51 protein-coding genes and 7 tRNA genes (2 of these 58 running past the window's edge) are annotated in these 54,951 nt (G+C 71.5%); 18 read left to right on the forward strand and 40 right to left on the reverse strand.

The window, feature by feature from the left end; translation table 11 throughout:
• Nucleotides 1–516, reverse strand: partial view of a phosphatidylinositol phosphate synthase gene (pgsA, locus tag ABZY45_RS14845; protein ID WP_356739872.1) — the 5' portion only. Its footprint begins 156 nt before the window's first position; the window shows 516 of its 672 coding nt (coding positions 1–516); it begins with the start codon at nt 514–516; its stop codon lies beyond the left edge, outside the window.
• 273 nt (nt 517–789) lie between these two features.
• On the opposite strand from pgsA, the gene ABZY45_RS14850 reads away from it, so the two are divergent.
• Complete coding sequence (locus ABZY45_RS14850) at nt 790–3,015, forward strand: elongation factor G-like protein EF-G2 (RefSeq protein ID WP_356739874.1); 2,226 nt, start codon at nt 790–792, stop codon at nt 3,013–3,015.
• A gap of 156 nt (nt 3,016–3,171) precedes the next feature.
• Nucleotides 3,172–4,842, forward strand: a complete 1,671-nt coding sequence (locus ABZY45_RS14855; protein WP_356739876.1) for a hypothetical protein — start codon at nt 3,172–3,174, stop codon at nt 4,840–4,842.
• A gap of 27 nt (nt 4,843–4,869) precedes the next feature.
• On the opposite strand, the gene ABZY45_RS14860 is transcribed toward ABZY45_RS14855, so the two are convergent.
• Complete coding sequence (locus ABZY45_RS14860) at nt 4,870–5,442, reverse strand: HIT domain-containing protein (protein WP_356739878.1); 573 nt, start codon at nt 5,440–5,442, stop codon at nt 4,870–4,872.
• A gap of 66 nt (nt 5,443–5,508) precedes the next feature.
• Between ABZY45_RS14860 and ABZY45_RS14865 the strand changes: the two genes are divergently transcribed.
• A complete protein-coding gene (locus ABZY45_RS14865) occupies nt 5,509–6,186 on the forward strand; it encodes a potassium channel family protein (RefSeq protein WP_356739880.1) in 678 nt (225 codons plus the stop codon).
• 30 nt (nt 6,187–6,216) lie between these two features.
• On the opposite strand, the gene thrS is transcribed toward ABZY45_RS14865, so the two are convergent.
• The 3 genes from thrS to ABZY45_RS14880 all read right to left on the reverse strand — a co-directional run bounded on the left by thrS (nt 6,217) and on the right by ABZY45_RS14880 (nt 10,136).
• Nucleotides 6,217–8,193 carry a threonine--tRNA ligase gene (gene thrS / locus ABZY45_RS14870; protein WP_356739882.1) on the reverse strand — a complete coding sequence of 659 codons (1,977 nt, stop codon included), beginning with the start codon at nt 8,191–8,193 and terminating at the stop codon, nt 6,217–6,219.
• Between the two features lie 102 nt (nt 8,194–8,295).
• Nucleotides 8,296–9,537 (reverse strand): hypothetical protein, encoded by a 1,242-nt coding sequence (locus ABZY45_RS14875; protein WP_356739884.1) that lies wholly within the window; start codon nt 9,535–9,537, stop codon nt 8,296–8,298.
• Nucleotides 9,537–10,136: a DUF4365 domain-containing protein gene (locus ABZY45_RS14880; protein WP_356739886.1), complete on the reverse strand. Its 600-nt coding sequence runs from the start codon at nt 10,134–10,136 to the stop codon at nt 9,537–9,539. The genes ABZY45_RS14875 and ABZY45_RS14880 overlap by 1 nt, the downstream gene beginning before the upstream one ends.
• A gap of 194 nt (nt 10,137–10,330) precedes the next feature.
• Between ABZY45_RS14880 and ABZY45_RS14885 the strand changes: the two genes are divergently transcribed.
• Entirely contained in the window at nt 10,331–11,056 is a 726-nt protein-coding gene (locus ABZY45_RS14885) for a 3'-5' exonuclease (protein WP_356739888.1), read from the forward strand.
• A 61-nt stretch (nt 11,057–11,117) separates the two neighbouring features.
• Here the strand turns inward: ABZY45_RS14885 and ABZY45_RS14890 are convergent.
• Nucleotides 11,118–11,189, reverse strand: a tRNA-Val gene (locus ABZY45_RS14890).
• Between the two features lie 39 nt (nt 11,190–11,228).
• Nucleotides 11,229–11,675, reverse strand: a complete 447-nt coding sequence (locus ABZY45_RS14895; RefSeq protein ID WP_356739890.1) for an SRPBCC family protein — start codon at nt 11,673–11,675, stop codon at nt 11,229–11,231.
• 55 nt (nt 11,676–11,730) lie between these two features.
• On the opposite strand from ABZY45_RS14895, the gene ABZY45_RS14900 reads away from it, so the two are divergent.
• Nucleotides 11,731–14,187 carry a hypothetical protein gene (locus tag ABZY45_RS14900; RefSeq protein WP_356739892.1) on the forward strand — a complete coding sequence of 819 codons (2,457 nt, stop codon included), beginning with the start codon at nt 11,731–11,733 and terminating at the stop codon, nt 14,185–14,187.
• Here ABZY45_RS14900 and ABZY45_RS14905 read toward each other — a convergent pair.
• The 7 genes from ABZY45_RS14905 to ABZY45_RS14935 form a co-directional block, all read right to left on the reverse strand.
• Entirely contained in the window at nt 14,184–16,928 is a 2,745-nt protein-coding gene (locus ABZY45_RS14905) for a Tat pathway signal sequence domain protein (protein ID WP_356739894.1), read from the reverse strand. The two genes, ABZY45_RS14900 and ABZY45_RS14905, sit on opposite strands and share 4 nt — an antisense overlap.
• 58 nt (nt 16,929–16,986) lie before the next feature.
• The gene (locus ABZY45_RS14910; RefSeq protein WP_356739896.1) at nt 16,987–17,577 is read right to left on the reverse strand and encodes a hypothetical protein; all 591 of its coding nucleotides are present in this window, start codon (nt 17,575–17,577) and stop codon (nt 16,987–16,989) included.
• Between the two features lie 7 nt (nt 17,578–17,584).
• Nucleotides 17,585–18,445: a carbohydrate ABC transporter permease gene (locus ABZY45_RS14915; protein WP_356739898.1), complete on the reverse strand. Its 861-nt coding sequence runs from the start codon at nt 18,443–18,445 to the stop codon at nt 17,585–17,587.
• Complete coding sequence (locus ABZY45_RS14920; protein WP_356740433.1) at nt 18,442–19,404, reverse strand: sugar ABC transporter permease; 963 nt, start codon at nt 19,402–19,404, stop codon at nt 18,442–18,444. Before ABZY45_RS14920 ends, ABZY45_RS14915 begins: the two co-directional genes overlap by 4 nt.
• Nucleotides 19,405–19,444: 40 nt before the next feature.
• Entirely contained in the window at nt 19,445–20,734 is a 1,290-nt protein-coding gene (locus ABZY45_RS14925) for an extracellular solute-binding protein (protein ID WP_356739900.1), read from the reverse strand.
• Between the two features lie 211 nt (nt 20,735–20,945).
• Nucleotides 20,946–21,017, reverse strand: a tRNA-Val gene (locus tag ABZY45_RS14930).
• Between the two features lie 54 nt (nt 21,018–21,071).
• Nucleotides 21,072–21,527, reverse strand: a complete 456-nt coding sequence (locus ABZY45_RS14935) for a TIGR02611 family protein (RefSeq protein WP_356739902.1) — start codon at nt 21,525–21,527, stop codon at nt 21,072–21,074.
• Between the two features lie 189 nt (nt 21,528–21,716).
• On the opposite strand from ABZY45_RS14935, the gene ABZY45_RS14940 reads away from it, so the two are divergent.
• Complete coding sequence (locus ABZY45_RS14940) at nt 21,717–22,130, forward strand: SsgA family sporulation/cell division regulator (protein ID WP_003959770.1); 414 nt, start codon at nt 21,717–21,719, stop codon at nt 22,128–22,130.
• A 429-nt stretch (nt 22,131–22,559) separates the two neighbouring features.
• Nucleotides 22,560–23,117, forward strand: a complete 558-nt coding sequence (locus ABZY45_RS14945) for a CGNR zinc finger domain-containing protein (RefSeq protein WP_356739904.1) — start codon at nt 22,560–22,562, stop codon at nt 23,115–23,117.
• A gap of 51 nt (nt 23,118–23,168) precedes the next feature.
• Here the strand turns inward: ABZY45_RS14945 and ABZY45_RS14950 are convergent, their stop codons facing one another.
• The 3 genes from ABZY45_RS14950 to ABZY45_RS14960 form a co-directional block, all read right to left on the reverse strand.
• Nucleotides 23,169–23,324 carry a hypothetical protein gene (locus tag ABZY45_RS14950; RefSeq protein WP_356739906.1) on the reverse strand — a complete coding sequence of 52 codons (156 nt, stop codon included), beginning with the start codon at nt 23,322–23,324 and terminating at the stop codon, nt 23,169–23,171.
• A gap of 166 nt (nt 23,325–23,490) precedes the next feature.
• The gene (locus ABZY45_RS14955) at nt 23,491–24,510 is read right to left on the reverse strand and encodes a LacI family DNA-binding transcriptional regulator (protein ID WP_356739908.1); all 1,020 of its coding nucleotides are present in this window, start codon (nt 24,508–24,510) and stop codon (nt 23,491–23,493) included.
• 277 nt (nt 24,511–24,787) lie between these two features.
• Nucleotides 24,788–25,249 (reverse strand): hypothetical protein, encoded by a 462-nt coding sequence (locus ABZY45_RS14960; protein WP_356739910.1) that lies wholly within the window; start codon nt 25,247–25,249, stop codon nt 24,788–24,790.
• A gap of 154 nt (nt 25,250–25,403) precedes the next feature.
• Between ABZY45_RS14960 and ABZY45_RS14965 the strand changes: the two genes are divergently transcribed.
• On the forward strand, nt 25,404–25,919 hold the full coding sequence (locus tag ABZY45_RS14965; protein ID WP_356739912.1) for a DsbA family protein: 516 nt from the start codon (nt 25,404–25,406) through the stop codon (nt 25,917–25,919).
• A 128-nt stretch (nt 25,920–26,047) separates the two neighbouring features.
• On the opposite strand, the gene ABZY45_RS14970 is transcribed toward ABZY45_RS14965, so the two are convergent.
• The 3 genes from ABZY45_RS14970 to ABZY45_RS14980 all read right to left on the reverse strand — a co-directional run bounded on the left by ABZY45_RS14970 (nt 26,048) and on the right by ABZY45_RS14980 (nt 28,821).
• Nucleotides 26,048–26,884, reverse strand: a complete 837-nt coding sequence (locus tag ABZY45_RS14970) for a GNAT family N-acetyltransferase (protein ID WP_356739914.1) — start codon at nt 26,882–26,884, stop codon at nt 26,048–26,050.
• Nucleotides 26,885–26,950: 66 nt separating this feature from the next.
• On the reverse strand, nt 26,951–27,772 hold the full coding sequence (locus tag ABZY45_RS14975) for an aminodeoxychorismate lyase (RefSeq protein ID WP_356739916.1): 822 nt from the start codon (nt 27,770–27,772) through the stop codon (nt 26,951–26,953).
• Nucleotides 27,769–28,821 (reverse strand): chorismate-binding protein, encoded by a 1,053-nt coding sequence (locus ABZY45_RS14980; RefSeq protein WP_356739918.1) that lies wholly within the window; start codon nt 28,819–28,821, stop codon nt 27,769–27,771. Before ABZY45_RS14980 ends, ABZY45_RS14975 begins: the two co-directional genes overlap by 4 nt.
• Before the next feature lie 145 nt (nt 28,822–28,966).
• On the opposite strand from ABZY45_RS14980, the gene ABZY45_RS14985 reads away from it, so the two are divergent.
• The 5 genes from ABZY45_RS14985 to ABZY45_RS15005 all read left to right on the forward strand — a co-directional run bounded on the left by ABZY45_RS14985 (nt 28,967) and on the right by ABZY45_RS15005 (nt 29,412).
• Nucleotides 28,967–29,039, forward strand: a tRNA-Gly gene (locus tag ABZY45_RS14985).
• Nucleotides 29,040–29,076: 37 nt separating this feature from the next.
• Nucleotides 29,077–29,150: transfer RNA gene (locus tag ABZY45_RS14990), tRNA-Cys, on the forward strand.
• A gap of 1 nt (nt 29,151) precedes the next feature.
• A tRNA-Val gene (locus ABZY45_RS14995) sits at nt 29,152–29,223 on the forward strand.
• A gap of 19 nt (nt 29,224–29,242) precedes the next feature.
• Nucleotides 29,243–29,314 (forward strand) — tRNA-Val (locus ABZY45_RS15000).
• 23 nt (nt 29,315–29,337) lie between these two features.
• Nucleotides 29,338–29,412 (forward strand) — tRNA-Val (locus ABZY45_RS15005).
• A gap of 154 nt (nt 29,413–29,566) precedes the next feature.
• Here the strand turns inward: ABZY45_RS15005 and ABZY45_RS15010 are convergent.
• From ABZY45_RS15010 to ABZY45_RS15030, 5 genes are all read right to left on the reverse strand, one after another.
• Complete coding sequence (locus tag ABZY45_RS15010; protein WP_356739920.1) at nt 29,567–30,916, reverse strand: OFA family MFS transporter; 1,350 nt, start codon at nt 30,914–30,916, stop codon at nt 29,567–29,569.
• A 129-nt stretch (nt 30,917–31,045) separates the two neighbouring features.
• The gene (locus ABZY45_RS15015) at nt 31,046–31,330 is read right to left on the reverse strand and encodes a zf-TFIIB domain-containing protein (RefSeq protein ID WP_014157293.1); all 285 of its coding nucleotides are present in this window, start codon (nt 31,328–31,330) and stop codon (nt 31,046–31,048) included.
• 61 nt (nt 31,331–31,391) lie between these two features.
• Nucleotides 31,392–32,354 carry an aminoglycoside phosphotransferase family protein gene (locus ABZY45_RS15020; protein WP_356739922.1) on the reverse strand — a complete coding sequence of 321 codons (963 nt, stop codon included), beginning with the start codon at nt 32,352–32,354 and terminating at the stop codon, nt 31,392–31,394.
• Nucleotides 32,355–32,614: 260 nt separating this feature from the next.
• Nucleotides 32,615–32,821 (reverse strand): hypothetical protein, encoded by a 207-nt coding sequence (locus ABZY45_RS15025; RefSeq protein WP_356739924.1) that lies wholly within the window; start codon nt 32,819–32,821, stop codon nt 32,615–32,617.
• Nucleotides 32,822–33,227: 406 nt separating this feature from the next.
• A complete protein-coding gene (locus tag ABZY45_RS15030) occupies nt 33,228–33,488 on the reverse strand; it encodes a hypothetical protein (protein WP_356739926.1) in 261 nt (86 codons plus the stop codon).
• A 206-nt stretch (nt 33,489–33,694) separates the two neighbouring features.
• Between ABZY45_RS15030 and ABZY45_RS15035 the strand changes: the two genes are divergently transcribed.
• Nucleotides 33,695–35,065 carry a serine/threonine-protein kinase gene (locus tag ABZY45_RS15035; protein ID WP_356739928.1) on the forward strand — a complete coding sequence of 457 codons (1,371 nt, stop codon included), beginning with the start codon at nt 33,695–33,697 and terminating at the stop codon, nt 35,063–35,065.
• On the opposite strand, the gene ABZY45_RS15040 is transcribed toward ABZY45_RS15035, so the two are convergent.
• The 8 genes from ABZY45_RS15040 to ABZY45_RS15075 form a co-directional block, all read right to left on the reverse strand.
• The gene (locus ABZY45_RS15040; protein WP_356739930.1) at nt 35,038–35,862 is read right to left on the reverse strand and encodes an RNA methyltransferase; all 825 of its coding nucleotides are present in this window, start codon (nt 35,860–35,862) and stop codon (nt 35,038–35,040) included. The genes ABZY45_RS15035 and ABZY45_RS15040 overlap by 28 nt on opposite strands.
• A 69-nt stretch (nt 35,863–35,931) precedes the next feature.
• On the reverse strand, nt 35,932–37,185 hold the full coding sequence (cobA, locus tag ABZY45_RS15045; RefSeq protein ID WP_356739932.1) for a uroporphyrinogen-III C-methyltransferase: 1,254 nt from the start codon (nt 37,183–37,185) through the stop codon (nt 35,932–35,934).
• Between the two features lie 320 nt (nt 37,186–37,505).
• A complete protein-coding gene (gene cobT, locus ABZY45_RS15050) occupies nt 37,506–40,946 on the reverse strand; it encodes a nicotinate-nucleotide--dimethylbenzimidazole phosphoribosyltransferase (RefSeq protein WP_356739934.1) in 3,441 nt (1,146 codons plus the stop codon).
• Between the two features lie 332 nt (nt 40,947–41,278).
• On the reverse strand, nt 41,279–42,514 hold the full coding sequence (cbiE, locus tag ABZY45_RS15055) for a precorrin-6y C5,15-methyltransferase (decarboxylating) subunit CbiE (RefSeq protein ID WP_356739936.1): 1,236 nt from the start codon (nt 42,512–42,514) through the stop codon (nt 41,279–41,281).
• Between the two features lie 121 nt (nt 42,515–42,635).
• Nucleotides 42,636–43,283: a GNAT family N-acetyltransferase gene (locus ABZY45_RS15060; protein WP_356739938.1), complete on the reverse strand. Its 648-nt coding sequence runs from the start codon at nt 43,281–43,283 to the stop codon at nt 42,636–42,638.
• 141 nt (nt 43,284–43,424) lie between these two features.
• The gene (locus ABZY45_RS15065; RefSeq protein WP_356739940.1) at nt 43,425–44,291 is read right to left on the reverse strand and encodes a MetQ/NlpA family ABC transporter substrate-binding protein; all 867 of its coding nucleotides are present in this window, start codon (nt 44,289–44,291) and stop codon (nt 43,425–43,427) included.
• A gap of 73 nt (nt 44,292–44,364) precedes the next feature.
• Nucleotides 44,365–45,036: a methionine ABC transporter permease gene (locus ABZY45_RS15070; RefSeq protein ID WP_356739942.1), complete on the reverse strand. Its 672-nt coding sequence runs from the start codon at nt 45,034–45,036 to the stop codon at nt 44,365–44,367.
• Nucleotides 45,033–46,100, reverse strand: coding sequence for an ATP-binding cassette domain-containing protein (locus ABZY45_RS15075; RefSeq protein ID WP_356739944.1), 1,068 nt, complete (start codon nt 46,098–46,100; stop codon nt 45,033–45,035). Before ABZY45_RS15075 ends, ABZY45_RS15070 begins: the two co-directional genes overlap by 4 nt.
• A gap of 596 nt (nt 46,101–46,696) precedes the next feature.
• On the opposite strand from ABZY45_RS15075, the gene ABZY45_RS15080 reads away from it, so the two are divergent.
• Nucleotides 46,697–47,056 (forward strand): hypothetical protein, encoded by a 360-nt coding sequence (locus ABZY45_RS15080; RefSeq protein WP_356739946.1) that lies wholly within the window; start codon nt 46,697–46,699, stop codon nt 47,054–47,056.
• A gap of 2 nt (nt 47,057–47,058) precedes the next feature.
• Nucleotides 47,059–47,508 (forward strand): hypothetical protein, encoded by a 450-nt coding sequence (locus tag ABZY45_RS15085; protein WP_356739948.1) that lies wholly within the window; start codon nt 47,059–47,061, stop codon nt 47,506–47,508.
• Nucleotides 47,509–47,530: 22 nt separating this feature from the next.
• Here ABZY45_RS15085 and ABZY45_RS15090 read toward each other — a convergent pair whose 3' ends face one another.
• The 3 genes from ABZY45_RS15090 to ABZY45_RS15100 form a co-directional block, all read right to left on the reverse strand.
• Nucleotides 47,531–48,034 (reverse strand): GNAT family N-acetyltransferase, encoded by a 504-nt coding sequence (locus tag ABZY45_RS15090; protein ID WP_356739950.1) that lies wholly within the window; start codon nt 48,032–48,034, stop codon nt 47,531–47,533.
• Nucleotides 48,035–48,071: 37 nt separating this feature from the next.
• Nucleotides 48,072–48,641, reverse strand: coding sequence for a sigma-70 family RNA polymerase sigma factor (locus ABZY45_RS15095; RefSeq protein WP_356739952.1), 570 nt, complete (start codon nt 48,639–48,641; stop codon nt 48,072–48,074).
• 186 nt (nt 48,642–48,827) lie between these two features.
• Nucleotides 48,828–49,991: a glycerophosphodiester phosphodiesterase gene (locus ABZY45_RS15100; protein WP_356739954.1), complete on the reverse strand. Its 1,164-nt coding sequence runs from the start codon at nt 49,989–49,991 to the stop codon at nt 48,828–48,830.
• Nucleotides 49,992–50,223: 232 nt separating this feature from the next.
• Here ABZY45_RS15100 and ABZY45_RS15105 point away from each other — a divergent pair, with 232 nt between their 5' ends.
• A complete protein-coding gene (locus tag ABZY45_RS15105; protein ID WP_356739956.1) occupies nt 50,224–50,895 on the forward strand; it encodes a lysophospholipid acyltransferase family protein in 672 nt (223 codons plus the stop codon).
• 121 nt (nt 50,896–51,016) lie between these two features.
• Here ABZY45_RS15105 and ABZY45_RS15110 read toward each other — a convergent pair whose 3' ends face one another.
• Both ABZY45_RS15110 and ABZY45_RS15115 read right to left on the reverse strand, forming a co-directional pair.
• Nucleotides 51,017–52,564 carry an MFS transporter gene (locus ABZY45_RS15110; protein ID WP_356739958.1) on the reverse strand — a complete coding sequence of 516 codons (1,548 nt, stop codon included), beginning with the start codon at nt 52,562–52,564 and terminating at the stop codon, nt 51,017–51,019.
• On the reverse strand, nt 52,561–53,112 hold the full coding sequence (locus ABZY45_RS15115; RefSeq protein WP_356739960.1) for a TetR/AcrR family transcriptional regulator: 552 nt from the start codon (nt 53,110–53,112) through the stop codon (nt 52,561–52,563). The genes ABZY45_RS15110 and ABZY45_RS15115 overlap by 4 nt, the downstream gene beginning before the upstream one ends.
• Before the next feature lie 95 nt (nt 53,113–53,207).
• Between ABZY45_RS15115 and ABZY45_RS15120 the strand changes: the two genes are divergently transcribed.
• Nucleotides 53,208–53,708: a hypothetical protein gene (locus ABZY45_RS15120; RefSeq protein ID WP_356739962.1), complete on the forward strand. Its 501-nt coding sequence runs from the start codon at nt 53,208–53,210 to the stop codon at nt 53,706–53,708.
• A gap of 86 nt (nt 53,709–53,794) precedes the next feature.
• Here the strand turns inward: ABZY45_RS15120 and ABZY45_RS15125 are convergent, their stop codons facing one another.
• Together ABZY45_RS15125 and argH are read right to left on the reverse strand one after the other, a co-directional pair.
• Nucleotides 53,795–54,766 (reverse strand): aldo/keto reductase, encoded by a 972-nt coding sequence (locus tag ABZY45_RS15125; RefSeq protein WP_356739964.1) that lies wholly within the window; start codon nt 54,764–54,766, stop codon nt 53,795–53,797.
• Nucleotides 54,767–54,829: 63 nt separating this feature from the next.
• A protein-coding gene (gene argH / locus ABZY45_RS15130) for an argininosuccinate lyase (RefSeq protein ID WP_356739966.1) crosses the window boundary here: on the reverse strand, nt 54,830–54,951 show its final stretch. 1,312 nt of this gene lie beyond the right edge of the window; 122 of the gene's 1,434 nt are visible here — the last part of the coding sequence; its start codon lies off the right edge, out of view; its stop codon occupies nt 54,830–54,832.

Raw genomic sequence — 54,951 nt, forward strand, 5'->3', positions numbered from 1 at the left:
CACCCCGAAACCGTGCAGACCCGCGAGACCGGCGGCCACCAGGGAGATCACCAGGCGCTCGGCGCGCTCCACCAGGCCGTTCACGGCGACGGGCAGGCCGATCGACTCACCGCGCGCCTTCGTGTACGAGACGACCTGGCCGCTGGCCAGACAGAAGATCGCGACCGCGCAGAGCACGTTGTCGTCGCCGCTGCCCGCGTACCAGAGGGCGAACCCGGCGAAGATCGCCCCGTCCGCGACCCGGTCGAGCGTGGAGTCGAGGAACGCCCCCCACCGGCTGGAGATCCCGGCCTGCCGGGCCATGTTGCCGTCGACCAGGTCCGAGAAGACGAAGACCGTGATCACGATGGTGCCCCAGAAGAACTCCCCCATGGGGAAGAAGACCAGCGCACCTGCCATCACTCCGGCCGTACCGACGAGGGTGACCGCGTCGGGGCTGACCCCGAGGCGGAGCAGCAGAGCGGCGAACGGTGTGAGGACACGCGTAAAAAATGCACGCGCGTACTTGTTCAGCATGGCCTTCCCGAGGTTCGGTGGGCCGCGCGGCCCCTTCGGCCACCGGCTGGCCCATCGTAGTCACGAGCCGCGCCGCGCATCGGCGGGGCACCCCGTCCCGCCGGATGTCCCGGAAGTCACGCGCCGCCGTGCACGACGGATGGACGGCGCACGGCACGGGTGAAAAGCTCGGAAGACCGCGGGCGTCGCCGAAGCCGCCGCCACGGCTCCCCTCCGCCCGTGCATCCATCCCCCAGTACTCGCGGCACTGCCACCGATCGGGAGGCACGCATCATGGGCGACAGGACTCATACACACACCGGGGCCGCCGGCAGGGCGACGACGGCCGACAGGCCCGCTTCCGTACGGAACGTGGTGCTGGTCGGCCACAGCGGCTCGGGCAAGACCACTCTGGTCGAGGCACTCGCGCTGACGGCCGGGGCGCTCAACCGGGCAGGCCGGGTCGAGGACGGCGCCACCGTCTCCGACTACGACGAGATCGAACAGCGCCGCCGGCGCTCCGTGCAGCTCTCGCTGGTCCCCGTCGAATGGGAGGGTCACAAGATCAACCTTCTGGACACCCCCGGCTACGCGGACTTCGTCGGGGAGCTCAGGGCCGGTCTGCGCGCGGCGGACGCGGCCCTCTTCGTCGTCTCGGCCGCCCAGGAGGCCGACGCCGTGGCCGGCACCACCCGCGCGGTCTGGGAGGAGTGCGCGGCCGTCGGGATGCCGCGCGCGATCGTCGTCACGCACCTGGACACCGCGCGCACGTCCTTCGAGGAGATGACCCGGGTCTGCGGCCGGATCTTCGGGCATGACGACCCGGACGCCGTGCTGCCCCTCCACCTGCCGGTACAAGGCCCTGAGGGCCCCGACGGGCATGCCCAGCTCACTGGGCTCACCGGACTCCTCACCCGGCGGATCTTCGACTGCTCCACCGGGGAACGGCGCCGGCTGCCACCCTCGGGCGACCAGCAAGGGCCGCTCCAGGAGGCCCGCGACCGGCTCATCGAGGGGATCATCGCCGAGAGCGAGGACGAGACACTGATGGACCGCTACCTCGGCGGCGAGGAGATCGAGGTCGCGACCCTCATGCGCGATCTCGAACGTGCGGTGGCCCGCGGCTCCTTCCATCCCGTGCTCACCGCGGCCCCGGCGGCCGACGGCGCGGGCCAGGGCGTCGGCACCGTGGAACTCCTCGACCTGATGTGCGCCGGCTTCCCCTCCCCTGTGGAGCGCACGCTCCCGGCCGTCTCCACGCCGGAAGGTGCCCCGCGGTCCGCCCCGGTGTGCGACCCCGAGGGGCCGCTGGTCGCGGAGGTCGTGAAGACCGCCTCGGACCCCTACGTCGGCAGGGTCTCCCTGGTCCGCGTCTTCTCGGGGACGCTGCGTCCGGACGAGACCGTGCACGTGTGCGGCCACGGCCTCACCGGACCGGAGGGCGGGTCGGGCCCCCGCCACGAGTCCGACGTACGCGTCGGGGCGCTCTCGGCGCCGTTCGGCCGACAGCAGCGCCCCTTGGACAGCTGCATCGCAGGGGACCTGGCCTGTGTGTCCAAGCTCGGCGGGGCCGAGACCGGCGACACCCTCTCGGGGACCGGGGAACCGCTGCTGATCGAACCCTGGAGCCTGCCCGACCCGCTGCTGCCGCTGGCGGTGCGCGCCCACAGCAAGGCCGACGAGGACAAGCTCTCCCAGGGGCTGGCGCGCCTGGTCGCCGAGGACCCCACGATGCGACTCGAACAGAACCAGGACACCCATCAGGTCGTCCTGTGGTGCATGGGCGAGGCCCACACGGACGTGGCGCTCGAAAGGCTGCGCAGCCGGTACGGAGTACAGGTCGACGCCGAGCCCCACCGCGTCCCGCTGCGCGAGACCTTCGCCTCGCGGACCGTGGGGCGCGGCCGGCACGTCAAGCAGTCCGGCGGGCACGGCCAGTACGCCGTCTGCGAGATCGAGGTGGAACCGCTGCCGCCCGGCGCGGGCATCGAGTTCGTCGACAAGGTGGTCGGCGGCTCGGTGCCACGCCAGTTCATCGCCTCCGTGGAGAAGGGCGTACGCGCCCAGGCGGCCCGTGGGGTCGCGGCCGGGCACCCTCTCGTGGACGTGCGCGTGACACTGCTCGACGGGAAGTCGCACTCGGTGGACTCCTCCGACGCCGCCTTCCAGACCGCGGGCGCACTGGCGCTGCGCGAGGCCGCCGCCGACACCCAGGTCCAGCTCCTCGAACCCGTCGACGAAGTGGCCGTGCTGGTTCCCGACGACTACGTGGGAACCGTCATGAGCGACCTCGCGGGCCGGCGCGGCCGGCTCGTCGGCACGGAACAGGAGACCGGGGACCGCACACTCGTCCGCGCCGAGGTCCCCGAGATCGAGATCGGCAGGTACACCGTGGACCTCCGCTCCCTGACGCACGGCACAGGACGGTTCGACCGGGCGTACGCCCGGCACGAACCCATGCCGCCGCAACTGGCCGAGCGCCTCCGCAAAACACAGGAAAACACCGCAAATGTCAGCTAGCTGACCGGATATGGCGCCTCCCGTCCCTCCCGGCCGCGTCGTCCGGGCGGGCGGCGGGCCCGGACGATACGCTGTGGTCCCAGCTCAGAAGGTGTGCGACGTACGGTAGTTGGGAACAGCCGCAGGAGCAGGCCGTGCGGGCGAGTGGGGGCGACAGTGGCCAACGACGGATTCGATTTCTCTCCCGGAGCGCAGATCCCGCTCCAGGGTTCAGGCGGACAGGCGGTGGCGACCAATGCCCTCGCCTCCGCCGCGTACCGTGACAGCGACGTGTCGGAGATCCTCAAGGCCAACAGCGAGTGGCACAAGTCCGAGGTGAAACCGGGCTCGTCCACGCTGTTCAAGTCCGACTACTTCAAGCCGAATCTGGGCGAGGCCTTCTCCCGGGCCGTGCAGGAGCGGATGCTCGGCGGCGGCCGCGCCGCGCTCATCCAGTCCTTCGGCACCGACCCGCAGACCGTCGTCGAGCACTGCCTGTCCGCCACCCGGCTGCGCAAGGCACGCGACACCAAGCTGACCCTGATCACGGCCGTCTGCGGCTTCGTCTTCCTGCCGGGCATGCTCCTGTGGGTCCTCGCCTTCCGGCTGCGGGACTCCCTCGCCAAGTCCAAGGACAAGTTCTTCCAGGCACTGGGCGGTGTGCTGCTCGTCGTCCTCGGCGGCGCCGCCGCGTTCTTCCTGATCGCCATGCCGCTCACCGGCTTCCTGGCGCTCTACCTGCGCGCCGCCGCCGTGGCGCCGCTGATCGGCTGGCTGCTCGCCAAGCGGATCGCGGAGGCCTCGACCAGGGACCTGCGGGCCCGCTGGGAAGGGCTCCTCACCGGCGCCGGGGTCAGCGCGAAGATCCCCGAGGCCGTGCCGAAGAACCCCAACGAGACCGCACGCGAGGCCCTGCGCCAGGGCCTGGAGAAGCTGTCGGCGGAGCAGCAGTCCAACGCCGTGTTCTACGCCGGCCCCAAGGGCATCCTCGGCATGGGCACGCGCTGGGGCAGCTGGCAGCTCGCCGAGGAGCTCACCCCGGAGGACCCCACCAGGGAGATCCACCAGTTCCGCAGCTGGGACGTCGTACGCGCCGTCCACGACCAGCTGAAGCTGCTGGAGCGCGGCCCGCTGAACACCGGCGGTTTCCCCACGCCGTCCGTCAAGCACTGGATCGTCTCCCCCGTCGGTGAGAACGCCGACTCCGTCTCCCGTCCCGAGGGCGAGGACGTCGCCACCTTCCAGGTGAAGCCCCACGAGATACAGCGCATCTGCAACCACCAGCAGTTCGGCAGCGGCGACCGGCACTACCTGGGCGTCCAGTTCACCCTCTGGGACGGCCAGCTGGTGATCACGATGCTGATCAGCGTCACCGTGCTCCACGAGACCCTCCGTATCGAGGTCACCGGGCATGCGCTGGGCCCCGTCCACGGCCTGTTCCTCACCAAGCCCGAGGCGCCGACCAAGACGGTCAAGAAGGCGGTCAGGTTCTGGGAGACCCGCAAGGTCTCCCTCCCCCTCGTCACGGCGAGCGAGGTCGTGAGGCTCGCCCTGCGCGCCCCCTTCACCTGGTACCCGCCGCTGCTCGACTACCTGGGCGGCAAGATCGTCCTGCCCGAGCCCTTCGGCCTGCGCCACGCCTGGGCCGCCAAGCCGTGGGGCCACCGCTTCATGGCCGACGACGCCATGCGGACGGCCACCCCGGTCCTGCGCGTCGTCCACGCGGCGACGATGCGGGTCCTGAAGGAGCACGGCGTCGACACCGAGCGCTTCGACAACCGCTCCATGATCCTCAGCGGCCTGGTCCAGGACCCCGCCCCGCGCAAGGCCGACGTCTACGACGCGTGACCTCGGCCCGGGGCGGGTGCGGCCGGCTCAGACGGACGGCAGCTCGGCCGGCCAGACACCGGCCAGCATCGTCCGGGTGTCGCCCAGCAGCTGCGGGAGCACCTTCGTGTGACCGACGACCGGCATGAAGTTGGTGTCCCCGCCCCAACGGGGCACCACGTGCTGGTGGAGGTGCGCGGCGATACCGGCGCCGGCCTCGGCCCCCTGGTTCATCCCGATGTTGAAGCCGTGCGCCCCCGAGGCGGCCCGCAGCGCGACCATGGCCCGCTTGGTGAAGTCGGCCAGCTCGGCCGTCTCCGCGCCGTCCAGCTCCGTGTAGTCGGCCACGTGGCGGTAGGGCACCACCATGAGGTGCCCGCCGTTGTACGGGTACAGGTTCAGCACCGCGTAGACCTTCTCACCGCGCGCGATGACCAGCCCGTCCTCGTCCGACTTCGACGGAATCTCGCAGAACGGACAGCCGTCCCCGGCTCCCGGGCCGCTCGGCTTGCTCTCACCCTGGATGTAGGCCATCCGGTGGGGCGTCCACAGGCGCTGGAACGCGTCGGGCGTCCCTACTCCGAACTGCTGCTCCGGCTCACTCGTCATGCCGGCCAGCATATTGCGTCACTCCCGCCGCGCGTGTCGCCGGGGCGGTCCCCGTGGGCGCACCGCGATGCTGGCGCCATGAGCGACCGCACCCCAGCCCCCGCCCCCGACCGGCTCGCGGAGTGGGAGCAGCGCACCGAGGTGCCCCTCTTCGCCGCGGCCCTGGTCTTCCTCGCCGGCTACGCGGTACGCGTCCTCGCCCCGGTCGGCGCCCAGCCCTGGCGCGACATCGCCCTCGCCCTGGTGGCCGCGACCTGGCTGCTCTTCGCCGTCGACTACGGCGTACGGCTCCGGCTCAGCGGGCTCGGAGGGCGCTTCGTCCACACCCACTGGCTGGACACGGTGGTCCTCCTCCTGCCGCTGCTGCGCCCCTTGCGCCTGGTCAAGGTCTACACGGCCGTCCGGCACCGCACCGGCGGGCCCCGGCTGAGTCTGTACGCCCGGGTGATGACGTACGCCGGCCTGACGGCGGTGCTCCTCGGCTTCTCGGCGGCGCTCGCCGTGTACCACCAGGAACAGGGAGCGGAGGGCACGACGATCCGCACGTTCGGCGACGCGATGTGGTGGGCGTGCGCGACGCTCACGACGGTGGGCTACGGCGACGCCGTGCCCGTGACCTTCGGGGGCCGGGTGATCGCCGCGCTCCTGATGGCCTGTGGGCTGGCGCTGCTGGGGGCGGTGACGGGGTCGTTCTCGTCGTGGCTGGTGGAGGTGTTCAGGCGGGAGGACGACAAGAAGCCCCCGGCGAGCGTGTAGCTCCTCCGGGGGCTTCGGGTCAGGCGGGGATCACACCTGGACGCGGCGCTCCACCACGTCGGCGAGCTTGGCGATCGCCTCGTCGCGGGCGATGCCGTTCTCCTGCGAGCCGTCGCGGTAGCGGAAGGACACCGTGCCCGCGTTCATGTCCTCGTCGCCGACGATGATCATGAACGGGACCTTGGCGCGCTGGTGGTTGCGGATCTTCTTCTGCATCCGGTCCGACGAGGCGTCCACCTCGACCCGCAGCCCCTTCTTGCGCGCCTCGGCGGCGAACTCCTGGAGGTACGGGATGTGGGTGTCACCGATCGGGATGCCGACCGCCTGGACCGGGGCCAGCCAGACCGGGAAGGCGCCCGCGTAGTGCTCCAGCAGCACCGCGAAGAAGCGCTCGATGGATCCGAACAGCGCACGGTGGATCATGACCGGGCGCTGCTTGGTGCCGTCCGGGCCCGTGTACTCCAGGTCGAAGCGCTCGGGCAGGTTGAAGTCGAGCTGCACGGTCGACATCTGCCAGGTCCGGCCGATGGCGTCCTTGCACTGCACCGAGATCTTCGGCCCGTAGAAGGCGGCGCCGCCCGGGTCCGGGACGAGCGGGAGGCCCTGCTTCTCCGCGACCTGACGCAGCGTCTCGGTGGCCTCCTCCCAGACCTCGTCCGAGCCGACGAACTTCTCCGGGTCCTTGGTGGAGAGCTCAAGGTAGAAGTCGGTCAGACCGTAGTCACGGAGCAGGTTCAGGACGAAGGTGAGCGTACGGTCGAGCTCCTCCGCCATCTGCTCCTTGGTGCAGTAGATGTGCGCGTCGTCCTGGGTGAAGCCGCGCGAGCGGGTCAGCCCGTGCACCACACCCGACTTCTCGTACCGGTACACCGTGCCGAACTCGAAGAGGCGCAGCGGCAGTTCGCGGTAGGAGCGGCCGCGCGCGTCGAAGATCAGGTTGTGCATGGGGCAGTTCATCGGCTTGAGGTAGTAGTCCACCCCGTCGTCGAGCTGCATGGGCGGGTACATGCCGTCGGCGTACCAGTCCAGGTGGCCGGACTTCTCGAAGAGCTTGCCCTTGGTGGCGTGCGGGCTGTAGACGAACTCGTAGCCCTCCTCCTCGTGGCGGCGCCGCGAGTAGTCCTCCATGGCCCGGCGGATGATGCCGCCCTTGGGGTGGAAGACGGCGAGACCGGGGCCGATCTCGTCGGGGAAGGAGAACAGGTCCAGCTCGTTGCCCAGGCGGCGGTGGTCGCGCTTGGCGGCCTCCTCCAGGAACTCCAGGTGCGCCTTGAGCTCGTCCTTGGTGGGCCAGGCGGTGCCGTAGATGCGCTGGAGCATCGGGTTCTTCTCGCTGCCCCGCCAGTACGCCGCGGCGTTGCGCATCAGCTTGAACGCCGGGATGAAGCGGGTGGTGGGCAGGTGCGGACCCCGGCAGAGGTCCTTCCAGCACAGGTCCCCGGTCTTGGCGTCGAGGTTGTCGTAGATGGTCAGCTCGCCGCCGCCCACCTCGACGTCCGCGCCGTCGTCCGTGGAGGCGGAGCCCTTGATACCGATGAGCTCCAGCTTGTACGGCTCGTCGGCGAGCTCCTCGCGGGCGGCCTCGTCGGTGACGACGCGGCGGGAGAACTTCTGGCCCCGCTTCTGGATCTCCTGCATCTTCTTCTCGATGGCCTTGAGATCCTCGGGCGTGAACGGCTTCTCGACGTCGAAGTCGTAGTAGAAACCGTCCTTGACCGGCGGGCCGATGCCCAGCTTGGCCTCGGGGAAGAGCTCCTGCACCGCCTGCGCCATGACGTGCGCGGTGGAGTGCCGCAGGATGTTCAGGCCGTCCTCGGACGAGATCTCGACGGGCTCGACGACCTCGCCGTCCTTGAGCTCGTACGCGAGGTCCCGCAGCTCGCCCTCGACCCGCGCGGCGACGACGGTGCGCTGCCCGGGGAAGAGCTCGGCGGCCGTCGTGCCCGTCGTCACCACGTGCTCTTCCCGCTCGGAATCGCGTTGGATGATCACACGGACGTCTGACACCGGTCTCTCCTGACTGAGGGGGTGCGTCGCTTTCCTCTTGCGCGCGCAAGAGGAATCGTACCGAGCCGGGGGGCCTCGACGCGAAAGGGATACCGGGGCCGCCTATTCCTCGTCCCCGGTGCACGCCTCCTCGAAGAAGTCCACGTTCTCCTGGAGCGACTTCATCAGCCGGTCACGCTCCGCCTCGTCCACCTGGACGGGGGCGACCTGGGAGGCGCCGGTGAGCCGCCGGAAGCCGCCTCGGTTCTCCAGCCTTCCCTCCACTCGCAGCGGCAGCCCGACGAGGTGGGCGTGGCCCGCTATCCGGTAGGCCTCCTCGTCGAGCTCGATCCGTACGTGCGCGACCTCCGCCCCGGCCAGCACCCGCAGGCGTACGACGCCGGGGCCGCGCGGCGCGGAGCGGCGCAGCCGGACGACGGCCCCGGTGATCCGTACGGGTACGGAGGGCTCGTCCTGGAGATAGCGCACCCCGGCGAGACGGAGGGCGGGCAGGTCGCCCGGTGAGAACTCCACGGGTTCGGGGCGCGCCGGGCAGCCTTCGGGGGTTCCCGCGGCCGGCGCCCAGGCCAGCGTGATCCTGGCGCCCTCCGCTCCCCGTACCAGGGAGACGAGCGCCTCGGTGAGCTCCCGGCTGACTCCCGCGGCCACGGCGGCGTCGAAGGCGTCCATGCCGCCGGTGGCGCGCTGGTAGTCGACGGCCTCGCGGGTGGCGTTGAGCGCCGCGTAGAGCTGCACGGCGACGGCCCGCCCCTCCGCGACGGGGACGAACGCGGTGAGGCCGCGGCCCGACGACACCGGCCCCACGAGGGTTCCGTCGAGTGCCGCGCGGGCCTTCCTGCTGTGCCGTGCGCCGTGGTGTCCCGCGCGGCCCCGCAGGGCGAGGGCGCCGGCCAGGAGGATCTGCCGGGCCGCCGTGCGCAGCTGGTCGGTGCCGGTCCAGTCGGCCGCGCCTGCGGGTTCCTCGGGCACGTGCCGCCACCAGCGGATCTCGTCACTGGGCACGGTGAGCGCCACGATGATCTCGCGGGCCGAGGGGGCGGCGCTGCGGGCGAGGGCGGTGAGGGCCTCGGCGAGCAGGTCTTCGCTGTCGGGGAAGGCGGTGGTGTCCGGCACCAGCAGGCTGGTGCCGGGGGCTGCGGAGCCGGGCGGGACCCAGCGGCTGTACCGGCCCTGGGTGCCTCCGCGCCGGTTCCAGCCGTGCCTGCGCAGCAGCGCGCAGAGGACGGCGGGATCGACGCGCGCCGGGTCCGGGACCTGGCCGGGCCCGGGCTCCCCGCCGTACGGGTGTGCGCGTGTTCCCGCCGGGACCGTTCCTCCGGTGGGCTCGTCCGTCGAGCGGTGCATCAGGGTCTCCCTCCCGCCCCGACCCGGGCCATGATGTCGCAGAGCGCGCGGTCGTCGAAGATCCGCGAGGTCGGGATCCGCACGGTGGTCCGGTAGCGGCCCGTCACGGGGTGGCCGGCCAGATTCGTCCAGTAACAGCAGTGCCGCAGGTCGAGCCGGTCGTGTCCGGCCCGCAGCCAGTCGTCCTGGCTGCGGGGCACGAGCATCACGACCAGGATCTTGTGCACCGAGACCGGTGTGCGGGCCAGCTTCACCAGATGGGCGTTGTCGAGGGTGAAGGAGAACGCGGCGCCGGGCGGGTGCGCGGGGATCTGGTAGGTGCACTTGAGCTGCACCTTGACGGTCACTTCGTCGTCGACGGTGTGGTCGGGGGCACCGTGGCTGACGTGCCAGTCGATGCCGTTGTCGGGGAAGGGCTGCGAGAGCGAGCAGCCCGCCGCCGCTGCCACGGCGTGGAGGTAGCCCACCTGGAGGGTCTCCATGCAGGCGGTGGTGGCGAGTGTGCCGCGCAGCGGTGGTGCGTTCCGCTGCTGCGGCGGCTTTCCCCCGTGGCCCTCGGTGCGGGCGGGACTCCCTGGGTTCGGCTGCGCGAGCGCCATGGCTCCGTGCCTTCCGGGCTGTGCCGACCGGTTGCCCGGTCTCCGCTGCCGGGCTGGTCAACTTCCGTGCCCGTCACTTGTGTTGTCACCGCAGGAGAGGGCCCGTAAACGGCGTATCAGGCATAGGGCGCGGGTATCACCGAACCGGGCAGAGGAATCCCGTCATCTGCCGCGCAGGCGCGAGGAGTTCGGGGATGATGCATTGGTTCGAGGGGCCGCTGGCGGCTTTTGACACCGAGACGACAGGCGTGGACGTCGAGGAGGACCGGATCGTTTCGGCCGCTCTCGTCCTCCAGGACGCGGCGGGCGGACGGCTCCGCGTCACCCGCTGGCTGGTCAATCCGGGGATTCCGGTGCCGCCCGGCGCCACCGAGATCCACGGTCTGACCGACGACCATCTGCAGCGCAACGGCCGGTGGCCGGCTCCGGTGGTCGAGGAGATAGGCCGCGCGCTGGCGGAGCAGTGCGCGACGGGGCGGCCGCTGGTCGTGATGAACGCACCGTTCGATCTGACACTGCTGGACCGGGAGCTGAGGCGGCACCGGGCGTCGTCGCTGGCGGGGTATCTGCGGAACAAGCCGCTGTGCGTGCTGGATCCGCGGGTCCTGGACAAGCATCTGGACCGCTACCGCAAGGGCCGCCGGACGCTGACGGACCTGTGTGAGCTGTACGGGGTGACGCTGGACGGCGCCCACGACGCGGCGGCGGACGCGGCGGCGTCTCTGGAGCTGGTACGCGCGGTGGGGCGGCGGTTCTCCGCCCGGCTGGAGCGGCTGTCACCGGCGGAGGTCCACTCGCTCCAGGCGGTGTGGCACGCGGCGCAGGCGCGTGGACTGCAGGCGTGGTTCGAGAGGAGCGGCACACCGGAGGTGGTCGACCCGGCATGGCCGCTGCGCCCGGAGCTGCCCGCGGCGGCGTGATCAGGTCCGGGTACGCGAAAGCCGGTCCGTCGGCGATGGCGACGGACCGGCTTTTCCCGGGTGGGCGATACTGGTTTCGAACCAGTGACCTCTTCGGTGTGAACGAAGCGCTCTCCCACTGAGCTAATCGCCCGGGAACGGGTTGAACCATACAGGGCTCGGCGGTCTCCGTTCAAACCGCTCCCAGCCACGCCCTCAGTCCGCGGCGTCCGGCGCGCATCATCAGCGCGTGGTTGGCACGGAAGACGAGCCGCCCGGGGACGGCGAGCCTGCGCAGCAGCGCCCTCCGCACGACGGCCTCCTGCTCGTACACGATCCGGCTGCCGCCGTCGTGGGGGGCGACGGTCCAGCGCGCCCAGCCGTCGAGGTCACCGCTCATCTCCGCCTCCAGGGTCCGCGACACGGGGTCGCTGTGGCGCTGCCGCAGCGTCAGGACGAGGTCGTAGGGCAGCGCCGAGCGGAAGCGCGCCCTGGCGGTGGCGTTGTCGATCCGGCTGACCTCGCGGACCTGGGGCCACCAGCGCGGATAGTCCTCGGGGCGTTCGAGGGCCGCGTACACGGCGTCGGGCGGGGAGGGCAGCTCCCACACACTCGTGAAGCGGTAGTGGTTCCAGTCCATGGCTCCAGTCTGCGTGCGGGGGCCTACTCAGACGTGGAACTGAGTAGGAGAACGCATGTACGCGCATGTGGTCGCCGCCACACTCCCGTTCATGGAACATGTGCCGCCGCCCGCAGAGGAATTGGCGCTCCTCGACCGTGAACTGGCCTGGCTGGACGCCCGCCGGGTCCAGTTGCTCAACCGTCGTGCCTGGCTGCTCGGTGTGCTGCGTACGCCGGTCGCACCGTCGTGGCCCCACGCGCCCGGCACCCGCCCGTCCGCTCCGGCGCCCGGCACCCCGCCGTTCGCTCCGGCGGCGCCGGCGCACGGCACGCAGAACGTGCTGCTGGTCCTCGGAGGGCTGCTGCTCACGGTCGCCGCGATCGCGTTCACCCTGTTCAGCTGGGGCGAGATGGGGATCGCGGGTCGTTCGGCGGTGCTCGCGGTGGTGACGGCCGGAGCGCTGGTGGTGCCCGCTCCGCTGCTCGGCCGGCGGCTGCCCTCGACGGCGGAGGCGGTGGCCACGCTGGCCCTGGTGCTGACCGTCCTGGACGCCGTGGCGCTGCACGCGGTGGCGGCACCGGGCACGGACGGGTTCGCGTTCTCGGCGGTGGCCTCGGCGGTACTGGTGGTGATCTGGACCGCGTACGGGCTGTCGCTGGGGAAGCTGCGGGTTCCGCTGCCCGCGGCCGTGGTGGCGGGGCAGTTCCCGCTGGTGTTCGCGGCGTGGGCGGTGGAGGCACCTGCGGCCGGCTTCGGCTGGGCGCTCCTGGTGACGGCGGCTGCGGATGTGGCGGTGGCGCTGTGGGGCCGGGGGCTCGCGGTGCGCGTCACGGCGTGCGCCGGTGCACTGCTGACGGGGCTGATCGCGCTGGGTCTGGGGCTGGCGCTGTCCGTGTCCGCGAGTGACGCGCTCGGGGCCGTGGGCCCCGGGGCCCTGCTGCTGGCGGGCGGTGCGCTGGCGGTGGCCGGGGCGTTGCGCGCGCCGAAGGAACTGGCCGTGTTCGGGGGCCTCGTCGCCGGTCTGGCCACGGTGGCCGCGGTGGGCGGTGTGCCGGCGGCGGCCCTGCCGTGGGGCTGGGCGGTCGTCGTGCATCTGCTGTGCGGTGCGGCACTGTCGGGCGTTCTGCGGCTCCGCGTCCCCCTCCCGGTGCGCCGGGGTGTGCTGGCGGCGTCGGCCGTCGTGGTGGGGGCCGCGGTGCTGTGGGCGGTGCCCGTGGTGGCCGCGGTGCTGCTCGGTCCGGTGACGCTTGCGGGGGGCGTCTGGTCCGGGGCGCCGGAGGGCCTGCGGGACGCACTGGGGGGCACGATGCCCTGGTCGGCCTCGGCCTCCTCACCCGTGGTGCTCGGGGTGGCGGCGGGCCTGGCGGCCGCGCTCCACGTCAGGTGGCCGCAGGCCCTCCCGGGCAGGAGCGGGCGCGCCGCGGCCGGGGCGGCGGCCACCGTCCTGGGCTGGGGCGCGCTGCTGGCGCTGCTCGCGGTGGCGGACGTGCCGTACCCGGTCGCGGTGGGCGTGGAGCTGCTGCTCGTAGCGGCGCTGCTGGCCGCCTCCGTACGCCGGGGCGGCGACGCTCTCGCGGTGACCGGCCTGGTGTGCGCGCTCACCGGCGCGGCGAGCGCAGGGGTGCTCGGACTGGCCGCCGAACCCGCGACGTACGTGGTCTTCGGAGGCCTGGCCGTGCTCTTCGGCGGTGCGGCTGCCTGGTCGGGGGTGAGTGCTGTGCGGTCGGTGCTCGCCTGCGGCTCGGTCCTGTGCGCGACGGTGCTCGCCGTGGCGGCCGGGGCCTCACTGGGGTGGAGTGCCCCGCACACGGCCCCGCTGGTGCTGGTGGTGACCGCGGCGACGGTGCTGCTGGGGGCACGGACGCGGGTGCCCGCTGTGGCGGTGCCGGTGGAGCTCACGGGGGCCTTCGCGGCGCTCGTGGCCGTGCTGCTCGCGGTGACCGACGCGCCGTTCCTGTCCCTGGTACTGGGTCTGTGCGGGGTTCTGGCGGCCGGTTCGGCGCTGCGGCCGGAGCGCCGCCGGGCGGCGGGGTATCCGGCGGCGGCGCTGTTCCTCGCGGCGGCTTGGGTGCGGCTGGCGGCCTCGGGGGTGACGGACCCGGAGGCCTACACACTGCCGGTCTCGGTGGCCGCGTTCGTGGTGGGGCACCTGCGCCTTCGCAGGGATCCCTCCGCGTCCTCGTGGGTGGCCTACGGTCCGGCCCTGTCCGTGACGATGGTGCCGAGCCTCGCCGTGGCCTGGGGCGACCCGCACTGGCTGCGGCCCCTGCTGCTGGGGATCGCGGCGCTGGTGGTCACCCTGGCGGGCGCCCGCCTGCGGCTGCGGGCGCCCCTGGTGATCGGTGGTGCGGTCCTCGCGCTGGACGGGCTTCACGAGCTGGCCCCGCACGTGGTCCAGGTCCTCGACGCGCTTCCGCGCTGGGCTCCCCCGGCGCTCGCCGGGCTGCTGCTGCTCGCGGTCGGCGCGACGTACGAGCAGCGGCTGCGCGACGCGCGCCGGGTGAGGGAGAGCTTCGGCCGGATGCGTTAAGGCATCTTGTCGCCGACCAGCGCGAGGTTCTGGATGGCGGCGAGGCCGTACAGAGCGGTGCTGTTGGTGCTGACCCAGGCCGCTTCGCTGCCCGGCACCGGACCGGTCGGCCCCTCGATCTTCTTGGTGCTCCAGTCGGTGCTCTCCTTGTAGTCCCACGCGTCGGCGCTGCTGTAGAACTGCTTCCACGCCCGGGTCGCCAGGGTGACGTCACCGGTCCGTACGGCGGCGTAGGCGTCCTGGCGTGAGTGGCCCTGGAACAGCAGCAGAGTGCCGAAGTTGCTGCCGTAGCGGGCGGTCTGTTCGGCCTTGGTGGCGTTGAAGTAGCGGCAGTAGTCGATCCAGGCGGCCTCGAACGCCGGCATGTCGATCATGTCGATGAGTTCGGCGTTGAGTTCGACCAGTCCGAACATGGCCGAGAGGTGCGAGACGCCGACCGCGGGCTTGTCGGCTATCGCGAACTTCCCGGTGTCGAGGTCGTAGAGGGCGGTGCCCTGGACGAAGCCGTTGGGCTGGGCGGCAATGGTCTCCATGGTGGACAGGACGCGGTCCCTGGCCTTCTCCCACTTCGGTCCGCGCCGTTCCCACTCGGTGAGCCAGGCGGAGACGAGCCCGCTCCAGTCGGTGCCGAAGCCGATGGACAGGGCGTGGCGGTCCGGGGTGTAGGGCTCGGTGCGGATCTTGCGGATCGGGTCGAGGGCCAGGAAGGTCTCGTCCGAGTCGACGTTGGCGTGCATGAGGTCGCCGACGCGCTCGTCCGCGGTGAGGAAGTAGAACATGCGCCGGTAGGTGGTGTTGGCGATGCGCTGCTGCTTGGCGCTGTCGGCGTAGTGCTGGACGCCGTGGCGCGTACCCAGGCCGGCCCATTTGCCGAGGTGGTAGACGTCCACCTCGCCGGTGTGCCGGGTCATGGCCTCGGCGAAGCGGTAGATGTCCGCCCGCCCGGAGCGCATGTAGGCGTACCAGAGCCAGAGGTCGGGCGAGAGTTCGGAGTTGTCCCAGGCGTAGCCGCCGACGTCGTAGCACCACTGGTGGCGGGTGGGGTCGTAGGTGTGCATGATGTCGCCGTAGTCCCAGAAGCCGTACCAACGGCGCATCTCCACCTGGTCCTTGTAGTACGTGAACAGGAAGTCCAGGTGGTCCTCGATCTTCGACTTCGCGGCGGTGGAGCGGTCGGGTTCGGCGAAGAGCCCGCCGAAGACCTTCGCCTTGACCAGCTGCGCGGGCGGCGCGGCGAGCTGGGGCGGGGTGCGCACGGCCTCGACCTGCTGGGCGAGCGTCTCGGGGGACGGGGTGGACTCGTTGGCCCAGAACAGGAGTTCGCTGGTCCTGGCTATGCCGTACGGGGTGCCGAACCCGGGTTCGTAGTCCTCGTACGTGATGTTGAGGCCCTCGACCTGTTCGGGGTAGGTGTCCTGCCCCATGCCGTCGTGGTAGAAGCGCAGATCCATGGGCTGGGCCTCGGGCGACCAGAGCCAGAGCGTGACCTCGGCCTCGTCGGTGTGCGCGTCACGGATGTCGAGCTGGGCGGGGTGCTTCTCCCAGAAGTCCCGCAGGCCGAAGGAGAATCCGCCGCTGGGGCCGCCGACGTAGCCGAAGCCGGACGCCCTCCTGCCGCCGCCCGCCCCGATCCAGCCGTGCCCCTTCTTGGTGCGCTTGCGCAGGCCGAAGCCGTCGGCGGAGAGCTGGGAGAGGGTGTAGTCGCCCCATTCGGGGATGTACTGGAGCCGGGTGGTGACCCGCTGGTCCCAGGTGGCGGGGTCGGGGAGCTTCCGGCCGGCGAACTGCGCCTCGCGTACGGCCGCCCCGGGGTCGCGGCGCAGACCGGTGATGCCCTTCACCGCTTCGCGCAGGAGTCCGGTGCCGTCGCCGCCGATGCGGATGTGACGGTCGTAGGCGGCGTCGCGCATCGGCACGGTGAAGCGGACCCCGAGGCCCCGGACGAAGTCGCCGGACGCCTTGCCGGGCTCCACGGTGCCGTCGTAGGTGATGGTGTGCACCATCCGGAAGGATTCGGCGCCGGCGTAGAAGTAGAAGCGTACGGAGAAGGGCATCCAGGAGCGCGAGCCCTTGCGGTGCTTGCCGTCGATACGTACGACGGCCCGGACGGGGCCGTCCTGTTCGAGCACGGCCTCCTCGACGACGCTCTCGAAACGCTCGAACTTCTCGCTGCCCTGGTCACCGTCCTCGATCTCCCCCTGGCGTACGAGGACGAGACGGCCGTTCCGCGCGATCTCGGTGGAGCCCCGGGTGACGGTCTTGACGAGGGCGGAGCCGTTCGTGCCGAGCTTGGCCGTGATCACCCCGGTGGAGACCGTGATGGTGCCGCCGGCGCGCACGGCGGTGACCTTCTTCGACGGGGCCGCGGGGACACCGGCGGTCAGGGAGAACTTCTTGGCGGTGACCTCGGGACCGACGGCGTGCGCGGTCCACTTGAGCGAGCCGTCCGGCCAGTAGCCGATCGGCCAGGTCTGGACCGGGACGTCCTTGCCGTCCTCGGTGGCCAGAGCGAAGGTCTGGTCCTTGGCGTACTGGCCCTTGGGCCAGGGCACACCGAGCGTGGAACCGGGGGCCGCGCCGAGCCCGCCGGACTCCAGCCACGTCAGCGGGACCGGTTCCGCCGCCTCCCGCGCGCTCTGGGCGGCGGACGCGGGGGTGGCGCCGAGCGACCAGCTGAACTGCGCGGCGGCGCCGGCCGCTGCGGCGGCCTTCAGGAGCGTTCTGCGGGGCATCCTGGACATGGTTGTGCCTCTCTCCGTGCGGGATCGGGACAGGGACGAACAGGGAGGGATCTGCGGGTCAGTGCGAGAGCCGGCGCGCCTGCACCGCGGTGGCCGCGGCGGCGACGGCCCCGACGACGGGGACGGCCAGCGGCAGGATCATGGCGCCGGACAGCACGACGACGGCCATGCCGCACACCAGCAGGAGGGAGCCGGCCGGGTCGCGGACCGTGGTGCGGCCGGCCTCGGCCAGGAGGCCGCGCCAGCGCGCTCCGGGCTCCCAGCACGTGGCGGCGCGCAGCACGGCGACCAGGAATCCGATCATGGCGAGGATCCCGACGGCCCCCACGAGCGGCCCGCCGGGCAGCCCGGCGCGTACGGCCGCGAGGTCGAGCCAGAGGAGTGCGGCGGCGGCCCAGACGGCCGCGCCGACGAGCCATCCGCCGCGTGCCGCCGCGAGGGCGTCGGTGGCGAATTCACGCAGCCCGCCGCGTTCTCCGCCGAGGTAACGGCGCAGGTGCCGGGTCCCCGCGGCGAAGGCCGCGGGGAACGTGAACACGGGCAGCGCGGCCACGGCGATCCACACACCGACGAGCAGGCATTCGGAGAACAGGGCGAAGCGGTCCATGGCGCGGGTGCGCCTGGCCTGGGTGCGGGCCTTCGTCGCCATGGTGCGGTCAGCCCTTCAGGCCCGAGGTGGCCATGCCGTCGATGAGATAACGCTGGAAGGCCACGAAGAAGGCCAGCACCGGCAGCAGGGCGACCAGGGACATGGCGATCATGCCGCCGTAGTCCGCCACCGCGTCCTGGTCGATGAACATCTTCAGGCCCATGGAGACGGTGTACTTGTCCGGCTCGTTGAGGTACAGCAGCGGGCCCATGAAGTCGTTCCAGGCGTTGATGAAGGTGAAGATCGCGCTGGTGACGAGCGCCGGCCGGCAGAGCGGCATGACGATCGACCAGTAGGTCCTCAGGTGCCCGCAGCCGTCCAGCCGGGCCGCCTCGTCGAGTTCCTTGGGCAGCCCGCGCATGAACTGCACCATCAGGAAGACGAAGAAGGCGTCGGTGGCCAGGTACTTGCCGATCAGCAGCGGGGTGAAGGTGTTGATCAGCTCCAGCTTCTGGAACATCACGTACTGCGGGATGATCAGTACGTGGTACGGCAGCAGCAGCGTGCCGATCATGATGGCGAACATGGCGTTGCGGCCCGCGAACCGGACCTTGGCGAAGGCGTAGGCGGTCAGTGAGCAGGACAGCACCACGCCGATCACGGAACCGACGGCTATGTACGTCGAGTTCAGGAAGAACGTCGAGATCGGGATGTCGGCGATGCCCTCGGTGAGCCGGGTGTAGTTGTCACCGATGGGGTCGGCCGGGAGCAGGTCCAGGGCGCCGATGATCTCGGCGCTCGGTTTGAACGAGGCGCCGATCGTCCACACCACGGGGTACAGGACCACGGCGAGGATGACGAGCGCACCGAGGTGCCAGGCGAGCGCGCCGGGGCCCCGGCGGCGTACGGCAGCTGTCAGGAGACTCATCGGCCGCCCTCCTCGTAGTGCACCCAGCGCTTCTGGGACCAGAACAGCACGGCGGTGACCAGGCCGACCGCGACCAGCAGCAGCCATCCCATGGCGGATGCGAAGCCCATGCGGCTGTTCACGAAGCCTTGTTCGTACAGGTAACAGGTGTAGACGAGCGTCGCGTCGGCAGGTCCGCAGCTGCCGTTGCTGACGATGTAGGCCGAGCCGAAGATCTGGAACGAGTGGATGGTCTCCAGCAGGACGTTGAAGAACAGCACCGGCGAGATCATCGGCAGGGTGATGTTGAAGAACTTCCGCCAGCGGCCGGCTCCGTCCATCTCGGCGGCCTCGTACAGCTCCTGCGGGACCTGCTTGAGGCCGGCCAGGAAGATGACCATCGGTGCGCCGAACTGCCAGACGGTGAGGGCGATCAGCGCGTAGATGATCATCGCCGGATCGCCGATCCAGCCACCGGTCTCGACGCCGAACACCTTCTGCGTACGGTCGACGATCGCGTCGTCCGAGAACAGCGCACGCCAGACGATGGCCGCCGAGACGCTCGCGCCGATCAGCGAGGGGGCGTAGAAGGCCGCCCGGTAGAAGGACTGGCCCCACCGCTTCTGCGCGAGCAGCATGGCGACGGCGAGTGCGGCGGCGAGCTTGACCGGGGTGCCGATCAGCACGTACCAGGAGGTCACCTCGACCGACTGGCGCCAGCGGGGGTCGGCGAACATGTCGGTGAAGTTCTGCAGACCGATCCAGCGCGGTGCTTCGAACAGGTTGTACTCGGTGAACGAGAGGTACAGCGAGAAGACCATGGGCCCGGCGATCAGGAACAGGAAGCCCGCGATCCAGGGCGACATGAACAGATAGCCGGCCAGGTTCTCCCCGGAACCCCGCCGCTTCTTGGCGGCGGGCGGCGCGCTTCCTCCGGGACCGTGCCGCTCGGTGGCGGAACGGTCGTCCCCGGGAGCGATCACGGCCGGGGAGGTGTGGATGTGAGTCACCACGGTCCTCTCAGTTCGCGGCGAGGGCGGTCTTCGCCTCGGAGAAGAACTGCTGCACGGAGTCCTTCGGCGAGGTCTTGCCCAGGGCCAGGTCGGCACCGATGCGCAGGAAGGCCGCCTCGACGACGTCCGCGCCCGCGGGGTGCGGCGTGATGGGCTCCAGCACGCCCGCGTCGGCGATGGCGGTCTCGTACGCGCCGATCGCCTTGCTGGGGGCGTCGGTGGGCTCGTACGCCTCGAACTGCGCGGTGGTCGCGGGCACCCCCCGGTCGTAACCCATGATCCGGGCGACCTCGGGGTCGTGCGTCATGAAGCTGATGAAGGTCGCCACCTCGGCCGGGTGCTTGGTGCGCGCCGTGCCGCTCAGCATCAGCGAGCCGAGATACTGGCCGGTCTTCTTGCCGTCGGTGCTGGGGATGGGCGCGAGGCCGTAGCTGCTCTTGCCCTCGGCGCTGTAGCGCACCGAGAAGTTGTCCCAGGTGAACTCGCCGGCGGACAGGCCCTTGGCCGTCGCGGAGGCAGGCTTGAGCTGCTCGACCTTCTTGGGGTCGGCGTAGATGCCCGACCTGACCCGCTCCAGCGCCTCGGTCCAGTACGGCAGCAGTTCGGCCTCGCCGAAGCCCATGCCGTCCTCGGTGAAGAAGGCCTTGCCGTTCTGGCGGAGTATCAGGTCGTAGAGGTACATCACCCCGTGCGGCCCGGCGTCGCCGGCAATCTTCTGGCCGTTCTTGATCTTCTGGAGACCGGCGTACCAGTCGTCCCAGGTCCAGCCGATCTCGGGGGTGATGCCCGCCTTCTCGTAGACCTTCTCGTCGATGACCAGAGCCATCGAGTTGCTGCCGACCGGCACCCCGAGCAGCTTGCCGTCGATCTCGGCGAACTTCTCCAGCCCGGAGCGGAAGCCGGTGAGGTCGAGGTTGCCGGCCTTCGCCTGGGGGTTGAGGTCGAGGAGGACGTTCTTCGCCTCGTACTTGCGCAGGAAGGTCACGGCGTTCTGGATGACGTCCGGCGGGTTGCCGCCGGCCGCCTGGGTGTTGAACTTCTTCCAGAAGTCCGGGTACTGCTGGAAGTCGGTCTTCACCTTGATCTTCGGGTGCTTCTTCTCGAAGAGGGTGACGCACTGCTGGACCTTCTTCGCCCGGTCGTCGGCGCCCCACCAGGAGTGCCGGATGGTGACCGGACCTCCGGAGCCACTGCCTCCGCCCGAGCCGCAACCGGCCGCTGTCAATCCGAGACCGGCCGCCGAGAAACCGGCCAGCTTCAGCATCTGCCGACGGTCGATGCCGCTGTTCCGAGACATGGCTCGCCCCCATCCATTCGCATTGAATCGTTTTAGAAAGCGCTTGCTGGGTCAAAGTAAGGAGCCGCACCCAGCACGTCAACGGTTCGGACGAAAATTCGGTCGGCTGTCGGCGGGCCGAACAGACCCGGGGCCGGGCGCCACCAAGGCGCACCCGGAAACGCCGATGGCCCGGAAGCTTCTCAGAAGCTTCCGGGCCATCGGACCGGGGTGGGCGATACTGGGTTCGAACCAGTGACCTCTTCGGTGTGAACGAAGCGCTCTCCCACTGAGCTAATCGCCCCGGCGCACGGCATACATTACCCCATGTCAGCGGCGCCTTCGGACCATCACCGGATCACTGGTCGATCTTCCACGGCATCACGATGCCGAACTTCCAGACGTAGATCCCGACCAGCACCGCGACGATCAGCAGCCCCAGCGTGGTGAGGATGATGTTGCGCCGCCGGACCTTGGGGTCGAGGGCGCGCTGGGCGGCCTCCGTGACCTTGCGCCGGGTCCAGCGCAGGACGAGCTGCGCCCAGACGAACTCGGTCGCCCAGATCGCCATACCACCGAAGATCACCAGCCACCCGGGGCCCGGCAGCGGCAGCATCACGATGCCCGCGCCGACCACCGCCAGGCCGACGACGAAGATCCCGACCTGCCAGCTCAGGTGAAGCACCCGCGACGCCCGGATGTACCGGGGGGCCCGGGACCCCAGCTCACGCTCCGCCGTCCGTTCGTCCCCCGTGGCGGAGCCGGGCGCCGATGTCGCGGCGACCACTTTCCGCTCGTCACTCTCCGCGTTCATGGAGCCAACCTACCCGAACGGCGATCGTCACCGGAATGGACGCATGACCCAAAGTTACACACCGCTGCACGAGGGACCCGAAGCATCACAAATAGGTCAGAGGGGTTTACAACGCCACCGTAGGTGGCATGTCGATTTCGCCGACGTGCGAATCCCCGAGCGCACACTGAGCGAAAGGCCCTGGCGCTTATGAACACCACGGTCAGCTGCGAGCTGCACCTGCGCCTCGTTGTGTCGAGCGAGTCCTCACTGCCTGTACCCGCGGGCCTGCGGTATGACACGGCCGATCCCTATGCCGTGCACGCCACCTTCCACACCGGAGCGGAGGAGACGGTCGAGTGGGTTTTCGCCCGTGACCTCCTGGCCGAGGGGCTGCACCGGCCCACCGGCACCGGAGACGTCCGCGTCTGGCCATCTCGTAGTCACGGCCAAGGCGTCGTCTGCATCGCGCTGAGCTCCCCTGAGGGCGAAGCCCTGCTCGAAGCCCCGGCGCGGGCCCTGGAGTCGTTCCTGAAAAGGACCGACGCCGCGGTCCCGCCGGGCACCGAGCACCGTCACTTCGACCTCGATACGGAGCTCTCACACATCCTGGCCGAGAGCTGAGCCAGGCCGAGAGCTGCGGGACGCCGTCCGACTCGGGGAGACGGCGTCGCGCGGACAACCTCATAGGGCGGACACCGGCGCCGTCGCCGCGGAACCCACCGCGGCGGCGGCGCCGGCGCGCACGGTGGGTACCCCCGGCGCGTGGTGGGCACCAACCGGGACTCGGCCCGCGGACGCGCGAGGGCGGCCGGTGGGCGCCGGTAAGACAGCCGCCCCACGGGCACCGCGCACACCACGCACCCGCCTGCTCCCGGGGCGCCCTGGAGAGCCCGCCGGGCGCCCCACAGGCCCCCGAGGACCGCCCGGCGCCACCGCCCGGGCCTCTCGTGGCGCCCGAAAGCCCACACCGGGCCCTGAGCGCCTCCGCCGAGCCAGTAGAGTCAGCCCGCATCGGCGGGCGCCCGTCCGCCGGAGGCCAGGGAGCGAAGCGTGCTGATCCCACACGACACCCGGATCGCCCTCGAAACGGTGGTCGATCTGGTGAACACCGCACCGGAGACCGCCGCGGGCGACGGGCTCGCCGACCTCGCCGCGCTCTACGGCTTCGCGGAGCGCCACCACATCAGCGGCGTCGGGACCCTCACCGAGAAGGACCTGCGCGCCGTGCAGGACGTACGGAGCCGCTTCGCCGAGATATTCGCGGCGCCCGACGCCCGTACCGCGGCGGACCTCGTCAACGGGCTGGTCGCCGCCGCCGGCACCACTCCGCAGCTCACCAACCACGACGGTTACGACTGGCACGTCCACTACTTCGCTCCGGACGCCTCGATCGCGGATCACCTGGCTGCCGACTGCGGCATGGCCCTGGCCTTCATCGTCGTGGCGGGCGAGCAGGAACGGCTGCGGCGCTGCGAGGCTCCGGACTGCCTGGACGCCTTCGTCGACCTGTCGCGCAACCGCTCCCGGCGCTACTGCTCGAGCCGCACCTGCGGTAACCGGCTCCATGTCGCCGCGTACCGCGCGCGGCGCCGCGAGGCGGCCGGCTGATCACCGCAGGGCCTGAGAGCAGCAGGAGACCGCGCCGGTCGCCCCACGGCCTCACAGCAGTAAGAGATCGTGCAGGGCGGCCATGAGCAACAGGCTGCCGACCACCGTCAGGAAGATCATCAGGGGCGGCTGGGAAAGCGCGAAGAGGCAGCCACGCGGCTCTTCGGCAGGGGGTGCGGGGGCGTCGCCCCGGGATGTGTCCACCATCTCGTAGTGATCATGACGCAGAGCGGACCCCGTTGGCGATCAACGGACCCTTTTCCAGGGCTGGTTCACCCTCTCCGGGACCTGCGAAATCGCTCCCGTGCCCGAACGGCACCCATGTGTTCGCGCCACGGGTGCGGCGAAGGTCCGCGCGCCCCGCTCCCGGAGCTCAGCGCGGAGCCGCGCTGGAGGCGCGCACCACCAGTTCCGGCTGAAGGACCACGCTGCGGTGCCGGTGGCTGCCGTCCTCGTCGTCCGCCTCCTCCAGAAGCAGTTCCGCCGCCATGCGGCCCATGACCACGGCGGGCTGCCGGACGGAGGTGAGAGGAACGGCGGCCGCCGCCGCGAACTCGATGTCGTCGTAACCGACGATGGCGACATCCTGGGGCACCCGCACCCCGGCCGCGTACAGCGACTGCAGGACACCGAGCGCCAGCAGGTCGTTGGCACAGAAGACGGCCGTCGGCCGCGGTACGAGGCCCAGCAGCCGGGCCCCCGCGTCACGGCCCGCCGCGACGTCAAGGCGGTCGGAGGGGATCTCGACCAGGGCTTCCGGGCCGAGCCCGGCCTCGGCGAGCGCCGCGAGGGCACCCTGCCGGCGGTCCCGGATCTGGTGGAGGTCTCCCGGTCCGCTGACGTAGGCGACGGAGCGGTGACCCGCCGACACGAGATGCCCGACGGCCAGCATGCCGCCGCGCACGTCGTCCACCGAGACGGCGCAGGTGTCGGTGGACGCCGCCACCCGGTCGACCAGCACATGGGGAATGCGGTGACGGGCGAAGGCCTCGAGGTTGCCGCCGGTGGCATCGGCCGGGGTGACGAGCACGCCGCAGACCCGCTGCTCGGCGAAGAGCCCCAGATATTCGGCCTCCTCCTCCTGGCTCTGGCCGCTGTTGCAGACCATCACACCGAGACCGGCCTCCCGCGCCGCGCGCTCGGCGCCACGGGCGATGTCCACGAAGAAGGGGTTGCCCATGTCCAGCACGAGCAGGGCCATGATCCGGCTCCGGCCGGCCCTGAGCTGCCTGGCCGACTCGCTGCGTACGTAACCGAGCTCCTCGATCGCGGCGAGCACCCTGGCGCGGGTGTCGGGGAGCACCGCCTCGGGGCGGTTGATCACGTTGGAGACCGTGCCCACCGAGACTCCGGCCTGCCGGGCCACGTCCTTGATGCCTGCCACACGCCCCACTTGTCCTGCCCCACTGATGCGTTCGGCCGCCGCAGGTCGGCGCCGGGTCTCCCTGGTCCGCGGGCGGACGTCCGGCTCGATCCGTCCGACCGTCGCCCTGACCGCACCCTGGGATTGAATTGTTTCAATCCGTCCGGGACGCTAGCCGCACCCCGGGGACACCGTCAAGATCCGGACTGCGCAACCCGAATATACCGACGTGCGGCGCCCTCGGGGATTAGCGCTGCCGCATTTCGGCATGAATCGATTCATATCCAGCAGTTCCGCGAGGCACCGGTCAGATGCCGTGCTTCTTCAGAATGGCCTCGATGTCGCTGAAGTCGTCGCCGGGCGCCGTCTCCCGCTGCTTCTTCCGCGGCTCGGCCTGTGCCTGCGGGGCCGCCGCACCGGATCCCGAGGTCAGCGACGGCGACGAGGCCGCCGGGGCGACGGCAGCGCCCCGCTCCGCCTTCCGGGCGGCCCTGCGCTCCTTGCGCGTCGATCCGGCGCGGCGTTCCACGGCCCGCGTGGTCATGAAGAGCAGCCAGGCGACGGCCAGCAGACCGAAGCCGATCCAGACGCTCGGCTTGAAGGCGATGTCCGACACCCACTGGACGACCCCGGTCATCACCAGCCCCAGAGGCACCAGCGAGTAGGCGGCGATCCGGGTCGCCGCGAGGAACCGCTTGCGGTACGCGGTGATCGCGGCGACACCCAGGCCGGCCGCCGACACCGCGGAACAGATGGTCTCGGCAAGCATCGGGGCCTCCAGCGATCGGAAAACTGTCCTTCCATCCTGCACCGGTCGCCGCCGGCGGGGCCACGGTTCAGAACCACATCAGGGACATTTCAGGGCCGTGCTCCTCCCCAGGTCCCGGTTGGGGCGCGTGGGTCCGGCCTGAAAGACTGATTCCATGAGCGATTCCCCCTCCGCAGCGCCGGTCGTCCTCGACCTCTGGTGCGAGCTCGAGTGCCCCGACTGCCACCAGGCCCTCTCCGATGTCCACGCCCTGCGCGCCCGCTACGGCGACCGGCTGGAGATCCGGCTGCGTCACTTCCCCCTGGAGAAGCACAAGCACGCCTACGCGGCGGCCCAGGCGGCCGAGGAGGCCGTCGTCCAGGGCAAGGGATGGCCGTACATCGAGGCCGTCCTGGCCCGCACCGCCGACCTCGCGCGCGGCGGCGAGCCCCTGCTGCTGGAGGTGGCTCGCGAACTGGACCTGGACGCCGAGGAGTTCGACACTGCTCTGATCGACGGCCGGCACCTGCTGATCGTGGACGCGGACCAGGCCGAGGGCAAGGCGATCGGGGTCACCGGTACGCCGACGTATGTGATCGGCGACGAGCGGCTCGACGGCGGGAAGAGCCAGGAGGGCCTGCGCGCGCGGATCGAGGAGATCGCCGACCGGCTGCTGGCCGCCCAGGGCTGAGCGGCCTGCCCGCCGTCGAGGCCGGGGCGGGCCCGAGCCGGTGCGCCGGGCCGGGGAGCCCGCGTCGGCCGAGCGCCGGACCGCGGGCGTACGCCACAGCCTGCCACCGGCCGGGTCGTCGTCGTCCTCTACAGCGCCTTGGCCAGGTTGTACTGGGTGACCTCGTAGCCGAGCGACTCGTACAGCCGCAGTGCGGGTGTGTTCGAGGCGAAGACGTGCAGACCCAGCAGCCCCAGGCCCGCGTCGAGCGTGATGCCCTCCGCGAGGTGCATCAGCGCCCGGCCGTACCCCCGGCCCCGGTTCCCCTCGCGCACCTCGACGTCGAACACGTAGCCGAGATCCTCGGCGTGGGGGCTCTCGCGCCGCGCGACCCAGACGTGGCCGACGACGGCCTCCCCGTGGACGAGGACATGGAAGTGCATGCCCGGGGTGTTCTGCCCCTCCGGCAGGTTCGCCGCGTGGTCGGCCTCGGACTTGAGCCTGGCCTGCTCCTCGGGGACCCCGCGCTCCATCCAGCTCCGCGCGTACGTCTCGACGCCGGTGGCGGCCCACTCGGCGTACTCCCGCTCCGTCATGGGGCGGCCGGTGACGCCGGCCGGCAGGGCGGGGGCCGTCCGCCGGAGCGTCTTCAGCATGTTCCGGCTGCGCTCGGTGTAGCCGAGCACGGCCGCCAGGGCCCGGGCGGCCTCGTTGCCCGCGGGGGCGACCAGGCGGACCTGGGTGCAGCCCCAGCTCCGCAGCACCTCCTCCGCCGCGAGCGCGGCGATCGTGCCCCGGCCGCGCCTGCGGTCCGGTTCCCCGATGCTGAGCGACTGCAGTATCCCCGCCGTGGGCCCGAAGGCGGGATCGGTGGAGATGGCGACGGTCCCGACGGGTCGTCCGTTGTCGCAGACCTCGTAGGTGCGTGCCCGCGCGCCGTCGGCGCCTTGCTCGATCGGCCCGGCCGGCCGGAGGGTGGTGGTCATCAGGGTGTTCTATCCGCTGGAGGGCGGCCCGTCACCCCCATTACGGAAGCCGGGCCGCCGGCGTGCTCACGGATCGAGGTCGTCGGACGCGCGCTCGTCGAAGATCCGGGCCGCCTTCGCCGTGACCGGCCCCGGGGCCCCGGGCAGCTGCCGGCCGTCGACCCGGTGGACGGCCTGGATGTCGCGGAGCGTCGAGGTCAGGAAGATCTCGTCGGCCCGTTCCAGCACGTCCAGGGGGAGGTCCGTCTCCTGGGCGCCCGTCCACTCGACGGCCAGGGCCCGGGTGATTCCCGCGAGGCAGCCCGAGGCGACGGGAGGGGTGTGGATGCGGCCGTCGAGGACGACGAAGACGTTGGAACCGGTGCCCTCGCAGAGCTGCCCCACCGTGTTGGCGAAGAGCGCCTCCGACGCACCCTGCGCGTGGGCGCGCGCGAGGGCGATGACGTTCTCGGCGTACGAGGTGGTCTTGAGGCCCGTCACCGCTCCGCGTTCGTTGCGCGTCCAGGGGACCGTGATCACGGCCGTGCTGTCGGGGCGGCGGGAGACCTCCCCCTGGGCGACGATCAGGCTGGGGCCCGCGTCGCCACGGTCGGAGCCGAGCGGGGAGAGTCCCCCGGTGTAGGTGATCCGCAGCCGGCCGAGCTCCATGGGGTTGGCCTCGACGACGGCGGCCACCGCCCGGCGGACCTCGTCCTGGTCGGGCTCGGCCAGGCCCAGCCCCGTGGCGGAGCGCGTCAGTCGGTCGATGTGCCGGGTGAGGGCGAAGGGCCGGCCCCCGGCGACCCTGACCGTCTCGAAGACGCCGTCCCCCACGGTCAGCCCGTGGTCGAGCACGGACAGCCGTGCGTCATCGGCATCGCGCAGCCCGCCGTTGACCCAGATCCTCATGACGCGGTCCTTCCTGTCTCCTCGTATGCGCCTGACGCTACAGCGAGCAGCCGGGAGGCCTTGAGCTCGGTCTCCGCCCATTCGCGGGCCGGGTCGGAGCCCCAGGTGATGCCGGCTCCGGTCCCGAAGCGCAGGAGCGGCTCGGGACCGGTGCGGTCGATCCAGAAGGTCCTTATGCCGACGGCCAGTTCGGCGGCTCCCCGGTCCGCGTCCACCCAGCCGACGGCTCCGCAGTAGGGGCCGCGGGGGGCCGTCTCCAGAGCGTCGATGATCCGTAGCGCGCTGGACTTGGGCGCGCCGGTGACGGATCCGGGCGGGAACGCCGCGGTGAGCAGTTCGGGCCAGCCGGCGTCGTCGGCGAGCCGCCCGCGCACGGTGGAGACGAGGTGGACGAGCCCGGGGTGCTTCTCCACCACGCAGAGGTCGGGGACGCTCACGCTGCCGGTGGCACAGACGCGGCCCAGATCGTTGCGGACCAGGTCCACGATCATCACGTTCTCCGCGTGGTCCTTCTCCAGGAGGTCGTCCTCGGTGCGTCCCGTCCCCTTGATCGGGCCGGATTCGACGGTCCGGCCGTCGCGGGCGAGGAAGAGCTCGGGAGACGCGGTCGCGATCTCCACGCCGTGCCCGGGCAGCCGGATGGTCCCCGCGTACGGCGCCGGGTTGCCCCGGGCCAGCAGCGCGGTGAGCGCGTCCACGTCGGCGCCCGGGTCGGGCAGCGGGGCGGAGAGCACCCGGCAGAGGTTTGCCTGGTAGACCTCGCCGGCCGCTATGTGTTCACGGATCCGTCGCACCCCCGCCTTGTAGGCGTCCTCGTCCAGTGATGTCGTCCAGTCGTCCGGGGCCGGACCGCGCCAGGCTCCGGGCACCGGAAGGGGGACCTGCTCGGACCGTACGGTGGCGAAGCGCGCGCAGACGAGACGGCCTTCGAAGTCGGCGGACACCGCCCAGAAACCGGACGATCCGAGAGCGGCCGGATCGCTGGTCACGTCCTGCAGACCGGTGGCGACGAGGCCGCTGAAGCGGGCGAGGGGGGTGAGGTCGTGCACGCCGTCGAGTCTAGGACGGCGAGCGGTGACCCGCGGGTGCGCGACGGTGGCGCAGCACGCTGCGCAAACGCGTTTTTGTGCTGGCCCGGTAATCCGCTAGAGTTCAACACGTCGCCGGGACGCGCAAGCGGACCGGGAAGGACAAGCGGACGTAGCTCAGTTGGTAGAGCGCAACCTTGCCAAGGTTGAGGTCGCCAGTTCGAACCTGGTCGTCCGCTCGCAGAAGGTGGGGGATCTTCCCGAACTCCCACCCCTGGTGGAGTGGCCGAGAGGCGAGGCAACGGCCTGCAAAGCCGTCTACACGGGTTCAAATCCCGTCTCCACCTCCAAGGACGATTAGCTCAGCGGGAGAGCACTTCCCTGACACGGAAGGGGTCACTGGTTCAATCCCAGTATCGTCCACCGATCCGCAAGGATCCCCGCGCGATTAGCTCAGCGGGAGAGCGCTTCCCTGACACGGAAGAGGTCACTGGTTCAATCCCAGTATCGCGCACGCAGTACACGCAGGGTCACCCTGCGCGATTAGCTCAGCGGGAGAGCGCTTCCCTGACACGGAAGAGGTCACTGGTTCAATCCCAGTATCGCGCACCAGCAAGAACCCCCGGTCGTCTCGACGACCGGGGGTTCTTTCGTGGGCCTGGGGGCCGGTCAGCCGGTGAATAGCTGGGTGGCCTTGCGGGCGAGCTCGTACAGTCCGTAGGCGAACGGCACGGCGACCCAGAGCCAGACGAACACCATGAGCGGCTTACGACTGCTGGTGGACACGGGGACTCCCTTCCTGTGCCTCGTGGAAGCGTGCGTGGACGGGGCGGATGCACTCGTTGGCGACGAAGCCGACGACCAGCAGGCCGATCATGATGGTCAGCGAGGTCGTGTAGAGGCTGGGGCCGCTGTGACCGGCCCGCTCCCCCGCGTCGGCGACGCGGTTGACGATCAGCGGACCCAGCACGCCGGCGGTGGACCAGGCGGTCAGCAGACGGCCGTGGATGGCCCCGACCTGGTACGTGCCGAAGAGGTCCCTCAGATAGGCGGGCGCGGTCGCGAACCCTCCGCCGTAGAAGGAGAGGATCACCAGCGCGCAGCAGATGAAGAGCGGCTTGGAGTCGTTGCCGAGCTGGGCTATGACGACGTACATGAGTGCCCCGACGCCGAGGTAGACCCGGTACATGTTCTTGCGGCCGATGAGGTCCGATGTGGAGGACCAGAGGAGTCTGCCGCCCATGTTGGCCAGCGAGAGGAGGGCGACGAAGCCCGCCGCCGCGGAGACCGAGACCGGGGTGGAGGTGTCCGCGAAGAAGTCCTGGATCATGGGCACGGCCTTCTCCAGGATGCCGATGCCCGCGGTGACGTTCATGCACAGGACGACCCACAGGCACCAGAACTGCGGCGTGCGCAGGGCGTTGCGCGCGGACACCTGGGCGTTGGTGACGAGCCTCCGGGTCTCCTGCTTGGGTTCCCAGCCGTCGGGGAGCCAGCCCTCCGGCGGTACCCGGACGAGGAACACGCCCAGCGCCATGAAGGCGGCGTAGACGACACCGTGCACGAGGAAGGCGGTGGCGATGCCTGAGCGGTCCGTACCGAAGCTCTCCAGCATCCCGGTGGACCAGGGCGAGGCGATGAGGGCGCCGCCGCCGAACCCCATGATGGCGATGCCCGTGGCCATGCCGGGGCGGTCGGGGAACCACTTGATGAGGGTGGAGACCGGCGAGATGTAGCCGATGCCGAGCCCGATGCCGCCGATGAAGCCGTAGCCGAGGACGACGAGCCAGTACTGGCCGGTCGCGGCGCCGAGCGAGGCGACGAGGAAGCCGGAGGAGAAGCAGACCAGGGAGACGAACATCGCCCAGCGGGGGCCGTTGCGTTCGACGAGCGTGCCGCCGAAGGCCGCGGAGAGCCCGAGCATGACGATGCCCAGCTGGAACGGCAGGGCGCTCGCGGTGCCCGACAGGTCGAGCGCGGATTCCAGCGGTGGCTTGAACACGCTCCAGGCGTAGGCCTGTCCGATGGAGAGGTGCACGGCGAGCGCGGCGGGTGGCACGAGCCAGCGGCTCCACCCCGGGGGCGCGACAGTTCGGGACCTGTCGAGGAAGTTCATGATCCCGCACTCTAGGCACCAGCCATGGCCATGACTAGATCATGAACGGAAGTCCGTCGACCGTATGCAATGCGGGTCCGGGCGCGGGGCCCGGACCCGCCCGGCGGCGTCGGCCGCGCGGCAGACCGGTCAGGAGGAGAACAGCATCCGGCCGAAGCTCTTCTGACGGTGGTGGCCTCCGTAGTGACCGCCCTGGTGCGGCGCGCCCCAGGCGGGTGCGGGGGCGGCGGGGTAGGCCTGCGGGGCGGGCGGGGCAGGCGGCGCCTGCTGGGCCCACTGGGACTCCAGGCGGGTCAGGGACTCCAGCTCGCCGTAGTCCAGGAATATCCCCCGGCAGCCGCTGCACTGCTCGATCTGGACACCGTTGCGGTTGTACGTGTGCATCTGGGCGTGACACTTGGGGCACTGGATCATCGAATCGGCTCCTCAGTCGTGAGACGTCGCCGGATGCATGCCCGGCGGCGATCGCTTCACCCTACGACGCGGTCTCGGACACCAACTCGGGCGGGAGGGAGGCAATACGGACACATGCATCGATCATCAACTGTTCCACCTCATCCGGACTGCGTCCCTCCGCAGCGGACTTGGCCAGGGCGAGGGCAGCCGTCTGCACCGTGAGCGCGCGCGCCGGCACGTCCAGGTCGGGCCAGGGATCCCCTTCGGCGCGCACCGCGGGGCCGCCGGCGGCGCGATAGGTGTCCAGGAAGCGCAGCCAGACCTCCGGGGGGAGCAGCCCCGCCGCGTACCAGGCGGCGGGGCGCGCCAGATCCCACGCGGGGTCGCCCGAACCGGCGTCGTCGACGTCGATCAGCAGCCAGGGTCCGTGCGGGGCGGGATGCCGGACGAGCTGGCCGAGGTGCAGGTCCCCGTGGCAGAGGAAGCCGTCCCTGCCCTCGGGCGTCCGCTCCTCGGCGCGGGCCCAGCCGGGGAGCCCGTGCCACGCCGCGAGGACCGGCGCTGTGGCCGGGTCCCCGGGGAGGGCCGCGCGCATCCGCGCGACGGCCCTGGCGGCCTTGGCCGGTCCGCGCATCGGCGGGAGCGGGCGGGGCGGCGGGGTGCTGTGCAGCCGGGCCAGCAGGACGGCGGCCTCTTCCCAGGGTGCGGCGTCCGGGTCGGAGGGGTCGACGGGTTCGCCGTACGGCCAGAGGCTCACCACGCGGCCTCCGGCGACGCGGGGCGGCGCGTCCCGGCCGGGGAGCGGCGGGAGCAGGATGCCCGCGAGCCGGGGAGCCGCGGCCAGGGACAGCCGGTCGGTCAGGGCCGGGACCTCGGCGTCGGGAGCGTGGGCCTTGGCGACGACCGGGCCGCTGCGGACCACCGTGCCGTCCGGCCGGTCCGCGAGCACCTGGGGCGGGGCGCAGACACATGCGGTGCTGAGGCGGTGGGCGGCGTCGTGCGCGAGGCCGCCCAGCACGCGTACGACAGGGGTGGTGGTCATCTGCTCGGCTCCCCCGACGGTGATCTGCCGACCCGCGGCCGGCCCGGGCGATCGTACGCGGGCCGCAGGCAGGACGGCGGGACGACCCCGGCGATCGACGCGGACCGCAGGCAGGCCGGCCAAAAGACCCCGGACAGCGCGATGTCCGGCCAGCTCCCCAGCTGGCCGGACAAACGCTGCCGCCCGCCGCACCCCCGTCCCCACGGGGCTGTTGGCCGGATGTCCCGGTCCGGACCGCTCTTCCGGACCCGGGGCGCCGCTCAGCGCCCCAGCATCACGCCCACGGACGACGCCTGTGTGACCACTGCGTCCCAGCCGCCGAAGACGACCACGAGCAGGGCCGCCAGAGGAAGAACCATCGCCGTCGCCACCAGCGGGTGGCGACGACCGGACGGGCGTGCGCCGAACGAGGCGTAGGCCCTGCGTCCCTGCGTGCGGATCATCGTCCGCGTGGCGGCGTCCGCCATGGTTCCTCTCCTGACCTGTTCCGGAGCGGCGGGCGTCTGGCCTCGGGGGACGAGTTCCTCGCCCGCCGCATGACTTCAACACTAGGGAGGCGCGAGCCACCCGGCGTCATGCCCGCGTACCGAATGCCGGGCCTCCCGGAGGATGAGCCGGTGCACTTCGGTGTACTCCCCTGGGTGGAGAAACTGTGCTGGTTGCGGTACCCAGCACCTAGGGGAACGCCGCGGATTCCCCCGTTCGGGCGGCGCGCGGCGGTGGTGCGGAAACGTCTCCTGCCGCGATCGCCGGCCGCTGGGCGGGGTCATGGGCGCCAGGAGCAGGTGCAGGCGTGCAGGTGCACAGAGGTGCTGTGCGGCGCGGGTGCTGTGCGGGGCGGGCCCGCCCGGACGCACAGCACCTGACACGGCACTACTGGGGGTCGAGGCCTCCGGCGAGCGGGCGCTCTGAGGCGTCCTCCCGGGGGACCGGCTGTTCGACCAGGGCGAGCACCCTGGTCGCCATGAAGCGGGCGGTACGGACAACTGATCCACTTCGGGTGACTTCACTCACTTCCACCACACCCCGACGGACCGCTGTCTCCACCCGGCGGCCCGCCCTGGAGGCCACCACTTCGTACGTCCTGGTCGTGTCACCCGCGTCCACGACTATTTCCACACGATCGCCCTTCATTGATCCAACTCCCCCTTCGGTGACGGATCTTTGGGATCTCGCACAGGTCACGGAGTCTGGATCCCCGGCTCCTTGACCACCCCTCAATTCTCCCACCGGGGACTGACAATCGATGAGGCGGTGAGGGCGCGGCCTCTGAGCGCGCCGCGCCGCGGGTACGTAAGCTGTGCCTCGTCAGGCGGACCGGCAGCGGGGATGGGCAGACGATGGCGATGATGCGGCTCCGGCGCGAGGACCCGCGTGTCGTCGGCTCGTTCAGGCTCCACCGGCGGCTCGGCGCGGGCGGCATGGGCGTCGTCTATCTCGGATCCGACCGGCGGGGCCAGCGGGTGGCGCTCAAGGTGATCAGGCCGGACCTGGCGGAGGATCAGGAGTTCCGCTCGCGTTTCGCACGCGAGGTGTCCGCCGCACGGAGGATCCGCGGCGGTTGTACGGCGCGCCTCGTGGCCGCCGACCTCGAGGCGGACCGCCCGTGGTTCGCCACCCAGTACGTACCCGGGCCGTCCCTCCACGACAAGGTCGTGGAGGAGGGCCCGCTGGCCGCCGCCGAGGTGGCCTCGATCGGGGCGGCGCTGTCGGAGGGGCTGGTGGCGGTGCACGAGGCAGGTGTCGTCCACCGTGACCTCAAGCCGTCGAACATCCTCCTCTCCCCCAAGGGCCCCCGGATCATCGACTTCGGTATCGCCTGGGCGACCGGCGCCAGCACGCTCACCCATGTCGGGACGGCGGTCGGCTCGCCCGGTTTCCTGGCGCCCGAGCAGGTGCGCGGCGCGGCCGTGACTCCGGCGACCGACGTGTTCTCGCTCGGCGCCACGCTTGCGTACGCGGCCATGGCCGACTCGCCCTTCGGCCACGGCAGTTCCGAAGTGATGCTCTACCGCGTGGTCCACGAGGAACCGCACCTGTTCGACGTGCACGACGCCCTCGCCCCACTCGTACGGGCATGTCTGGCGAAGGACCCCGAGGACCGGCCGAGCACGCTGCAGCTCTCCATGCGGCTCAAGGAGATCGCGGCCCGCGAGGCGCAGGGGCTGCAGGAGCGCAGGCCGCCCTCGCAGCGCGGCGAGCAGGAGCTGGACCGGCCGACGGGCCGGCTGGACGGTCCGTACACCGAGCAGTCCACCCGCCGTACGGCCGGAGGCATCGCCCAGCCTCCGCGCGCCCCGGGGCGGCGACCGGCGTCCTCGCGTCAGGCTCCGCCTCGTACCGGCGGCTCGCAGCCCCGGCCGTCCCGTAACGGCACACGGCCGGGCCGGCAGCCCAACGCGCCGAAGGGGACGAACGGCACCAACGGCAGGCCTGCCTCCCGTCCTGGTGTCCGGACGACCTCCGCGGGCAACGGCGGAAAGCGGCGGCCGGCGAATCCGCGGCTGCTGCGGCAACGGCTCGTCGTCTTCGTCGTGGTGACCCTGCTGGTGGCGCTGGGTATCGCCGCCGCCCAGGGGTGCCAGGGCCCCGCCCGCGGACTCGGCGGCTCTCCGTCGCGGACGTACGACGGAGCCGCCTCGCAGCCCGCGCGGTCGGCGGCTGCCGAGGGCTCCCCAGCCGGTCAGGCGGAGTCGGGCCGGGTCGCGTAGAAGACGACGGCGGAGGCCGCGGCGACGTTGAGCGAGTCGACTCCCGCGTCCATCGGGATCCGTACGTGGGCGTCGGCCGCGGCCAGTGCCGCGGGCGTGAGGCCGTCGCCTTCCGTACCGAAGACGAGCGCCAGCTTCTCGTGGCGCCGTGCGACGAGTTCGTCCAGTGTGATCGACCGGTCGCTGAGGCAGAGCGCGGCCGTGGTGAAGCCGGCCTCGCGCAGCAGGCTGACGTCCTCGGGCCATGAGGTCAGGCGGGTCCAGGGGACGTGGAAGACCGAGCCCATCGACACCTTCACCGCCCGCCGGTAGAGCGGGTCGGCGCAGCGCGGGGTGAGAAGGACGGCGTCCACGCCGAGTGCGGCGGCGTTGCGGAAGGCGGCACCGATGTTGGCGTGGTCGACGATGTCCTCGAACACGGCGACCCGCCGTACGTCACCCCGCTCCGGGGTGAGCAGGGCGCGGACGTCGGGCAGTGGCTCGCGCCGCATGGAGGCGAGGGCACCCCGGTGCACGTGGTAGCCGGTGACCCGCTCGGCCAGCTCCGGTGTCACCGCGTACACCGGAGCCGTGGCCTCGTCGATCACATCGCGCATGACGTCGATCCACTTGGCGGTGAGGAGCATGGACCGCATCTCGTACCCGGCGTTCCCGGCGCGCCGGATCACCTTCTCGCCCTCGGCGATGAACAGCCCCTCGGCGGGTTCTCTCCGGCGCCTGAGTTCGACGTCGGTCAGACCTGTGTAGTCGGCCAGCCGGGGGTCGTCCGGGTCGTCGACGGTGATGAGTTCAGCCACGGGGATCGCTACTGCCTTGTCGGGTGGTGGGATGCGGCGAGGGCCTGCCCTGGGCAGGCGTCCCCCGGCTCAGTCTGCGAGCGGTCCGGCCATGTCCGCGCCGACGGCGACGACATCGCCGATGACGATGACGGCCGGGGGCCGGACCTCTTCCGACACGACCCGCTCACCGACGGTCGCGAGGGTCGCGTCGACCCTGCGCTGGGCGGCCGTGGTGCCCTCCTGAACCAGGGCCACAGGGGTGTCGGGGGACTTGCCGTGGCTGATGAGCGCCTGCGAGATGGGGCCGATCTTGTCGACGGCCATCAGCAGGACCAGGGTGCCGCGCAGCTGCGCGAGGGCCTGCCAGTCGACCAGCGAGCGCGGGTCGTCGGGCGCCACATGGCCGCTGACCACGGTGAACTCATGGGCGACCCCACGGTGGGTGACGGGGATCCCGGCGGCGCCCGGCACGGAGATCGAGCTGGAGATTCCAGGGACGACGGTGCAGGCGATGCCCTCGGCGGCGAGTGCCTGCGCCTCCTCCATGCCGCGGCCGAAGACGAAGGGGTCGCCGCCCTTGAGGCGGACCACGGACTTGCCGGCCTTGACGTGGTCGATGAGCGCCTGGTTGATCGCCTCCTGCGCCATGTAACGGCCGTACGGGATCTTCGCGGCGTCGATGACCTCCACGTGCGGAGGCAGTTCGTCGAGCAGGTCACGCGGGCCGAGCCGGTCGGCGATGACGACGTCGGCCTCGGCGAGGAGACGGCGGCCACGGACCGTGATGAGGTCGGGGTCGCCGGGGCCTCCGCCGACCAGAGCCACCCCGGGAGCGCGGGTGCGGTGGTGCGGGGCGGCGAGCGTACCGTCACGCAGGCCCTCCACGATCGCGTCGCGCACCGCGGCGGAGTGCCGGGGGTCGCGGCCCTGCGAGGTGGTGGTGAGCACCGCGACGGTGATGCCTTCGCTGCGGCCGGTGGCGGGGGTCCAGGCCGTGGCCGCCTCGGCGTCGTCGCTGCGGACGCACCAGGTGCGGGTGCGTTCGGCCTCTGCTGACGCCGCGTCGTTGGCGGCCGCGTCGGACGACGCGACGAGCGCGTACCAGGTGTCGGCGAGGTCCCCGTCCTGGTACCTGCGGCGCTCCCAGCGGATCTCGCCCGTGTCGGCCATCGCCTCGACGGACGGCGTCGCGGACGGTGAGACGAGGGTGATGTCGGCTCCGGCCGCGATGAGGGCGGGCAGCCGGCGCTGGGCGACCTGGCCGCCGCCGACGACGACGACGCGGCGCCCGTTCAGGCGCAGTCCGACGGGGTAGGCAGGGTGATCGTCATGCTCGGCCATGGGCGGGCGGGCTCCTCGTGCAGGGTGCGGTGTGCTGCGGGCCGCTGCGGCGGTGGAGCGGCTGTGACGTGAGGTGGAGCGGTGGGGCGTGGGACCACGATACGGGGTGGCCCTGGCGAGGGGTTTCGCGGTGCGTCCGCCGTGGCCCGGGGCGGGCACGGCCTCCGGCCCTGGTCCGAACCCGTCCTGGTCCCGGTCCTCGTACGCCGGACGAGCCTGGGGTCCCCAGGTCCTGGCGGGTGCGGAGTACGCGGGACGGGTTCGCCCGCGCGAGGCGGTGCCCGGACGGGCTGTGGGGCGCGTCCGGGCACAAGGGCCGCCTACTTCTCGGTGACGCCCGCGGAGTCGAAGGTCGCCACCTCGTGCATCGCGCGGGCCGCGCTCTGCACGATGGGGAGCGCGAGCAGCGCGCCCGTGCCCTCGCCGAGCCTGAGGTCCAGATCCACCAGCGGGCGCAGACCGAGCTTGTTGAGAGCGGCGACATGGCCGGGCTCCGCGCTGCGGTGGCCCGCGATGCACGCGGCGAGCGCCTCGGGAGCGATCGCGCGGGCGACCAGAGCGGCGGCTCCGGCGCTCACACCGTCGAGAATCACCGGCGTGCGGAGGGACGCGCCGCCCAGGAGGAAGCCCGCCATGGCGGCGTGCTCCAGGCCGCCGACCGCGGCCAGCACCCCGATCGGGTCGGTGGGGTCGGGCTGGTGCAGATCCAGGGCGCGGCGGACCACATCGACCTTGCGGGCGTGCATCTCGTCGTTGATGCCGGTGCCGCGACCGGTCACCTCCGCCGGGTCCATGCCGGTGTAGACGCAGATCAGCGCGGCCGACGCGGTGGTGTTGGCGATGCCCATCTCGCCGGTGAGCAGGCCCTTGTTGCCGGCTGCCACCAGGTCGCGGGCGGTCTCGATGCCGACCTCGATCGCCGCGAGCACCTCTTCGCGGGTGAGAGCGGGGCCCGTGGTGAAGTCGGCCGTACCGGCACGGACCTTCCTCGGCAGCAGGCCGGGGGTGGCGGGGAGCTCCGTCGCGACACCGACGTCGACGACGCAGACCTCGGCACCGACCTGGGCGGCGAAGGCGTTGCAGACGGCGCCGCCTCCGAGGAAGTTGGCGACCATCTGGCCGGTCACCTCCTGCGGCCACGCGGTGACGCCCTGGGCGTGCACCCCGTGGTCCCCTGCGAAGATCGCGACGGCGGCGGGCTCCGGGATCGGCGGCGGGCAGAGCCGGGAGAGCCCGGACAGCTGCGCGGAGATGATCTCCAGCATGCCGAGCGCGCCGGCGGGCTTCGTCATCCGCTTCTGGCGTTCCCACGCCTCGCCGAGCGCCTTGGCGTCCAGCGGGCGGATGCCCGCGATGGTCTCCTGGAGCAGGTTGTGCGGCTCCTCGCCCGGCAGGGCGCGGCGGCCGTACGTCTCCTCGTGGACGACCCAGGACAGCGGGCGGCGCTTGGACCAGCCCGCCTGCATCAGCTCGGGCTCCTCGGGGAACTCGTCGACGTAGCCGACGCAGAGGTAGGCGACGACTTCGAGGTGCTCGGGCAGGCCGAGCGCGCGGACCATCTCGCGCTCGTCGAAGAAGCTCACCCAGCCGACGCCGAGCCCCTCGGCACGGGCGGCGAGCCAGAGGTTCTCCACGGCGAGCGCCGAGGAGTACGGCGCCATCTGCGGCTGCGTGTGCCGGCCGAGGGTGTGCCGGCCGCCCCGGGTGGGATCGGCGGTGACGACGATGTTCACCGGTGTGTCGAGGATCGCCTCGATCTTCAGTTCCTTGAACTGCTTCGCCCGCGCCTTGGGCAGCGACTTGGCGTACGCCTCGCGCTGACGCTGCGCCAGTTCGTGCATGGAGCGCCGCGTCTCCGCGGAGCGGATGACGACGAAGTCCCAGGGCTGCGAGTGGCCGACGCTCGGCGCGGTGTGCGCGGCTTCGAGGACGCGGAGGAGGACCTCGTGCGGGATGGGGTCGCTGCGGAAGCCGTTACGGATGTCGCGGCGCTCCCGCATGACGCGCAGGACGGCTTCGCGCTCGGCGTCGGCGTAGCCGGGCGCGGGCGGAGAGACCGGGACGGCCTCGGGCGCCTCGGGTACGTCCGAGACGGCCTCGGGCGTCTCAGGAGCTTCCGGCGCCTCAGGAGTTTCCGGCGTCTCGGGTGCTTCCAGGGCCTCAGGCACCTCGGCGAGCGGGGCGTCCTGGGCCGTGGACGGTTCCCCGGCCGCGACGGGCGACTCGGTCTGCGCGACCTCCGTGTGCTCAGGAGCCTGCGCCTGTGAGATCACCGCCTGCGGGGCCTCCGGTTGCGGAACGTCCAGTTCCGGAGCCTCGGGGTCCTCTGCTTCCGGGGTCTCTGCTTCCTGGGTCTCGATGATCTCGGGCCCGGTGGCCTGTTCCGGCTCCTCGGGGAGGCCAGGAGCGGCGGCCTGCGGCACGGCGACGGGCTCGGCCGCCGGGGCCGGCGCGGCCTCCACGGCGGGCTCGGGAACGATCTCGGGCTGCTGGACCGCCACCGGCTCCCGCGATTCGGGGACTTCGGGTGCGGACGGTACGGCCTCGGGCTCGGCCGCCGCCTCTGCCACAGGCTGTGCCACGGGGGCCGCCGGCGGCTGCGGTGCCGTCTGCTCGGGCCCGGGCGCCGACGCGGGTTCGGCCTGAGTCCCTGCCGCGGGCGTAGGAGGGAGGTGCGGGGAGGGCTGAACGGCCTCTTCCACCGGCTCGAACGGCGTCGGAGGGGCCGGGGCGACGGCGGCGTCCAGGACCGGTTCGGCGGGGATCTCGGCAGGGTTCTCGACCGGAGGCTCAGCAGGTACGGAGGCGGGCCCCTGCGGCGGCAGCTGGACGAGAGCCTCCCGCGGAAGCTCCTCCGCCGTCTCCATGACTGCCTCGGCGGGGGCGGTGTCCTGGGCGACCGTTTCTGCGGGCACGGGAGACGGCTCCGGCGTGACGGCCTCGCCGGACACGGCCTGAGCGGCGGTCTCGACCGGCGCCACGGGCCCGACCGGCGCCACGGGCCCGACGGGCTCGACGGGCGCCACGGGCCCGACCGGCGCCACGGGCCCGACCGGCGCCACGGGCCCGACGGGCTCGACGGGCGCCACAGGCTCGACCGGCGCCACGGCCTCGACCGGCGCCACGGGCTCGGCGGGCACTACGGCGTCGGCAGCGACCTGCTCCGGGGCCGCCACCGGCTCCGGAGCGGCGGCCACCGCTTCCGGCACGGCGACCGGCTCGGGCGCGGCCACCGCCTCCGGTGCCGCCACCGGCTCGGTTTCCGGGGCGCCCCACGCGGGTGCGCCCTGCGGCGGGATCTCGCCCAGCTGCGGGCCGGGAAGCAGAGCGGCGTCGTCCGCCGGCAGGTCGTAGTACTCAGGACCCGTCGTGGGGGGTCCGGCGTGCCGGGCGGGCATCGGGGTCTGCGGCGCCCCGGCAGGCCCCCGGTCCGCGAGCGAGCGGACCACTCCCCCGGTCGACGACCCGCCGTAGGTGGGTGCCTCAGTGGACGAAGGACCGCGGTGCAGCGGCCGGCGTGCCGGAGCGGCGGCAGCCGGGACCTGCGCCGCGTACGGCTCGGGCTGGCTCACGGGCGCGGCGGGTGCGTCACTCCACGCGCCCTGAGCCGCGGGCATCAGAAGGAGGTCGTCGTCCTCGGGGGTGACGTGCTCGGAGGGCTCGAGGTAGGTGTAGGCGTCCTGGGCGGGGATGCCCGGCTGCTCCACCATGCCTGCGTTCTCCGGCAGTCCCTCGCCCGGGATCTGGCCGGTGTCAGTCATGCGTACCCCTCGCCCATCGTCAGTGCTCCTTCGCCCTTCGCCCGGGATGCCCGAACCACGGCACGCCGGTGCTCGTCAACAAGAACGAGCGGGCTCGCCGCGCGGCACGAAACGCGCGCGGAGGTATACATTCTCGCGGTCGTTCGCCGCCGCGACAGACAGTTCCGCCACGGCTCGCTGTGGACTGCGCCACGTTGCGCGTCCCCCGGTTGCGCTGTACCACATCGCGGACCAAAACGGTCCACTTTTCCGGACATTGACGAACGAATTATCGAACGCCCGGGCGCGGTACAACAATCGGTCAGCCTACCTCGCGCCTCGGCGCGGGCGGCTCAGGGGGCGAGGTCGGAACGTACGGCGGAGAGCAGGAAGACGACGGAGCGTTCACGCTCCGCCCAGCCCGAGGTGTCCAGTTCGACGGACTGGAGCAGCTGGCACTCGACCGTGTAGCCGTTCTCCACGAGGGCCGCGCCCAGGGCCTCCGCCTCGTCACGGTTCGAGGCATGGGTGACGATACGTTCCGGCCGCCGGTCGGCCACCGCGGTGACGACCCGGACGCCACCGCCACCGATGCGCACGACATCGGGTTCCGGCAGGCGTTCCAGGACGTGCGGCGCCGTGCCCCGGACCACCTGCACGGCCACCTGGAAGTCGCGGGCGGCGGCAGTCGTACGGGCGCAGGCGCCGGGGTCGCTGTCCACGGCCAGCACGGCCGCTCCGAAACGGGCCGCTTCCACGGCGAGCGCTCCGCTGCCGCAGCCGATGTCCCAGACCAGGTCACCGGTACGGGGTCCGAGCCGCGCCAGTTGGGCGGCTCGCAGCCCGGGCGCCTCGCCTTCGCCGCCCTCCCCCGCGCCGTCCTTTCCGGGGCCGTAGGCCGAGGCGGGCAGCGCCCAGCCCCGGACGTTCTCCGGCTGGGCGGGGCGACGGCCCGCGATCCAGGCGCCGTTGGCCGTGGTCTCGGGGCCGCCGCCGACGGCGATGACGACGTTGGGGTCACGCCAGGTGTGGTCGGCGGTCTTGTCGGAGGTGAGGACGGTGACCCGCTCGCGTACGGTGCCGAGTTCCTCGCAGATCACGAAGGTGCGGTGGACCCCTTCGAGCAACAGGGCGAGTTCGGCGGGACCGGCTCCCGGGGAGGTGAGGACGGCCACCTTGTGGTGGGCGCGGATGACGTTGACCGCGCGGCGCAGGGTGCGCGGATGGGCGACGACGATCTGCGCGTCGTCCCAGGGCATGCCGGCCCGGGCGAACGCGGTGGCGACCGAGGAGACGGCGGGCACGACCTCGACCTCGAGGCCGTGTTCGCGGGCGCGCAGGGTGCGTACGACGCCGAAGAATCCGGGGTCGCCGTCGGCGAGGACCACGGCGCTGCCGCGGTGTCCGGCGATCCTGCGGGCGGCCAGGTCGACACTGCCGAGGCGGATACGTTCCGCGCGCTCGGGCACCTCGGGGAGCGCGAGGTGGTGGGCGGCGCCGGCGACGAGGGTGGCGGCGGAGAGCGCGGCCGTGGCCGCTCTGGTCAGCGGCGAGCCGTCCCAGCCGATCACCGTGACCCGGTCGGCCATCGTCGTCAGTCTCCTGGGGGTGTAGCAGGCGGGGGCACTCCTCCGGGGGGCGGAGCAAGGGTGAGCGTATCCGGTCCGTACCAACGCCTTGCCGGTGGCTCCCCCAGGCAGGGCGGGGAGGTCAGTTCCAGTCGTTGTACGTGCCGTAGCCGCCCGCATCGGCCAGCTGCTCGGCAACGCCTTCCAGGTCCTCGGGCAGCAGGCCCCACACGATGAGGTCGGTCCTGATGTCGGTCCAGCCGCCGTCCGTGCCGTTCTCGGTCCGGGTCCGCGCTATGCGGGCGTTGCGCAGGACGCCCTCGCTGATGCAGCCGAGCTTCTGGGCGACCTGCTGGGAGGCGGTGTTGCCCGCGGGGGTGCGCAGCTCGATGCGCTCGAAGCCCTGGTCGCGGAAGAGCCACTCGGCGAGGGCCAGCACGGACTCGGTGGCGTATCCCTCACCGCGTGCCCAGGGGGCGGTGATGTAGCGGACCTCGGTGGCCAGAGTGCGCCGGTCGGTGTTCAGAAGCCGGACGGATCCGACGAGGCGCTGGGTGAGGAACTCGGTGACGGCGAAGACGATGCCGTTGCCCTGGGTGCGCTCGGCGGGGGCGATCCGGCGCACCCACCGTTCCGCGTCGACCTGGGTGTAGGGGTAGGGGGCGTCGGTCCAGGCGGTGACCAGCTCGTCGTTCATCATCTCGATGTACGCGGGCACGTCGGCCATGTCGAAGGGGCGCAGCACCAACCTGTCCGTGCTGATGGAGATGGACGGGAAGGTGAGAGTCATGCGCAGCTCCATGCCGAGGACCGTGTGAAGACCCAGCATGCAGCATCAGGCCGATGATGTGCATGGCCGGGTCGCCGCACGGCGGAGCCCCGCACACCCGGTGGGGTGTGCGGGGCTCGTGGAGCAAGTGGTGCCCGGACGTCAGGACTTGGCGTCCTCGCCGAAGGCGGGGACGATCGAGCCCTTGTAGGTGTCCTCGATGAACTTCTTGACCTCGTCGCTGTTCAGGAGCTTCGCGAGCTTCTGGACCCGGGGGTCCTCCTCGTTGCCTTCCTTGACGGCGAGGATGTTGGCGTACGGGTTGCCCTCGGCCTTCTCGAGCACCAGGGAGTCCTTGCCCGGCTGGAGCTTGGCCTCGATCGCGTAGTTGCCGTTGATCACGGCGGCGTCGACGTCGTCCAGGGCGCGGGGCACGGTCGCGGCCTCGACCTCCTTGAACTCCAGGCCCTTCTTGTCCGTGATGTCGCTGAGCTTGGCGTTGGTGCCCACGCCGTCCTTGACGGTGATCAGGCCGTTCTCGGCGAGCAGCTGGAGCGCGCGGCCCTCGTTGGTGGTGTCGTTCGGGACGGCGACGGTCTGGCCGGCCTTGATGTCCTTGACGTCCTTGATCTTCTTGGAGTAGAGACCGAGGGGCTCGAGGTGGACGTCGGCGACCGGGACGACGTGGGTGCCGTTCTTCTTGTTGAAGTCGGTCAGGTAGGGCCGGTGCTGGAAGAAGTTGGCGTCGACCTGGCCGCTCTCGGTGGCGGTGTTGGGCAGGACGTAGTCCGTGAACTCCTTGACCTCCAGCTTGAGGCCGGCCTTCTTCGCCAGGTTGTCCTTGACGAAGTTCAGGATGTCGGCGTGCGGCGTCGGGGACGCCGCGACGACGAGGGCCTTGGAGGTGTCCGCACTCGCGCCGGACCCGCCCTTGGCGGCCGGGTCGGAGTCCGTACCGCAGGCGCTGAGCCCGAAGGCCAGGGCGGCGGTGGCGGCTGCGGCAGCGGTGATCTTGATGTTCTTGCGCACGAAGAGTGCCTCTTTCCGGTGGTGACGGTGGTGCGCCCGGACAAGGAGTTCGGGCTTCAGGGGGAGATGAGGTTCAGGAGGCGGTACGGCCCCGGCGGGCCAGCAGCCGTACGGCGCCGTCGCCGATGAGCTGGACCACGGTCACGATGACGATGAGCAGCACGACGGTGATGAGCATGAACTGGTCGTCGAAGCGCTGGAATCCGTAGGTGATGGCCTTGGACCCGAGTCCTTCGCCGCCGACGGCGCCGGCCATCGCGGAGTAGCCGATGAGCACGATGACGGTGGTCGTGACGCCGGAGACCAGCGAGGGAAGGGCCTGGGGCAGCAGGACCTTGCGGACGATCGTGGGGATGGATCCGCCCATCGACTGCACGGCCTCGACGAGCCCGTGGTCGACCTCGCGCACCGCCGTCTCGACGAGCCGCGCGAAGAAGGGGATGGCGCCGACGGCGAGCGGCACGATCATGGCGGAGGGGCCGATGAAGGTGCCGACGACCCAGGTGGTGAAGGGGATCAGGGCGATCAGCAGGATGATGAACGGCAGCGAGCGGCCGATGTTCACGATCACGCCGATGACCTTGTTCACCACGGTGTTCTGCAGCAGTCCGCCCTTGTCGGTGAGGACGAGCAGGATGCCGAGCGGGAGTCCGCCGATGACGGTGACGAGGGTGGACCAGAGCACCATGTAGAGGGTGTCGACGGTTCCCTGGGTGAGCAGTGGCTGCATTTCGGACCAGGTCACTTCGCCACCTCCTTGGTGAGCGGTGCGGGGGTCTGTGCGGGGATGTCCGCGGTGGCGGGGCCGCCGTTGACGACCTCGGCCTGGAGGCCCTGTTCGCGCAGGAAGCCGATGGGTACGACGTTCTCCTCGAAACGGCCGGGCAGCTCGATGCGCATGCGGCCGATCTGCTTGCCCGCGACGGTGTCCATCGCCGCGCCCAGGATCGAGATGTCGATGTTGTACGTACGGGAGAGCTGCGAGATCACGGGGCGGGCGGCCGCCTCGCCGTGGAAGGTGACGTCGACGACGGTGCGGTCGGGGGCGGAGGGGGAGCCACCGACGGGGAACAGCGTGTGGGCCAGCTCGGAACCGGGGGTGGCGAGCAGTTCGCCGACCGTGCCCGATTCGACGATGCGGCCCTTCCTCATCAGCGCGGCGGAGTCGCAGACCGTCTTGACGACGTCCATCTCGTGCGTGATGAGCAGGACGGTGAGGCCGAGCTCCTGGTTGAGGTCGCGCAGCAGCTGGAGGATGGAACGGGTCGTCTCCGGGTCGAGCGCGGAGGTCGCCTCGTCGGAGAGGAGTACCTTCGGGTCACCTGCGAGGGCGCGGGCGATGCCGACGCGCTGCTTCTGGCCTCCGGAGAGCTGGCCCGGGTAGGCCTTCGCCTTGTCGGCGAGGCCGACGAGGTCGAGGAGTTCCAGCGCCTTGCGGGTGCGGGCCTGTCCGGAGATCCCGAGGATCTCGAGGGGCAGCTCGACGTTGTCCCGGACGGTGCGTGAGTCCAGCAGGTTGAAGTGCTGGAAGACCATGCCGATGCGGCTGCGCGCCTGGCGCAGTTCCTTGCCGGCGCGCCTGCCGCGGCCCGCGAGGGCGGTGAGGTCCTGACCGGCGACCGTCACCGTGCCCGACGTGGGGCGTTCGAGGAGGTTGACGCAGCGGATGAGGGAGGACTTGCCGGCGCCGCTCTGTCCGATGACGCCGTAGACCTCGCCTTCGCGGACGTGCAGGTCCACGCCGTCCAGGGCGGTGACCTCACGGCCGCGTGACTGGTAGACCTTCGTGAGGCCCGAAGTGGTGATCACAGGGTTTCCGTCACTGTCGAGTGCACGGCGCGGTGTCCGCCGGGCACGGGGCATTCGTCTGATGAGACTTTTCTCAGTGGTCGACCGGTGGGAGTCTCGGCATGTGCGCGGACCGGCGGACGGCCGGGGGCGGCACAGACCAGGGCAGGCTCGATCCGCTGGATGCGGACGGCACGGGCTCGGTCTCGCTTCGGGGCGCGAGGCTCAGGCGGGGGCCCTCAGAAGGCGCGCATTCGACACGTACAACGAGCACCGGGCGTCGTGATCGCCTCGGTCGCAGGGCTGCGGTAGCTCGTCGTGGTCATGGCCCAAGTAAAACAGACGTAACGTTCCACCGAGTCTTACTGTCCGGATAGCGGACAGCGCGAGGTGCGCGCATCACTTGCCGAGACCCCCGCCATACCCGCTTCGACCTGCGAAAACGTGGACCCCGCCCGACCTGTCCACCGAGTGCGGGGCGATCTTGCTGTGGTCGCGCTGTGGCAAAGGCCACGATTCCGGGGGCCGCCTCCCGCCCCTCCCTCCGCCCTTCCGGCCCCGGCCACGCGACCGGGGCCGCACGTGGTGGCCGCCGCCGCCCGTAATACCCTCGCTTCATGCTTGACGCCCTGACGGTCGCGGTCGCCGTGACCGCGCTCGCCCTCGCCGCCTGGTGCGGACACGCCGCCTACCGGGACCAGCCCACGAAGGACTGGCACTTCATCGGGATGGCGGTCGTCTCCGTCCTCGCGCTGGCGCAGCTGCTCGTCGGGATCGTGCAGCTCGCGCGGGGCGAGCGGCCCGATCAGGGAATGACGATCTTCATCGCCTATCTGATCGGTGCCTTCGCGGCCGTGCCGGCGGCGGCGTTCCTGTCGCTGTCGGAACGGACCCGCTGGGGTTCGGTGACGGTGTCGGCCGGGGCGGTCGTGCTCGCCGTCCTCGAAGTGCGGCTCTACGACATCTGGGGAAACTGACCATGAGCGACACCGAACGCACGAGGGCCCCGGAAGACGCCCGGCCCTCCGGGAAGGTGCAGCAGTTCGAGCTCGGCAGCGGGCCGGGACGGGTACTGGTCTGGTTCTACGGGGTGTTCACGGTGGCCGCCGCGTCCCGCTCGGTCGTCGAGATGATCCTGGACTTCGACAAGGCCCCGCTCGCCTACGTGCTCTCGGCGCTCGCCGCGGTCGTGTACGGCTTCATCACGTACTCGCTGGTGCGTGGTGGGGAGAAGGCGCGCAGGGCGGCGCTGATGTGCTGCGCCGCCGAGCTCGCGGGCGTACTGATCGTCGGCACCTGGACGCTGGTGGAGCCTTCCGCCTTCCCGGACAGCACGGTGTGGTCGGGATTCGGCATGGGCTACCTGCTCATCCCGGTGATCCTTCCGGTCACCGGGATGATCTGGCTGCGCCGCGCGCGTACCGCCTGACGCGGAGCCTCACAGGGGCCGTTCAGGCACTGGCCACATAAGCCGGCGCGGTGGCTTCCTTCTCCAGCAGGACCAGCCGGACACCGTCCCGTCCGGTGGCGTTGCCCACCCGCGCGTAGCCGGCCTTGCGGTACAGCCGCAGATTGCCTTCGCTGCGCTCGCCGGTGTGCAGCCGGAAGCGGGTCGCCGAACGCCCGTCGGCCAGGCCCGATTCGGCGGCGCGCAGGAGCCTGCCGCCGAGGCCGTGGTTACGGAGCCTGGGGTGGACGCAGAGCTTGCCGATCCGGCCGACGCCGTCCTCGTCGGTGAAGCCGCGTACGGAGCCGACGACTTCGTCGCCGAGCCGGGCCACGAACACGAGATCGGTGGCGACTTCGTCCCGGACGGAGTCGAGGGTCTGGACGAGTGGGTCTATCCGGTAGTTGCCGTAGAGCTCCGCCTCGCTCTGGAAGCAGAGGTACTGGAGTCTGAAGATCTGCTCGACGTCCTGCGCTGTCGCCGCCGAGATGGTCACGCTCATGCCCATGTGTGCATGCCTCCCGCTCACCTGGTCCGCCGGTTGTCTACCGCTCCTTTCCCCGCAGTTCAGGAGCCACAACCTCCGCCGCGAGCATTCTGCGCAGACATCCAAGGCATCGGGAACGCATAGGACCCAAACTGCCCTGTGACATACCCAACTCCCCTGCGATTTCCCGGTACGTCGGATCGTGGGGCGCCAGCATCGCTTCGAGTAAGCGCGGGCACCTGCCGGGCAGCCGGTTCACCGCGGTGCGCAGAGCCCGGCGTTCGGCGGCTCCGAGCGCGAGGCGTTCGGGACAGCCGGCCCAGTCGCCCGGGGACTCGCCTCCCGCGTAGGAGCTCTCACGCCGGGCCCTGCGGCGGGCGGTACGGACCTCGGCCCGCACCGCGGCGCGGACCCGACGGGCCGGGTCGGCGGGAAGGCCCGGACCGGTCGGGCGCTCCAGCAGCCGCACCCACACCGCCTGTTCCAGGTCCGCGGCTTCCACGCCCGCGGCATGCGCCTCGGCTCCTGCCTCGGCTCGCACGAGCGCGTGCAGGGCGCGTACGAGGGCTCGTCCGCCGTCCTCCGCCCGGTCGGCCAGGGGACTCGGAGCATGATCAAGAAGAGTCATGCCCCGTCAACGCTTCCCGTGCGCGGCCGGTTGCCACGTACGGGGAGCTCCACCCGACCGGGGCATCCCGGCCGGGCGGCTGACGCCCCAGGGGCCCCGGAACCGTCCGGCAGGGCTCACCGGGTGAACGGCACCTGCCGGGCCGCCCCGGGGCGGCCCGGAACCGCACCCGGCGGCGTCACGGCCTCAGGCCTTGGCGAAGTCGGCCGCCGCGAGCAGAGCGGTGTCCGGGTTGTCGGAGAAGATCCCGTCGATGCCCGCGTCGAAGTAGGCCCGCAGGGCGCCGAACGCGTCGCCGTACGCGTTCGGGTCGGTGCCGCGCCGGAAGTCGGCCGGCAGGAAGGCGTTCTCGTTGCGCAGTGTGTAGGGGTGCAGGACGAGGTCCCGCGCATGGGCGTCCGCGACCAGCGTGGTGGGGGTGGTCAGACGTCCCGCCGCGTCCTTGGGTATGACCAGGTCCAGCGTCGGGCCGATGCCCTGCGCGAAGGAGGCGATCCACTTCAGCCCCGCGGGCTTCACCAGGTCCGCGACCGTGCGCGGGTCGCCCGCCTCCACGAAGTCCCAGGGCCGTTCCTTCGGTCCGGACAGCAGGACCACACGAGGGGTGGACACGAGCTTCGACAGCCGCTGCATGGAGCTCGGCTCGAAGGACTGGAGGATGAGCGGGGAGTTCGCGCGGTGGCGGCCGTGGCGGCGCAGCAGCCGGGCGAGCGGCTCCTCCAGGCCCAGCCCGAGACCCCTGAAGTAGGAGGGGTGCTTGGTCTCGACGTAGAGCCAGACGGACCCACCGCGCTTGCGGCCCTCCTCGTCGGCCCAGCGCAGGACCTCCTCGAAGGTGGGGATCTGCCAGCGGCCGTCGTACAGCGTGTTCTCCTGGCGGGTGCCGGGGATGCGCTCCTCGGCCCGCAGGGTCTTCAGCTCGGCGAGGGTGAAGTCCTCGGTGAACCAGCCGGTGAGCGACACGCCGTCGACCTTCTTGGTCGTCCGGCGGCTCGCGAACTCGGGGTGGTCGGCGACGTCCGTGGTCCCGGTGATGTCGTTCTCGTGGCGGCAGACGAGGTGGCCGTCCTTGGTCGGCACGAGGTCCTGCTCGACGATGTGCGCGCCCATGTCAAGGGCCAGCTGGTAGGAGCCGAGGGTGTGCTCCGGCCGGTAGCCGCTGGCTCCCCGGTGGCCGATGACGGTGGGCACGGGCAGGTCCCGGTAGGAGCCGTGCCTGCCGCCCCGCGCACCGGACTCCCCGCTCGCGGCGGCGTTCGCGGTGCCGGGCAGTCCGAGGGCGGCCGTCCCGAGGACCGCGGCCCCCAGGAGTGTCCGCCGACCGGGTGCAGTCTGCGCGCGCTCTGTCATGAATGCTCCTCGCATGTGATGTCCCGCACCTTCGGGGCAGGCTTGATCGTAGGCAGCTACGCCATCGGCGGGGCGGCCTGTGGACGAACATGGCGGAAACACACGTCAACACTGCGTATCGGCTCGGTGAACCCGATGTGCGCGGAGGCGGTACCCGCGAGTATCGTCCTCACCTGCACAGACCCTCACGAATTCCCGCCCCGGCCGCCCGGCCACGAAACCGGAGGACGCGTTGTCCCGACTCACGGTCATCAAGGCAGTGCTCGGACCGATCCTGCGGCTGCTCTTCCGGCCCAGCGTGGAGGGCGTGGAGAACATCCCGGGGACGGGTCCGGTCATTCTCGCGGGGAATCACCTGACCTTCATCGACTCGATGATCATGCCGATCTGCTGCGACCGGCCGGTGTTCTACATCGGCAAGGACGAGTACGTGACCGGCAAGGGCGTCAAGGGCCGGCTGATGGCCTGGTTCTTCACGGGCTGCGGGATGATCCCCGTGGACCGGGACGGCGGGCGCGGCGGTGTCGCGGCGCTGATGACGGGCCGCCGGGTCCTGGAGGAGGGCAAGGCCTTCGCGATCTACCCGGAGGGCACCCGCTCCCCCGACGGCCGTCTCTACCGGGGCCGTACGGGTATCGCGCGGCTCACCCTGATGACGGGCGCGCCTGTGGTGCCGTTCGCGATGATCGGCACGGACAAGCTGCAGCCGGGCGGCGCCGGCCTGCCCCGCCCGGGCAAGGTCACGGTCCGTTTCGGTGAGCCGATGGAGTTCTCCCGCTACGAGGGCATGGACCGCGACCGCTACGTGCTGCGGGCGGTGACGGACTCGGTGATGGCCGAGGTGATGCGGCTGTCCGGCCAGGAGTACGTCGACATCTACGCCACGAAGGCCAAGGCCGCCTGAGCCGTACGGGTGTTCTTCGAGTGGCCCGGCGCGTGATCGCGCCGGGCCACTCGTGCGTCCGGGCACCGCTTCCGCCCTTCCCGGGACAGGCCGCCGCTCCCTCACTCCTGTTCCCGGGCGGTCACTCGTCGGGGATGATGCCGTCCTCCAGCTTCTGGCCGCGCAGCATGAACCACGCGGCCACGGCGGTCGCGAGGAGGACCACGGCCCCGACCGCCGCCGACACCCGCAGCCCGTTGACGAAGGCCTCCTGGGCCGCGACGACGAGTTCGCTCCCCTGGTGCGCCGGCAGGTGTTCCGCCGTCTCCACGGCACCTCCCAGCGACTCGTGGGCCGCCGCCTCGGCGGCGGCGGGGATGCCTTCGGGTGTTCCGAAGCCCCGGTAGACGCCCGTGACGATGGACCCGAGCAGCGCGATGCCGAGGGCGGCGCCGAGTTCGTACGCCGTCTCGGACACCGCCGACGCCGAGCCCGCCTGCTCCTTCGGGACGCTGGAGAGGATGACGTCGGAGGTCACGGTGAAGGCGAAGCCGGCGCCGACGCCCACCACCAGGAGCAGGACCCCGATCAGGGGATAGCCGGTCTCCTTGTGGATCACCGTGACCACCGCCAGCGACACGCCGATGGCCCCCAGCCCCACGGCGACCACGGAGCGCACCGAGTAGCGGCGTGCGACCCTCCCGGCCAGCAGCCCGGCCGTCACCGCGCCGACGGCCGCGGGCAGTTCGGCGAGCCCCGCCTCGAGTGGTCCTCTGCCTTGGACCAGCTGGAGGAACTGGGAGAGGAAGAAGACGATCCCGGACAGGCCGAGGATGGTCAGGAGGTCGGCGAGGACCGCTCCGGAGAACCCACGGTGGTGGAAGAGCCGCATGTCCAGCAGGGGGGCGGGCAGCTTCAGCTGGCGGCGCACGAACCAGGTGAGCGCTCCCGCGCCGCCGACGGCCGCCACGCCGGTCCCCCAGCTCACCCCGTGGGCCGCGGCCTCCTTGATCGCGTACACGATGCCGATCATTCCGACCAGGGAGAGCCCCACACTGGGCAGGTCCCAGGGGCCCGGCGCCGGATTCTTCGACTCGGGGATCATCTTGATGCCGACGGCGACGAGGACCGCCATCACGGGCAGGTTGATCAGGAAGACCGAGCCCCACCAGAAGTGTTCCAGCAGGAGGCCGCCCACGACGGGGCCGACTGCGGCGCCCGCCGATGCCATGGCACCCCAGATACCGACGGCGAGACTGCGTTCCCGCGGGTCGTGGAAGAGGTTACGGATCAGGGCGAGCGTGGACGGCATCAGCGTGGCACCCGCGACACCGAGCAGGGCTCTGGCCAGGATCATCATCTCGGGGCTCGTCGCGTAGGCGTTGAGCACGGAGACCGCCCCGAAGGCCGTGGCACCGGTCAGCAGCAGCTTCTTGCGGCCGATGCGGTCGCCGAGGCTGCCCATGGAGACGAGGAGGCCGGCGATGACGAAGGAGTAGACGTCGCCGATCCAGAGCAGTTGGGTGCCGGTCGGTTCGAGGTCCTCGCTGAGGAACGGCGTGGCCAGGCCCAGCACGGTGGCGTCCACGGCGACCAGCAGCACGGCCAGGACGAGCACGGTGAGGGCGATCCACCGGCCCGGATGATGGGGATCGCCCGTGACGCCCGCGTGCTGAGAGGTGCTGCTCATTTCTCCACGCTCCGGCGTGCGCCGCCCAGCAGCAACTCGACGACCATGTAGGGGAAGTCCTGGGCGGCGACCCGCCCCGTCTGCACCGACCACGCGCAGCTGCTGATCAGGCCGTACAGTGCCTCGGTCAGCCACGCCGGGGTCAGGTCGATCCGGAACTCGCCGCGCTCCTGTCCGCGCCGGAAGAACGCGGAGACCCGGGCGTCGAGGCGGCTCCAGCCCTCGTTGACGTCGTCGCCCTCGAAGAGCTGGTTCTCCGTGACGAGGAAGGACAGCAGTCCCGCGCTGGGCTCGACGGCCGTGATCAGCCGTCGCAGAGCGTCCTCGGCGCTGCCCTCGTCGAGCCCGGCGGCCTCCAGGGCGGCTTCGAACTCCCGGATCCCGAGATCTTCCAGCGCTCCCACAAGGGCGTCCCGGCCCGCGAAGTGCCGGTGCAGGGTGGCGCGGCCGATTCCGGCGGCCCTGGCGACCTCGTCCATCGTCGCCGTCGATTTATGGGTCAGCAGCGCGGCGGCGCTCCGCAGCACCTGCTCGCGATCAAGAGTCATGAGACGACACTAGCCCATATGAGACATGGACGTCCCATTGGCCGACCCGCGCGTGATGCCTCGGAGCGCGGAGGCTCAGGAGGCACCATGACGGGATGAAGCCGCTGCTGCTGATCGACGTCGACGGTCCGCTCAACCCGTACGCGGCACTGGCCCGCCCCGCGCCGCCGGAGGGCTATCTCCTCCACCGGATGCGCCCGACGGGGTGGAAGGCGGGAGTGCCGCTGCCCGTCCTGCTCAGCCCCGGTCACGGTGAGGAGTTGCTGGCGCTCGCCGGCCGGTACGAACTCGTGTGGGCGACCACCTGGAAGGACGAGGCCAACGAGTGGGTCGGCCCGCGCCTCGGGCTGCCGCCACTGCCGTACATCGACTGGCCCGCGATGCACGCGATGCCGGCGGACGGGACGTACTGGAAGACGCGGTACGTCGTCGAGTACGCGGACGGCCGGCCCTTCGCCTGGATCGACGACGAGATCGCCGCGCCGGACATCGAGTGGGTCGCGGCGCATCACCCGGGCCGTGCCCTGCTGAGGCGGATCGACCCCTGGGTGGGGCTGGTGCGGTCGGACTTCGAGGCGCTCGCGGACTGGGCGTGAACCGGACCCGCGACACGGCGGGCCCGCCCCCGGTCCCACCGGTACGGGTCAGGCGCCGGTGGGCCCATTTCCACGGGCCAGGGCGGTCAGCTCCAGGGCAGTGAGGCCCGGTGGCGCCAGTACGCCTCCGGCTCCTCCACCAGCGCGGCAAGCCTGTCCAGCCGGTCGGTGTCCAGATCGAGGAGGGGCGCGTGCAGGTTGGCGGCCAGCTGCGTGACCGTCGCCGCGCCGGACAGGACGACTCCGGCCCACGGCTGGTGGAGCACGAGTGCCAGGGCGACGGCGTCCGCGTCCAGTCCCGCCTCGGTGCCGATCTCCCGGAGGACGGCGGGCGCCTCGGTTCCGGCGAGCCGGCCGTTGGCCATGGCTTCCTTGACGATCACGGTGAGCCCCGCGTCATGGGCCTCGGCGAGCGCGGGCCCGGCGGAGGTCTCCAGGGCGTTGAAGGTCGCCTGGACCGTACGGAAGAGGGGCTCGCCGTCCACGGTCACGGCCAGGGCGGACCGGATGGCGTCCGCCTGGGCGGGCCCGCTCGCCGAGAAGCCGATCGTGGTGCCCTGGGCCGCGAGTTCGGCGAGCCGGGCGTGCAGGTCCTTGTCGCTCAGCGCGGGGCTGTCGGCGGTCACCGAGTGGATCTGGTAGAGATCGAGCCGGTCCCCGAGCAGTTCGGCCGTTTCGGCGTGCTGTCGTTCGAACGCGGCCAGGCTGTGGTCCTTGACCTCGTGCGCCTCGGCGTCGCTGCGCCAGTCGGCGGTGTAGGTGTAGCCCCATTTGCTGCCGATGACCACGTCCGTCACATCGGGGCGGGCGCCGAGCCAGTCCGCCAGGAACTCCTCGGCACGGCCGTAGGAGCGGGCCGCGTCGATGTAACGGACACCCTGCGCGTATGCGGCGTCCAGGAGTTCATGGGTGTGGGCGCGCAGGGCGCCGGCGCTGCGGTCGCCGGGAAGGTCCCGGTCGCGGTGCGGGGTGATGTAGCCGGGCCTGCCGACGGCGGCCAGGCCGAGCCCGATGTGGGAGGTCGGGGTGGTCGCTCGGTTCAGGCGGGCGAAGGGCATCGCGGGCTCCTCTGGGTCGGTTCCGAACGCCTTCCCGTCAACGTAGCCCGCGATGCCTGCGAATCAGCCGCGCGCGGTCGCCCAGGCGTGCTGCGTCACCAGGTCGGCCTTCACCTCGGCCAGCTGGACGGCGACGGCCGAGGGGGCCGTCCCGCCGCGCCCGTCACGTGAGGCCAGCGCGCCGG

The organism is Streptomyces sp. NPDC006516 (assembly GCF_040611875.1).
Lineage (GTDB): Bacteria > Actinomycetota > Actinomycetes > Streptomycetales > Streptomycetaceae > Streptomyces.

Excerpts from the sequence above, each read along its gene's own strand:
- ABZY45_RS14935 (WP_356739902.1), bottom strand. The coding sequence starts at position 21,527 with ATGAACGCGGAGAGTGACGAGCGGAAAGTGGTCGCCGCGACATCGGCG.
- cbiE (WP_356739936.1), bottom strand. The coding sequence starts at position 42,514 with ATGGCCGACCGGGTCACGGTGATCGGCTGGGACGGCTCGCCGCTGACC.
- ABZY45_RS15125 (WP_356739964.1), bottom strand. The coding sequence starts at position 54,766 with ATGCCCTTCGCCCGCCTGAACCGAGCGACCACCCCGACCTCCCACATC.
- ABZY45_RS14895 (WP_356739890.1), bottom strand. The coding sequence starts at position 11,675 with ATGGACTGGAACCACTACCGCTTCACGAGTGTGTGGGAGCTGCCCTCC.
- ABZY45_RS14900 (WP_356739892.1), top strand. The coding sequence starts at position 11,731 with ATGTACGCGCATGTGGTCGCCGCCACACTCCCGTTCATGGAACATGTG.
- ABZY45_RS15090 (WP_356739950.1), bottom strand. The coding sequence starts at position 48,034 with ATGGGCATGAGCGTGACCATCTCGGCGGCGACAGCGCAGGACGTCGAG.
- ABZY45_RS14970 (WP_356739914.1), bottom strand. The coding sequence starts at position 26,884 with ATGACCACCACCCTCCGGCCGGCCGGGCCGATCGAGCAAGGCGCCGAC.
- ABZY45_RS14875 (WP_356739884.1), bottom strand. The coding sequence starts at position 9,537 with ATGCACCGCTCGACGGACGAGCCCACCGGAGGAACGGTCCCGGCGGGA.
- ABZY45_RS15100 (WP_356739954.1), bottom strand. The coding sequence starts at position 49,991 with ATGACAGAGCGCGCGCAGACTGCACCCGGTCGGCGGACACTCCTGGGG.
- ABZY45_RS14885 (WP_356739888.1), top strand. The coding sequence starts at position 10,331 with ATGATGCATTGGTTCGAGGGGCCGCTGGCGGCTTTTGACACCGAGACG.
- ABZY45_RS15110 (WP_356739958.1), bottom strand. The coding sequence starts at position 52,564 with ATGAGCAGCACCTCTCAGCACGCGGGCGTCACGGGCGATCCCCATCAT.
- ABZY45_RS14905 (WP_356739894.1), bottom strand. The coding sequence starts at position 16,928 with ATGTCCAGGATGCCCCGCAGAACGCTCCTGAAGGCCGCCGCAGCGGCC.
- ABZY45_RS15085 (WP_356739948.1), top strand. The coding sequence starts at position 47,059 with ATGAGCGACACCGAACGCACGAGGGCCCCGGAAGACGCCCGGCCCTCC.
- ABZY45_RS15020 (WP_356739922.1), bottom strand. The coding sequence starts at position 32,354 with ATGACCACCACCCCTGTCGTACGCGTGCTGGGCGGCCTCGCGCACGAC.
- ABZY45_RS14940 (WP_003959770.1), top strand. The coding sequence starts at position 21,717 with ATGAACACCACGGTCAGCTGCGAGCTGCACCTGCGCCTCGTTGTGTCG.
- ABZY45_RS15120 (WP_356739962.1), top strand. The coding sequence starts at position 53,208 with ATGAAGCCGCTGCTGCTGATCGACGTCGACGGTCCGCTCAACCCGTAC.
- ABZY45_RS14915 (WP_356739898.1), bottom strand. The coding sequence starts at position 18,445 with ATGAGTCTCCTGACAGCTGCCGTACGCCGCCGGGGCCCCGGCGCGCTC.
- ABZY45_RS15080 (WP_356739946.1), top strand. The coding sequence starts at position 46,697 with ATGCTTGACGCCCTGACGGTCGCGGTCGCCGTGACCGCGCTCGCCCTC.
- ABZY45_RS14975 (WP_356739916.1), bottom strand. The coding sequence starts at position 27,772 with ATGAGGATCTGGGTCAACGGCGGGCTGCGCGATGCCGATGACGCACGG.
- ABZY45_RS15025 (WP_356739924.1), bottom strand. The coding sequence starts at position 32,821 with ATGGCGGACGCCGCCACGCGGACGATGATCCGCACGCAGGGACGCAGG.
- ABZY45_RS15095 (WP_356739952.1), bottom strand. The coding sequence starts at position 48,641 with ATGACTCTTCTTGATCATGCTCCGAGTCCCCTGGCCGACCGGGCGGAG.
- ABZY45_RS14910 (WP_356739896.1), bottom strand. The coding sequence starts at position 17,577 with ATGGCGACGAAGGCCCGCACCCAGGCCAGGCGCACCCGCGCCATGGAC.
- ABZY45_RS15010 (WP_356739920.1), bottom strand. The coding sequence starts at position 30,916 with ATGAACTTCCTCGACAGGTCCCGAACTGTCGCGCCCCCGGGGTGGAGC.
- ABZY45_RS14950 (WP_356739906.1), bottom strand. The coding sequence starts at position 23,324 with ATGGTGGACACATCCCGGGGCGACGCCCCCGCACCCCCTGCCGAAGAG.
- ABZY45_RS15035 (WP_356739928.1), top strand. The coding sequence starts at position 33,695 with ATGGCGATGATGCGGCTCCGGCGCGAGGACCCGCGTGTCGTCGGCTCG.
- ABZY45_RS15015 (WP_014157293.1), bottom strand. The coding sequence starts at position 31,330 with ATGATCCAGTGCCCCAAGTGTCACGCCCAGATGCACACGTACAACCGC.
- cobA (WP_356739932.1), bottom strand. The coding sequence starts at position 37,185 with ATGGCCGAGCATGACGATCACCCTGCCTACCCCGTCGGACTGCGCCTG.
- cobT (WP_356739934.1), bottom strand. The coding sequence starts at position 40,946 with ATGACTGACACCGGCCAGATCCCGGGCGAGGGACTGCCGGAGAACGCA.
- ABZY45_RS14880 (WP_356739886.1), bottom strand. The coding sequence starts at position 10,136 with ATGGCGCTCGCGCAGCCGAACCCAGGGAGTCCCGCCCGCACCGAGGGC.
- ABZY45_RS14850 (WP_356739874.1), top strand. The coding sequence starts at position 790 with ATGGGCGACAGGACTCATACACACACCGGGGCCGCCGGCAGGGCGACG.
- ABZY45_RS15030 (WP_356739926.1), bottom strand. The coding sequence starts at position 33,488 with ATGAAGGGCGATCGTGTGGAAATAGTCGTGGACGCGGGTGACACGACC.
- ABZY45_RS14860 (WP_356739878.1), bottom strand. The coding sequence starts at position 5,442 with ATGCTGGCCGGCATGACGAGTGAGCCGGAGCAGCAGTTCGGAGTAGGG.
- ABZY45_RS14925 (WP_356739900.1), bottom strand. The coding sequence starts at position 20,734 with ATGTCTCGGAACAGCGGCATCGACCGTCGGCAGATGCTGAAGCTGGCC.
- ABZY45_RS15060 (WP_356739938.1), bottom strand. The coding sequence starts at position 43,283 with ATGACTCTCACCTTCCCGTCCATCTCCATCAGCACGGACAGGTTGGTG.
- ABZY45_RS14960 (WP_356739910.1), bottom strand. The coding sequence starts at position 25,249 with ATGCTTGCCGAGACCATCTGTTCCGCGGTGTCGGCGGCCGGCCTGGGT.
- ABZY45_RS14965 (WP_356739912.1), top strand. The coding sequence starts at position 25,404 with ATGAGCGATTCCCCCTCCGCAGCGCCGGTCGTCCTCGACCTCTGGTGC.
- ABZY45_RS15115 (WP_356739960.1), bottom strand. The coding sequence starts at position 53,112 with ATGACTCTTGATCGCGAGCAGGTGCTGCGGAGCGCCGCCGCGCTGCTG.
- ABZY45_RS14865 (WP_356739880.1), top strand. The coding sequence starts at position 5,509 with ATGAGCGACCGCACCCCAGCCCCCGCCCCCGACCGGCTCGCGGAGTGG.